The organism is Clostridium sp. C105KSO13 (genome assembly GCF_001517425.1).
In the GTDB taxonomy this organism is placed as follows: Bacteria; Bacillota; Clostridia; order Lachnospirales; family Lachnospiraceae; genus Muricomes.
Genome location: NZ_FBWL01000164.1, coordinates 1 through 57,671, shown reverse-complemented (window position 1 = coordinate 57,671; position 57,671 = coordinate 1). Strand labels below are relative to the sequence as shown.

At 42.8% G+C, this 57,671-nt stretch carries 47 protein-coding genes and 2 other annotated features (1 of these 49 running past the window's edge); of the genes, 38 read left to right on the top strand and 9 right to left on the bottom strand.

Annotated features, from left to right (window positions below):
- From gnpA to BN3456_RS08420, 9 genes are all read left to right on the top strand, one after another.
- Positions 1-2,073, top strand: partial view of a 1,3-beta-galactosyl-N-acetylhexosamine phosphorylase gene (gnpA, locus tag BN3456_RS08460; protein WP_089983703.1) — the 3' portion only. Its footprint begins 78 nt before the window's first position; only the last 2,073 of its 2,151 coding nucleotides appear in the window; its start codon lies beyond the left edge, outside the window; it ends in the stop codon at positions 2,071-2,073.
- Positions 2,074-2,087: 14 nt separating this feature from the next.
- Complete coding sequence (locus BN3456_RS08455; protein WP_089983702.1) at positions 2,088-3,443, top strand: GH1 family beta-glucosidase; 1,356 nt, start codon at positions 2,088-2,090, stop codon at positions 3,441-3,443.
- A complete protein-coding gene (locus BN3456_RS08450; protein WP_089983701.1) occupies positions 3,403-4,617 on the top strand; it encodes a serine hydrolase domain-containing protein in 1,215 nt (404 codons plus the stop codon). The genes BN3456_RS08455 and BN3456_RS08450 overlap by 41 nt, the downstream gene beginning before the upstream one ends.
- Positions 4,618-4,804: 187 nt before the next feature.
- Positions 4,805-6,331 (top strand): response regulator transcription factor, encoded by a 1,527-nt coding sequence (locus BN3456_RS08445; RefSeq protein ID WP_089983700.1) that lies wholly within the window; start codon positions 4,805-4,807, stop codon positions 6,329-6,331.
- The gene (locus BN3456_RS08440) at positions 6,313-8,139 is read left to right on the top strand and encodes a cache domain-containing sensor histidine kinase (protein ID WP_089983699.1); all 1,827 of its coding nucleotides are present in this window, start codon (positions 6,313-6,315) and stop codon (positions 8,137-8,139) included. The genes BN3456_RS08445 and BN3456_RS08440 overlap by 19 nt, the downstream gene beginning before the upstream one ends.
- 38 nt (positions 8,140-8,177) lie before the next feature.
- A complete protein-coding gene (locus BN3456_RS08435; protein ID WP_176699147.1) occupies positions 8,178-9,533 on the top strand; it encodes an ABC transporter substrate-binding protein in 1,356 nt (451 codons plus the stop codon).
- Positions 9,534-9,563: 30 nt separating this feature from the next.
- Complete coding sequence (locus BN3456_RS08430) at positions 9,564-10,529, top strand: carbohydrate ABC transporter permease (RefSeq protein ID WP_242862842.1); 966 nt, start codon at positions 9,564-9,566, stop codon at positions 10,527-10,529.
- Positions 10,530-10,531: 2 nt separating this feature from the next.
- Positions 10,532-11,347, top strand: coding sequence for a carbohydrate ABC transporter permease (locus BN3456_RS08425; protein WP_089983697.1), 816 nt, complete (start codon positions 10,532-10,534; stop codon positions 11,345-11,347).
- A gap of 57 nt (positions 11,348-11,404) precedes the next feature.
- Complete coding sequence (locus BN3456_RS08420) at positions 11,405-13,678, top strand: beta-galactosidase (protein ID WP_089983696.1); 2,274 nt, start codon at positions 11,405-11,407, stop codon at positions 13,676-13,678.
- Between the two features lie 127 nt (positions 13,679-13,805).
- Here BN3456_RS08420 and BN3456_RS08415 read toward each other — a convergent pair whose 3' ends face one another.
- From BN3456_RS08415 to BN3456_RS15900, 3 genes are read right to left on the bottom strand one after another with little or no spacing between them, the layout of a single operon-like run.
- Complete coding sequence (locus tag BN3456_RS08415; RefSeq protein ID WP_176699146.1) at positions 13,806-14,522, bottom strand: OmpA/MotB family protein; 717 nt, start codon at positions 14,520-14,522, stop codon at positions 13,806-13,808.
- Positions 14,523-14,535: 13 nt separating this feature from the next.
- A complete protein-coding gene (locus BN3456_RS08410; RefSeq protein ID WP_176699145.1) occupies positions 14,536-15,228 on the bottom strand; it encodes a motility protein A in 693 nt (230 codons plus the stop codon).
- Positions 15,182-15,343: a hypothetical protein gene (locus BN3456_RS15900; RefSeq protein WP_176699144.1), complete on the bottom strand. Its 162-nt coding sequence runs from the start codon at positions 15,341-15,343 to the stop codon at positions 15,182-15,184. Before BN3456_RS15900 ends, BN3456_RS08410 begins: the two co-directional genes overlap by 47 nt.
- A gap of 240 nt (positions 15,344-15,583) precedes the next feature.
- Between BN3456_RS15900 and rpmG the strand changes: the two genes are divergently transcribed.
- The 14 genes from rpmG (at position 15,584) to BN3456_RS08340 (ending at position 33,360) form a co-directional block, all read left to right on the top strand.
- Positions 15,584-15,733, top strand: a complete 150-nt coding sequence (gene rpmG / locus BN3456_RS08405) for a 50S ribosomal protein L33 (protein ID WP_089983693.1) — start codon at positions 15,584-15,586, stop codon at positions 15,731-15,733.
- A 22-nt stretch (positions 15,734-15,755) separates the two neighbouring features.
- Complete coding sequence (secE, locus tag BN3456_RS08400; RefSeq protein WP_089983692.1) at positions 15,756-15,956, top strand: preprotein translocase subunit SecE; 201 nt, start codon at positions 15,756-15,758, stop codon at positions 15,954-15,956.
- 25 nt (positions 15,957-15,981) lie between these two features.
- Entirely contained in the window at positions 15,982-16,500 is a 519-nt protein-coding gene (nusG, locus tag BN3456_RS08395; protein WP_089983691.1) for a transcription termination/antitermination protein NusG, read from the top strand.
- A gap of 54 nt (positions 16,501-16,554) precedes the next feature.
- Positions 16,555-16,980 carry a 50S ribosomal protein L11 gene (gene rplK, locus BN3456_RS08390; RefSeq protein WP_089983690.1) on the top strand — a complete coding sequence of 142 codons (426 nt, stop codon included), beginning with the start codon at positions 16,555-16,557 and terminating at the stop codon, positions 16,978-16,980.
- 111 nt (positions 16,981-17,091) lie between these two features.
- Positions 17,092-17,784 (top strand): 50S ribosomal protein L1, encoded by a 693-nt coding sequence (gene rplA, locus BN3456_RS08385; RefSeq protein WP_089983689.1) that lies wholly within the window; start codon positions 17,092-17,094, stop codon positions 17,782-17,784.
- Between the two features lie 138 nt (positions 17,785-17,922).
- Positions 17,923-18,057, top strand: a sequence feature (ribosomal protein L10 leader region).
- 36 nt (positions 18,058-18,093) lie between these two features.
- Positions 18,094-18,663 (top strand): 50S ribosomal protein L10, encoded by a 570-nt coding sequence (gene rplJ / locus BN3456_RS08380; protein WP_089983736.1) that lies wholly within the window; start codon positions 18,094-18,096, stop codon positions 18,661-18,663.
- Positions 18,664-18,773: 110 nt separating this feature from the next.
- A complete protein-coding gene (gene rplL, locus BN3456_RS08375; RefSeq protein ID WP_176699153.1) occupies positions 18,774-19,139 on the top strand; it encodes a 50S ribosomal protein L7/L12 in 366 nt (121 codons plus the stop codon).
- Positions 19,140-19,329: 190 nt separating this feature from the next.
- Positions 19,330-20,754 carry a pyruvate kinase gene (gene pyk, locus BN3456_RS08370; RefSeq protein WP_089983687.1) on the top strand — a complete coding sequence of 475 codons (1,425 nt, stop codon included), beginning with the start codon at positions 19,330-19,332 and terminating at the stop codon, positions 20,752-20,754.
- 45 nt (positions 20,755-20,799) lie between these two features.
- Positions 20,800-22,404, top strand: coding sequence for a xylulokinase (locus BN3456_RS08365; protein ID WP_089983686.1), 1,605 nt, complete (start codon positions 20,800-20,802; stop codon positions 22,402-22,404).
- A 66-nt stretch (positions 22,405-22,470) separates the two neighbouring features.
- Positions 22,471-23,157 (top strand): L-ribulose-5-phosphate 4-epimerase, encoded by a 687-nt coding sequence (gene araD / locus BN3456_RS08360; protein WP_089983685.1) that lies wholly within the window; start codon positions 22,471-22,473, stop codon positions 23,155-23,157.
- Between the two features lie 68 nt (positions 23,158-23,225).
- Positions 23,226-24,392: a M20 family metallopeptidase gene (locus tag BN3456_RS08355; RefSeq protein WP_089983684.1), complete on the top strand. Its 1,167-nt coding sequence runs from the start codon at positions 23,226-23,228 to the stop codon at positions 24,390-24,392.
- Positions 24,393-24,541: 149 nt separating this feature from the next.
- Positions 24,542-28,402, top strand: a complete 3,861-nt coding sequence (locus BN3456_RS08350; protein WP_089983683.1) for a DNA-directed RNA polymerase subunit beta — start codon at positions 24,542-24,544, stop codon at positions 28,400-28,402.
- 12 nt (positions 28,403-28,414) lie between these two features.
- Complete coding sequence (gene rpoC / locus BN3456_RS08345; protein ID WP_089983682.1) at positions 28,415-32,092, top strand: DNA-directed RNA polymerase subunit beta'; 3,678 nt, start codon at positions 28,415-28,417, stop codon at positions 32,090-32,092.
- A 179-nt stretch (positions 32,093-32,271) separates the two neighbouring features.
- Positions 32,272-33,360, top strand: a complete 1,089-nt coding sequence (locus BN3456_RS08340; RefSeq protein ID WP_089983681.1) for a M24 family metallopeptidase — start codon at positions 32,272-32,274, stop codon at positions 33,358-33,360.
- An 81-nt stretch (positions 33,361-33,441) separates the two neighbouring features.
- On the opposite strand, the gene BN3456_RS08335 is transcribed toward BN3456_RS08340, so the two are convergent.
- The 4 genes from BN3456_RS08335 to murC all read right to left on the bottom strand — a co-directional run bounded on the left by BN3456_RS08335 (position 33,442) and on the right by murC (position 38,223).
- Positions 33,442-34,626, bottom strand: coding sequence for a ribose-phosphate pyrophosphokinase (locus BN3456_RS08335; protein ID WP_089983680.1), 1,185 nt, complete (start codon positions 34,624-34,626; stop codon positions 33,442-33,444).
- Entirely contained in the window at positions 34,599-35,624 is a 1,026-nt protein-coding gene (locus BN3456_RS08330; protein ID WP_089983679.1) for an ATP-binding protein, read from the bottom strand. Before BN3456_RS08330 ends, BN3456_RS08335 begins: the two co-directional genes overlap by 28 nt.
- The gene (locus BN3456_RS08325) at positions 35,614-36,717 is read right to left on the bottom strand and encodes a DnaD domain protein (protein ID WP_089983678.1); all 1,104 of its coding nucleotides are present in this window, start codon (positions 36,715-36,717) and stop codon (positions 35,614-35,616) included. The genes BN3456_RS08330 and BN3456_RS08325 overlap by 11 nt, the downstream gene beginning before the upstream one ends.
- Positions 36,718-36,846: 129 nt before the next feature.
- Complete coding sequence (murC, locus tag BN3456_RS08320) at positions 36,847-38,223, bottom strand: UDP-N-acetylmuramate--L-alanine ligase (RefSeq protein ID WP_089983677.1); 1,377 nt, start codon at positions 38,221-38,223, stop codon at positions 36,847-36,849.
- Between the two features lie 207 nt (positions 38,224-38,430).
- Between murC and BN3456_RS08315 the strand changes: the two genes are divergently transcribed.
- From BN3456_RS08315 to spoVG, 3 genes are read left to right on the top strand one after another with little or no spacing between them, the layout of a single operon-like run.
- A complete protein-coding gene (locus tag BN3456_RS08315) occupies positions 38,431-39,705 on the top strand; it encodes a glucose-1-phosphate adenylyltransferase (protein ID WP_089983676.1) in 1,275 nt (424 codons plus the stop codon).
- Positions 39,702-40,820: a glucose-1-phosphate adenylyltransferase subunit GlgD gene (glgD, locus tag BN3456_RS08310; protein ID WP_089983675.1), complete on the top strand. Its 1,119-nt coding sequence runs from the start codon at positions 39,702-39,704 to the stop codon at positions 40,818-40,820. The genes BN3456_RS08315 and glgD overlap by 4 nt, the downstream gene beginning before the upstream one ends.
- A 29-nt stretch (positions 40,821-40,849) precedes the next feature.
- Positions 40,850-41,146, top strand: coding sequence for a septation regulator SpoVG (gene spoVG / locus BN3456_RS08305; protein WP_089983674.1), 297 nt, complete (start codon positions 40,850-40,852; stop codon positions 41,144-41,146).
- Between the two features lie 82 nt (positions 41,147-41,228).
- Here the strand turns inward: spoVG and BN3456_RS08300 are convergent, their stop codons facing one another.
- On the bottom strand, positions 41,229-41,930 hold the full coding sequence (locus BN3456_RS08300; protein WP_089983673.1) for an RluA family pseudouridine synthase: 702 nt from the start codon (positions 41,928-41,930) through the stop codon (positions 41,229-41,231).
- A gap of 114 nt (positions 41,931-42,044) precedes the next feature.
- Here BN3456_RS08300 and BN3456_RS08295 point away from each other — a divergent pair, with 114 nt between their 5' ends.
- The 8 genes from BN3456_RS08295 (at position 42,045) to BN3456_RS08260 (ending at position 52,253) form a co-directional block, all read left to right on the top strand.
- Positions 42,045-43,268: a 5-bromo-4-chloroindolyl phosphate hydrolysis family protein gene (locus BN3456_RS08295; protein WP_089983672.1), complete on the top strand. Its 1,224-nt coding sequence runs from the start codon at positions 42,045-42,047 to the stop codon at positions 43,266-43,268.
- A gap of 94 nt (positions 43,269-43,362) precedes the next feature.
- Positions 43,363-44,496 carry a toxic anion resistance protein gene (locus tag BN3456_RS08290; RefSeq protein ID WP_089983671.1) on the top strand — a complete coding sequence of 378 codons (1,134 nt, stop codon included), beginning with the start codon at positions 43,363-43,365 and terminating at the stop codon, positions 44,494-44,496.
- A 61-nt stretch (positions 44,497-44,557) separates the two neighbouring features.
- Positions 44,558-44,761, top strand: a binding site (T-box leader).
- Between the two features lie 94 nt (positions 44,762-44,855).
- Positions 44,856-46,298: a proline--tRNA ligase gene (proS, locus tag BN3456_RS08285; RefSeq protein WP_089983670.1), complete on the top strand. Its 1,443-nt coding sequence runs from the start codon at positions 44,856-44,858 to the stop codon at positions 46,296-46,298.
- Positions 46,299-46,481: 183 nt separating this feature from the next.
- Positions 46,482-46,901, top strand: coding sequence for a 30S ribosomal protein S12 (gene rpsL / locus BN3456_RS08280; protein WP_089983669.1), 420 nt, complete (start codon positions 46,482-46,484; stop codon positions 46,899-46,901).
- A gap of 350 nt (positions 46,902-47,251) precedes the next feature.
- Positions 47,252-47,722 carry a 30S ribosomal protein S7 gene (gene rpsG, locus BN3456_RS08275; RefSeq protein WP_207644094.1) on the top strand — a complete coding sequence of 157 codons (471 nt, stop codon included), beginning with the start codon at positions 47,252-47,254 and terminating at the stop codon, positions 47,720-47,722.
- A gap of 16 nt (positions 47,723-47,738) precedes the next feature.
- Positions 47,739-49,856, top strand: coding sequence for an elongation factor G (gene fusA / locus BN3456_RS08270; RefSeq protein WP_089983667.1), 2,118 nt, complete (start codon positions 47,739-47,741; stop codon positions 49,854-49,856).
- A gap of 120 nt (positions 49,857-49,976) precedes the next feature.
- On the top strand, positions 49,977-51,170 hold the full coding sequence (gene tuf, locus BN3456_RS08265) for an elongation factor Tu (protein ID WP_089983666.1): 1,194 nt from the start codon (positions 49,977-49,979) through the stop codon (positions 51,168-51,170).
- Positions 51,171-51,332: 162 nt separating this feature from the next.
- Positions 51,333-52,253 carry a dipeptidase gene (locus BN3456_RS08260; RefSeq protein WP_089983665.1) on the top strand — a complete coding sequence of 307 codons (921 nt, stop codon included), beginning with the start codon at positions 51,333-51,335 and terminating at the stop codon, positions 52,251-52,253.
- 12 nt (positions 52,254-52,265) lie between these two features.
- Here the strand turns inward: BN3456_RS08260 and BN3456_RS08255 are convergent, their stop codons facing one another.
- The gene (locus BN3456_RS08255) at positions 52,266-52,922 is read right to left on the bottom strand and encodes a TetR/AcrR family transcriptional regulator (protein WP_089983664.1); all 657 of its coding nucleotides are present in this window, start codon (positions 52,920-52,922) and stop codon (positions 52,266-52,268) included.
- A gap of 302 nt (positions 52,923-53,224) precedes the next feature.
- Between BN3456_RS08255 and BN3456_RS08250 the strand changes: the two genes are divergently transcribed.
- The 4 genes from BN3456_RS08250 to BN3456_RS08235 form a co-directional block, all read left to right on the top strand.
- On the top strand, positions 53,225-54,550 hold the full coding sequence (locus tag BN3456_RS08250; protein ID WP_089983663.1) for a glycine/sarcosine/betaine reductase component B subunit: 1,326 nt from the start codon (positions 53,225-53,227) through the stop codon (positions 54,548-54,550).
- A gap of 16 nt (positions 54,551-54,566) precedes the next feature.
- Positions 54,567-55,871, top strand: a complete 1,305-nt coding sequence (gene grdH / locus BN3456_RS08245) for a betaine reductase selenoprotein B (RefSeq protein ID WP_089983662.1) — start codon at positions 54,567-54,569, stop codon at positions 55,869-55,871.
- A gap of 29 nt (positions 55,872-55,900) precedes the next feature.
- Positions 55,901-57,454: a glycine betaine uptake BCCT transporter gene (locus BN3456_RS08240; protein ID WP_089983661.1), complete on the top strand. Its 1,554-nt coding sequence runs from the start codon at positions 55,901-55,903 to the stop codon at positions 57,452-57,454.
- 9 nt (positions 57,455-57,463) lie between these two features.
- On the top strand, positions 57,464-57,671 hold a 208-nt coding region (locus BN3456_RS08235), incomplete at its 3' end, for an NAD(P)/FAD-dependent oxidoreductase (RefSeq protein ID WP_141654508.1).

The following is a 57,671-nucleotide window of genomic DNA, read 5'->3' as shown; positions in this document are numbered from 1 at the left end:
TGGGGGGCAGATGTCATTCGTGACAGTGATGGAACAGAGCTATCGCCTGAAATTCTAGATGCCGGGTATGGTATTTATAGTACCATATGTATTATTAGAGATCATAATGAATGGGCAAAAAAAAATATGGATAAGCTGCAGCAGACGTTTCTTATGACCAGACCGGTCATGGCAGAAGCTGACAAGCTAAATATCGCAGTGATGAAAGATTATTTTGAGGAACAGTTCGAAGTGAATAGTTCTAATGAAGCAATGGCCTACTGGCAGGTATTTGATCGTACTACAGATACTTTATTATCTACAGACGCGTGGGAATATGATGAAGAAACCAAAACAGTAACAATCATCAGCACAGTACCATTCCATACATATACTGTTAGTTTTCTGGGGTATCGCATATGGGAAGAAATTTCCATGTACAATCATGTGACCAATAACTGGGATAAAGAGCATTTGCTGCAGATTGAGCCAAGATATCCTGAGGTACAGCAGTTCATGCTGAACTGGATGGAAAAGTGGTGCAAAGAGCATCCCCATACAACAGTAGTTCGTTTTACTTCTCTTTTCTATAATTTTGTGTGGTTATGGGGAAGTAATGACCGTAACCGTAACCTTTACTCGGATTGGGGGGCTTATGATTTCACAGTCAGCCCTCTGGCATTGAAAGAATTTGAGGAGGAATATGGGTATGCGCTTACCGCTGAAGATTTTATTAATCAAGGTAAACTTCATGTATCTCATATGCCTCCCACATCTCAAAAAAGAGATTGGATGAATTTTATCAATAAGTTCGTTATCGGATTTGCAAAGAAGCTGATTGATATTACACATCACTACAATAAAAAGGCTTATGTATTTTATGACGACAGCTGGGTAGGTCTTGAACCATATAAAGAAACATTCAGCCAGTTTGGATTTGATGGGTTAATTAAATGTGTATTTTCTGGGTATGAAGCACGTTTGTGTGCCGGTGCAGATGTGCCTATCCATGAATTAAGGCTTCATCCGTACCTGTTCCCTGTCGGACTGGGTGGAATGCCTACGTTTATGGAAGGCGGAGACCCTACCACAGATGCAAAAAAATATTGGAACAGTGTAAGACGAGCTCTGCTTCGTGCTCCAATTCAGAGAATCGGTTTGGGAGGGTACCTTCATTTAACAGAAGATTATCCGGATTTTCAGGACTATATTGAGCAAATTTCAGATGAATTCCGCAGAATGCAGGAGTATCACAAATGTGGAAAGCCATATATCTTAAAGCCCAGGGTTGCTGTACTTCATGAATGGGGAAAATTACGATCATGGACTCTGTCAGGACATTTTCATGAAACATATATGCATGATCTGATTCATGTTATCGAAGCATTAGCAGGTCTTCCTCTGGATGTAGACTTTATTAATTTTGAAGATATTAAGGAAGGCTGCCTGAATCAATATGATGTTATAATTAATGCTGGTAAGGCGGGAACGGCATGGAGCGGCGGAGACTCGTGGAAAAATGCGGAAGTTATTACCAGATTAAATCAGTGGGTTTTTGAAGGCGGTGCTTTTATTGGTATTGAGGAACCTTCAGCAGTGGAAGGGTTTGATAAATATTTCCGGATGGCAGAGGTTCTTGGAGTGGATGAAAACATTCCTTCAAGAGTATGCCATGGTAAATGGGAGTTTACAAAAACAGAAATACAGAATTTACTGCCCAAAGGCTGTACAATCCCTAAACATGCAGATGTTTCGCTGACAGACGGGAGGGCAAAAGTAATTTTGGAAGAAGAGGGTTCTCCAAAACTGGCAGTGAATGATTTCGGGACAGGACGCGGAATTTATTTAAGTGGATTTTCATACTCATTGGAAAATACCAGACTGCTGTTAAATTTGATTTTGTTTGGTACAAAAAATGAAGACAGGAAATACATCACCGATAATGCGAATACTGAATGCGCTTATTATCCTGCAGCCAAGAAACTTGTCGTTATAAATAACAGTGACAGTGAACAGCATACGGTTGTAGAAACGGATAATGGTCCGGCATCATTTAGCATAGAAGCATATGGACAGGTATCAGTAGATTTGTAAAGGAGAGTTGTATCATGAAGAAATTTTCAGAAGGATTTGTATGGGGAACTTCCACTGCTGCCTATCAGATTGAAGGCGGATGCAGGGAAGACAAAAAAGGCGAAAGCATTTGGGACCGGTTCACTCATATTCCAGGAAATATTAAAAATGGGGATACTGGCGATGAGGCATGTGACAGTTATCACCGTCCTAAAGAGGATGCACAGTTATCTTCAGATCTTGGGGCTGGTGGGTATCGGTTTTCCATATCATGGTCCCGCGTAATGCCTGATGGTTATGGTGAGATAAATGAGGCCGGAATGCGGTATTATGAAATACTGATTGATGAACTTCTGAAACAAGGGGTGGAACCTTATGTTACCCTGTATCACTGGGATCTGCCCCAGAAACTTCAGGATGAAGGCGGATGGGCGAACAGAAAGACAGCAGAATATTTCCGGGATTTTGCAGAAGTTATGTTTCAGCGATTTAAAGGAAAGGTAATACATTGGACTACCTTAAATGAACCCTGGGTGGTGTCTTTTGTAGGAAATTATACCGGGGACATGGCTCCTGGAATACGTGATTTTTCAACAGCACTTAGTGTAGCTCACACTCTCCTTTTGGGACACGGCATGGTGGTTCGTTTGTTCCGCGAAATGAAACTGGAGGGAGAAATCGGAATTACCCTGAATTTAAGCCCTAAAGCACCTCTAACGGAAAAAGCTGAAGATGCAGAAGCAGCAATCCGCTGTGATGGGTATATGAACCGCTGGTTTTTAGAGCCGGTGTTTAATGGGAAATATCCCAAGGACATGTTAGCGTGGTATACAAAGAAAGGCGTTATAATGCCGGATATTCAAAAGGGAGATATGGTGAAAATTGGTGAACCTGTAGATTTCCTTGGTATTAATTATTATAATATTGACTATACAGTAAACGATTCATCCATCTGGCCTATTGAATTAAAGACTGGATTATCTGGTGGATATCCGGTAACGTACTACAATATGCCTATTACTCCTGTGGGGATTTATGCGTTATTAATGAGAATCAATCAGGATTATTCACCGGCTAAAATCTATATCTCGGAAAACGGTGCCAGTTTTCAGGATATTCCAGATGTAAATGGGGAAATTTTCGATGAGTATAGGATTGATTACATATACCGCCACCTGAATCAATGCTGGAGAGCGGTGCAGGATAGTGTGCCTTTAAGGGGGTATTTTGTATGGTCCCTGATGGACAATTTTGAATGGAATACAGGATATGCTAACCAATTTGGACTGGTATATGTTAATCGGAAAACATTAAAGCGGACAAAGAAAAAGAGTTTTGAGTGGTATCGTAATGTCATTCAAAACAATGGAATCGATGGAAGAGGAAACTAAGGTGGAAGAAAGGGTAAAACAGGACTTAGATAAACGAATTACAGAGGAAATCAGAAAAGGCCATATACCGGGGGTACTTGGAGGTGCATGCGTGGATGGAAAGGAGACAGATTATTTTTCCTATGGAAAAGCAAATATCAGTACGGGAATGGAACTGAGAAGAAACACAATTTTTCGTCTGTTTTCCATGAGCAAACCGGTATGTGCGGTGGCGGCATGGATACTGATCGAACGTGGTGATCTTGATTTGGAGGATCCCGTCGGTAAATATCTTCCTGAGTATAAAAAAATGAATTGTCTGAAGGCTGGACATATTGTTCCTGCGAAGGAGTCTGTTCAGATTCATCATTTACTGAATATGACTGCCGGACTTGCGTATAACGATGAAGATACTATAGGGCAGGAAACCGAGAAAATATTTGCGCAGATACATAGGGCAATAGAAGCCGGGGAAATGATGAGAACACGCGAAGTGGTAAAAAATCTAGCAGAAGTCCCTCTTTCTTTTGATCCGGGTGAGCAGTGGAGATACGGGCTTTGTGCGGATGTTCTTGGAGCTGTTATTGAAGTGGTATCCGGCAGTAGTCTGGGAGATTTCTATCAGAAGGAAATTTTTATGCCCCTTGGGATGAGTGATACCGGATTTTATGTACCCAAAGAAAAACAGAATCGTTTTGCCCCTTTATACAAAAGAATACCGAGTGATTCAGGTGATAACAGTGCACTGATATGTGATAGTGAATATCATCTTGGCCTGGGCGGCTTTTTATCAAAACCTGCATTTGAATCAGCAGGTGCAGGTCTGGTATCCACTTATCAGGATTATATGGGGTTTGCACAAATGCTCGCCAATGGAGGCGTGTTTGATCATACAAGGATTTTATCTCCGGACACTGTTAAACAATTTACCCGGAATCAGCTGACGGCGAAGCAGACAGAGAGCATTTACTTTCAGCATATGAAGGGCTATGGATATGGCAATTTGATGCGTGTTTATCTGGATAAAGAGGAAGCATTGGTTCCCGGAAGTGAAAATTCCTTTGGCTGGGATGGATGGTGTGGTCCGTATATGGCTGTGAATATGGAGCAGAAGAAATCTATTGTGTTTTTTATTCAGGTGTCAGCATATGCAGACTGGGATTTAAATGTACAGATAATAGAAGCTCTGCTTTGACGGACGTAGTAATACAATTATATATATGGTAAAAGCTTGTTCAAAGGCCTGAGTATAGGTATGCTGAACAGGCTTTTTCCTTTATAGGGATATCTATGGAATGTGAACAAAAACTATAGAATTTTCAGGGAAAGCTTAATGCTTAATGTGTTATTTTATAGATATAGAATGTTAAGGAGGGAATGTCATGATAAAAATATTGTTAGTGGATGACGAGGTACTGGCGATGGAGTATATCCAGCATATGTATAACTGGGAAGAGCATGGTTTTTGTATTGTGGGTTGTGCATCCAGCGGCAAAAAAGCGCTGGAATTATATGAAGTGCACCGCCCTCAGGTTGTTATATCTGACATAAAAATGATTGGAATGGATGGTCTGGAATTGGCGATGCGGTTAAAGAAAACCAACCCTAATATTATTGTCATACTCTTATCTGCTTATAAGGATTTCGATTACGCGAAACAGGGCATACAATATGGCGTGGACAGCTATCTAGTAAAGCATGAACTGGATGAAACTGTGCTTGTGCAGGAATTAAAAAAAGTGAAGGGACTCCTGATTAAAAATGACAAAAAGGAGAAAATTTATCAGAAATACTTCATGAATCAACTAATTTATAATGCGGATATAGATACGCTGGATCGATCCAATCTCAGTAATCGAGTCTTTCTGATTATGCTTCACCGTAATTATTCCTTTGAGAAAGGTGCATTTAGGGAGTTGCCGTTAAATGTGGATGAAATGGAGCCGGTGCATAGGGTTATTGAGGATACTTTAGATCAAACTATTTTTTATGTTGCAGATGTTAAGATAACTTCAAATAACTGGATAGTTTTGTACAGAATTGAAAATGAGGTAAGCAAGTATAAAGTAAATACATTGATCGAAGAAAAAAGTAAGCGGATTTGCGATACATTGAAAAAAAATGCAGGCAGTGGGATAAATATTCTTTACAGCCACGAGATCAAGCTGGATGAAATCAGTACTGTATTTCGAAAAATGTCCAGGCAAATTAGAAAAAGCATGTTTTGGAAACGGGATAAGGTTTATTCATTGTACAGACTAAACGAGATTACAACAGAAGAAATGGTAGTGTTTACAGAAGAGATTTCTGAACTAGAAAGGACTGTATATAAAGAAAACCAAGAGTGTGAACATATGATACGCTATCTGTTTGAAATGGTCAGCGGTCCTGAGGACAAGTTAGAATCTTGTAAGGAATTGATTCAATTACTGGAAAGGACTATAACTGGCATTGAAAAAAGGGAAGGTATTCATCGGAAAATTTATAGGGACAACATTTTTAAAGTACAGGAGATACAAAGTTATTATATTGATTGCTATATAGACGTGCACACAAAGATTCATGAGAATACATCTAAAAAGTATTCTAATATTGTATTGGAGATGATGCGCTTTATCCGAAAAAATTACAAAAAGGAAATGAATCTGGAAATGATGGGTGGCGTATTTCAGATGAATGGTGTTTATCTTGGGCAGGTGTTCAAAAAAGAAGTGGGTGTTACTTTTCTCAAATATCTGACCAATTGCAGAATTGATGAGGCAAAAAGACTGCTGGAAAGCGGAAAGTATAATATCTCAGAAGTAACAGAGGCTGTGGGATATAAAACAAGCCAGTATTTTAGCCAGGTCTTCATGAGAAATGTTGGAATGAAACCTCAGGAGTATAAAAGATGGAACGAAAAAAGGTGAAAAGAAAAAGGCTGAAAAAAAGGCTGCTAATCAGCATAGCATTTGTATTGCTTGTATCTATGATTATCAGTACCGCTGTTAGTTATCTGTATTTTTCAAAGGTAGTCCAGACACAAGTTATTTCTGATGAACGGGCAAATCTGCGACAGATTTCTAATCAAATTGAATTTTTGACAGAGGATATTCAAAATTTTTCCAAAAGTATCATTGTTGATGATGATATTCAGAGTTCACTGCATTCAATGGATTATGAATCTACGTATGATGGAGTAGTTTTTGAAGATGACATGGCAAAGCGTCTGGTTTTTTATAACAGTCTGCGGACATATATATGGAGTTCCTATATTCGGATTGAAGACGGCACTTTTTATGGAGGGGTAGCACCTCAGTCCTCCCGTCATTTAGAAAAAAAGTATTCAGCTGCAGAAATGCAGGCGTATCACAGTCACCCCAGATGGGTATATTCTGATCCATATTTGGGGCAAGATTCAATAAAGCCTGGGTATGTGATATGTTTTCGTGCGGATATGATGGATGTAAATTCTTTTGGAAGAAAACAGGGAACTCTTTATCTTGAAATTTATTTAAAGTATTTTGTAGATCAGATTGAAAGCTATGCTCAGGATTCGGAAAATATCTGTTTGTCGGGAAATAATAATAAAATCATATATAAAAAACAGGAAACTGATCAAGAAAAGGATATATTTAAAGAAGTTATAAAAGGACTGGATGCAGGTACATACAAAACGAAACATGGTTATCTAATCTGTGAAGATATTCCCGAAACGGGATGGGAGATAAGTACGATAGTGACAAAGCAGAATCTATGGGAGAGAAGCAGATTTGTGCTGGCCTTTTTTATACTCTCCTATGCAATTTCAACAACACTTATTTTAGTAATTACATCCCGGCTTATGACAAACATTATCCGGCCCATCACAAGGCTGTCAAAACAAATGGAAAACATGGACTATCAGACGTTATGTATGACCGATATGGGAGATATGATTCGCACTAATGACGAGATACAGACATTATATGAATGTTGCAGTGGTATGCTGGAGGAAATACGCAGAGGTATTTCCTGCAAAAAAGAATATGAAAAGCAAAAAAAGAGTATGGAATTTGATATTATGCTTTCACAGATCAATCCCCATTATTTATATAATGTGCTGAATACTGTCATGTATCTAGGTGCGGCAAAGAAGGAGAATGACATTGTAGAAATTATTAGATCCTTGATCTATACACTGCAGGAAACCATAAATTTAGGGGAAGAAAATTTTGAAACTACAATTGAAAAAGAGTTGGAACTGACAACATGTTATCTGAATATACAAAAGTATCGTTACCCAGACAAGTTTTCTGTAAATATTCATTGTCAGGAAGAACTTAAAGACTGTCTGGTGCCAAAAACGGTCATACAGCCACTCGTAGAAAATGCACTTTTGCATGGGATCATACCTTCTGAGTGTAAAGGGATAATTGAAGTCTGTATAGAGAAAAACGGAGATTTTATCTGTATATCTGTTCTGGATGACGGGATTGGAGTTACAGAAATGCAGGTAAAATGTTTTGAGCGTGGAAACGATATGATACAGGAAAACAGCCAGAGAAGGCACCTTGGCATTCGCAATATAAGAGAGCGTATTCAGTATTTATATGGTGAGCCTTATGGTATGCGGATCAGAAGAAGAGAACCCTCAGGTACATTGATAGAAATCCATTTACCGGTAAAATTTTATCGAAAATATAAAATGAAAACAAAATCTACGGATTGTCCCATCGACCCTGCAGGATACCAATGATAACCTATACTTATATCAAAGGAAGGGAGAAACAAGATATGAAAAAGCGGTTAAACACAATAGTTGCATTAACACTTTCGCTTGCTATGATTTCCGTCAGCCTAGTGGGGTGCCAGAGCTCCAGTAAGAATGAAGAATCTGAAGAAAAAGAAAACGAAGAGACTACGGAAGATTACAGCCAGCCTCTGCCAGAAGACTATGAGGGAACTATTTCAATGTGGGGGTGGGACGATCCGTATTTTAATGCTGTGACGAAAGCATTTAATGAAAAGTATCCTAATGTAAAGTTCGAATATACACCTATGGCAAATGGTGATTCTCTACAGAAGTATCAGACTGCATTAGCAACCGGTACAGATCTGCCGGATGTTGCCTGGGCTATCATTGACTCAAGAGCAAAAGTCTTTGAACTTGATATGTGGGAAGATTTATCTGCGGCTCCGTATAATTTTAACATTGATGAAGTATATGATGTAGTACATGAAAGAATGGTCAATTCCAAAGGTGCAGTATGCGGTATTGAACAGTGTTTGACACCTGCAGGTATGGCATATAGAAAAGATTTGGCACTGGAGTATTTAGGTACAGACGATCCACAGGAACTGGAAAAATTGCTGCCTGACTGGGAGACATTTGTCCAGGTGGGTAAAGATGTATATGAAAAAAGTGGCGGAACCGTTTATATGTGGCCGGGTATAGCAGATGCGCAGCAGTTTATCCGTGAGCAGGGCGCAAAGTCGTGGATTGAAGGTGACACTATTAACGTAACAGATTCACTGCAAAAATCTATAGAATTGGCTTGTAAGTTCCGTGACAATCATATTACAGATAAACTGGAAGCGTGGAGTACGGCTTGGTATGCGTCTTTTGGAGAAGGAAAACATATATTTAACGGATGCGCAACATGGTCAGTACCATTTAACATCGAGCCTAATGATCCAAGCGGAGAAAATGCTGATCACTGGGGGCTGATGAGCGCGCCGGAAGGTAATATTAGCTGGGGCGGTACTTCCATGGGAATTACCAAAACTTGTAAAGATAAAAGGCTGGCATGGGAATTTATTAAATTTGCGACTTTATCTACTGAAGGGGCCGAAGCACTTAACAAAATAAATCTTTTAACATCTGCAAAGAAGCCTTATGAAGAAAATCCGGATCTGCAAAGTTCAAAAAGTGCATGGTTCGGGGATCAGGATCTTGGAAAGTATTACTTTGAAAAAATTATGCCTGATATTAAAACAAGACAAATGAATCCGGATGATAATGTGATTCATGAGACACTGAATCTGATAACCACAGCAATAAACAATGACAGTAGTATGACAGCAGAAGATGCAATGAAGCAATTGAAGGAAGAACTGAAAATGAAGCTTCCAGATTATAAAATAAAATAAACGTTACAAATTGGAGAAGGGCGTTGTTTTATGCGACGCCCTTTTGATATAGATCAACTTATAGAAAGGGCTGACAACATGAAAAAAGCAGATGTAAAAATATTAAGCAAATGGCCAGTTATTTTTCTGGCACCGTATTTTATATTTTATCTAATGTTTTTTATATTCCCCACTATTTATTCCTTTGTAATCAGTTTAACAGACTGGGACAGTATTGCAGGGGAAGCCAATAGATCTTTTGTAGGGTTCGTTAACTATGTACGATTATTTACATCGGACAATTTATTCATAAAGTCACTGGGAAATACGTTTTTATTTATGATTATCTATATTCCTATTCTGATTCTGGGCGGACTTATACTGGCCAATATGTTATACAAATTAAAAAAAACAAGCAGACTGTTTCAAACCATTAATGTACTACCTTATATTACAACACCTGTAGCAATCGGAGTAATATTCTCCTTTCTATTTGACTGGTCTACAGGTATTGTGAACCATGTTCTCATTCAAATGGGGCTGTTAGAAACAGGAATCAACTGGCTGGGGGGAGAGAATACTGCACGGCTGGTAGTTATATTGTTGATAGTATGGAAAAATATGGGATATTATCTGCTGATTTATCTAGCTGGAATGTCCTCTATTCCTGAAGACATATCTGAGGCGGCAGTGGTAGATGGGGCAACAAAGATTCAAGTATTCTGGAATATTACCGTACCATATTTAAAACCAATTACTATATTTTTGGTTTTGACCAGCATCATCAGCGGATTTCAGTTGTTTGATGAGCCGTATCTGTTGTTCAGCAGCATCAACAGCAGCGTAGGGGGACCAGGAAGGGCATGTCTGACAAGTATGATGTATTTCTTTGACCAGACATTTCGAAGTTCTACAAAACTTGGATATGGGGCAGCAGTATCCTATGGAATTTTTACAGTTGTTCTTATTGTAAGTATGATTGTTTCAAAGCTCGTCAATAAAAAGGAGGAGGCTTGATTATGAAAAAGTTTAAGAGTGTTTGGCAGTACATCCCGTTGCTGCTTATCAGCTTTATATCCATTGTGCCGTTTTACTTTATTATATCTATGGCAACTCATTCAACTACAGAAATATACAATGTAGACATTTTCCTTTTTGGAAACCAACTGCTGGAAAATCTGAAGACAATTATATCAGGAGGGTTTCTGAACTATTACTGGAATACGTTTTATACATCTGTGCTTTCAGGAGTATTGTGTATATTGATTAGCGCAATGGCTGCATATGGTTTGACCGTGTATAAATTTAAGAGCAGAAAATTCCTGAAAACATTTATCGTTGCCAGTATGATGATTCCGGGTCAAATAAGTCTGATAGGTTATACCATTGAAATGCGGCAGTTAAATCTGATCAATACGCATCTACCGCTGATTTTGACGTGGGGAGCAAGTGCATATGGAGTTTTCTTTATTTTGCAGTATATGAAGAGTTCTCTTCCTATGGAATTAGTAGAAAGTGCAAGAATTGATGGCTCAGGTGAATTTCGTACTTTCCTTTTTATCTCTGTGCCGATGATTAAACCTGTTGTAGGAACTTTATTCATGCTTATCTTTTTATGGTCCTGGAATAATTTCCTTATGCCCAGTACGGTACTGACACAAAGTGATAAATTTACCATTCCCCTGGGTATACAGTCTTTAACTACAGCCTACACACAGGATTGGGGAGCCAGGGGAGCTGCATTGACTATTTCAGTGCTTCCAATCTTAGTTATTTTTGCTATAGGCTCTAAATACTTTATTAGGGGATTGGCGGCAGGAGCTATAAAAGGATAGTGTAAGCTAAAAATGTAAATATGACCCTCAAATATGAACAGCAGGAGGTATATTGGGATGAACAATAAAATTTCAATAAATGATTATAAAAAGAAGGATATTTATCCTCTGAGAGATGAATTTCAAGGTAATAATCCTAAGGGAGATCAGATTGGTTTTACAAATTATTACATGACAATAAATCAGAAACCGTTTTACGGAATCAGCGGAGAATTTCACTTTTCCAGATGCCATGAGAGTAGATGGGAAGATGAAATCATTAAAATGAAGATGTGTAAAATCAATATAATAGCTACTTATATATTCTGGATTCATCATGAAGAAGAAGAAGGGGTCTTTGATTTTGGCGGATGCAGAAATCTAAGAAAGTTCATTGAGTTATGTGGAAAACATGGCATATATGTAATTATCAGAATAGGTCCCTTTGACCATGGAGAGGTACGTAATGGGGGATTACCTGATTGGATGTATGGAAAACCCTTTGAGGTGAGAAAATTAAGTGAACCATTCTTGTTCTATACAAAAAGGTTCTATGCAAAAATATACGAGCAGATTGAAGGTATGCTGTATAAAGATGGCGGCTGTATTATTGCTGCACAGATAGACAATGAGTATATGCATTCTTCTGCACCATGGGAAATAACTACGGGTATATCCAATGAGTGGGTATTCCGGGGAGATGAAGGAGAACAGTATATGCTGACTCTTCAGCATGAAGCAAAAAAGTGCGGAATTATTACACCCTTTTATACATGTACGGCCTGGGGAGGTGCAATTACACCTTCTTCTATGATGCCTCTGTGGGGAGGATATGCATACCGACCCTGGCTTTTTTATTCGGAAAGGGGAGAGCATCCTACTACAGAAGAATATATATATCAGGATTTTCATCATAATCATGTGATGGCTACCAGTAATTTTGTGCCTTCTTATGAACCGGAGAGCCGGCCTTATGCATGCTGCGAAATGGGAGGAGGAATGACCTGTACATATAATTACAGATTTTCTCTTCCGTTTAAAAGTGTAGATGCAATGTCAAATATAAAAATTGCTTCAGGCTGTAACTTTCTTGGGTACTATGTGTTTCAGGGGGGAACAAATCCAAAAGGAAAACACGGTACTTTTTTGAATGAGTCTCAGGTCCCTAAAATGTCTTATGATTATCAGGCACCGCTGGGCGAGTTCGGGCAGGTGAGAGAGTCCTACAACAGATTAAAAGCAATACATCTTTTCTGTGAAACCTTTAGTGAGGAGCTATGCAGTATGGGAACTGTCCTGCCTGATGGTGCTTCACAAATAGACCCAGAGGACCTGGAAACCCTCAGGTATGCACTGAGAACAAATGGAAAAAGTGGATTTTTATTTATCAACAACTTTCAGGATCATGAGAAGACAATGCCCAAAAAAGATATAAATGTGACGATTCAGACTGCTACAGGAAATATTGACTTCCGCCAGCTCAGTCTTGACGCAGATGAGAATTGTGTACTTCCTTTTCATATGGATATTAACGGTATTGATTTGATTCAGGCAACGGCACAGCCGGTGACTAAAGTTGAGCAAAATGGGAAAGTAACTTATGTATTTTTAAAACCAGAGGGAATGAAAACTGTATTTAAGTTTGAATCAGGGGTAATAACCAATCATAGGGACTGTACCTGGATTTGTGATGAACATAAGGCGGCAGAATTATTTCAGGTTAAAAAAGAAAAGAGAAGTACGGATATTCTTTGTTTGAACAGAGAAATGGCTGATCAGCTGTATGCGCTAAAGGACGGGACACTTGTGTTTGCAAAAGGAGCTGTACTGGAAGATGAACAGGGAGTACGTCTTGAAACAGATACAGATAAAAATGTGTTCTATACATATCCCAGAGGAAATTATCATCCGGTTGAAGGGGTAAAGAAAGGTGATTATAAAGAGGACATTTTTGACATCTGGACAGTAGATATCACCCCAAAAGAACTGGAGGTTCAAGTAACACAAACAGCAGCAGGCAGATATATAGTGACTGTACCACAAAATTTTATGTATGGTCTGAAAGATGTACTTATGCAGATTCAGTATCAGGGAGATATTGGTCATGCCTTTATAGATAGTGATATGATCCATGACAATTTCTGTAATGGGGATATATGGGAAATTGGGTTAAGAACATTTGCTGACAGGTTGAAGGATAACCCTCTGACAATCGTAATTACCCCTCTGAAAGAAGGCGTAAATGTCAATGTAGAGTCAGCCATGGCAGCAAGAATGGAGGAAGTAACGGCATATATAGGAAACTTGGAGAAGGTAAAATTAAGTCCGGTATATGAATTTAAGTTAAAGTAAAATCATATTTACAAGATAGTAAAATTATTAAATAATACAATAGTATAATGGTCTCATAAATTAAGACGCTTTCCCAGACAGATTTCAATACCCTTGTAACTGAAAATAATATCTAGCTAAACTATTTCTAATTTGCCCCATCTGTTATGGTAATCTCCACTCTTCGGTTAGCTGCCCGCCCGTCTTCGGTATCATTGCCGGCTATAGGGTTGTAGTGCGAATTTCCTTCGACAGACATTTTTTCGGGGGCGAGGCCGTTGGATGTCAGAAAATCAAGAATTGTTACTGCCCTGTTCACCGAAAGCTGCCAGGAATCCGCCTCATTTTCCGGGTCGTGGTTTCCCAGGTCCGCCGTGTTTCCTGTAATTGTAAGATGATTTACATTCCCGTACACCTGGGATACAACCTGGCAAACTTTCTTTAACGTCTCTTCGCTGCCCGGCTTTAATACGGTAGAGTCACCCAGAAACAATAATTTATCTTTTAAACGAATGGAAATGGCATGATCCGATTTTACCAGATCAACGTTGTCTTTCAGGTCATTTTGCTTGATATAGCCGTTCAGCTGTTCGTAAATTGTTCCCAGTGGATCCGCATTTTCAAGCGATTTCCCGGTTCCGCTTCCACTTCCTGTACCGGCACCACCCCCTGCAGCTTCCGCAGTATTGTTAAAGGCATCTGAAAGTGCGGTAGATACAGCTTGAACTTTAGATGCATTTTCTGTGCTCATGCCATACATAATGATAAATAAGGCCAGAAGAAGAGTAATCAGATCTGAATATGTAAGAAGCCACCGCTCATTATTTTCTGATTTATCTTCGTCGTCTGTTCTTCTTTTTTTCAAAGTCCTTTTCCTCCTAGTTTTCGATACCTGCTTTATAATGTCTGATACCATCAGGAAACGCCTGATAATACATAGCAAGTTCATTTTCCATGCTTCTAACATTTGTGCCTTTGGACATCATGCACACACCGTCAATAATGATTTCTCTTTGTATCTGGCTCTTCTTAGCATACAGCTTTATCTTATTTGCAATTGGGAGATAGATAATGTTTGCAAAAGAAACTCCATATAATGTAGCGATAAAGGCAGTACTTATTTTGCGCGCCAGCTCGGCAGAATCGCCAAACCCTGCAGCAAGTACCACAACAAGGCTCATAACTGTTCCGATGACTCCCATGGTAGGAGAATACCCTGCGGCTGATTCAAATACGCCTGCTTCTACTGCCTTCTGCCGGGTAAAAGCGTGAAGCTCGGATTCCATGACATACTGAATATCTTCTGTATCCTTTCCGTCCTGGAGCAGAACCAGTCCCTCCTTTAAAAGAAGAAGATCTTCTTTCTGCAAATCAGCCTCCTTTACAATAGAATCCAGAGAAACAATTCCGTTTGTCCTGAAAGTTTTAGATATTCCCAGTATTCTGTCAATAAGCTGTTTGGTACTGCTTGAATTAGGCTGTTTAAAGGTCTGTCCTGCGGTTTTGAATGCCCGCAGGATGTCTTTAAACGGGTAAGATGCTATAGTTGCACCTACTGTACCGCCCACCACTATTAATAAAAGGACTCAGCAGCATCAGGCTGACCAATTTTCCGCCTTCCATAAGAAATCCTGTAATCAAAGCACCAAGGCCTAAAATCATTCCGATAAATAATGAAACTTCCACGTTATCTTACCTCCTCTTAATCATAATTACTATATCGACTTTTTGAAGAAAATTGATAACTGACGAGTAATAAATAATTGATAAATGTTTTTTTACCTGCCATTTCCTTGACTAATGCCATTAAGTTATGGTACAATTCTCTGGCGAATGGAAGTAGGTCTTTTTTTTATGCCTAAATTTTGATGGCTTCGCAACCATCATGTAACATGTAATGAATAAGAAAAAAGCGAGGTGGAAGTTGTGCGCACAAGAATCACATTGGAATGTACAGAATGCAAACATCGTAATTACAACATGACTAAGGATAAGAAAGCTCATCCGGACCGCATGGAGACTAAGAAGTATTGCAGATTCTGTAAATCACACACACTGCACAAGGAAACGAAGTAGCCATTGGAAGGAAGTGGATGTCATGGGTGAGAAAACAGCGAAGACTCAAAAGAAGAGCTGGTTCAAAGGGCTTAAGGCAGAGTTTAGGAAAGTCGTATGGCCGGACAAGAAGACACTGGCAAAGCAGACCACGGCAGTCGTTTCGGTTTCCGTATTATTGGGGGCATTGATTTCTATAATTGATGCAGTACTGAGGTATGGAATTGACCTATTGGTGAGATAATCAACTGTAGCAGAAAGGTGATTTTATGTCAGAGGCAAGATGGTATGTAGTTCATACCTATTCCGGGTATGAGAACAAAGTAAAAGCTAATATTGATAAGGCGATTGAAAACCGTCATCTGGAAGATCAGATTCTGGAAGTCAGGGTTCCTATGCAGGAAGTCATTGAACTGAAAAATGGTGTTCAGAAAGCAAGTCAGAAAAAGATGTTCCCGGGATATGTCATGATTCATATGATTATGAATGATGATACATGGTATGTAGTTCGTAATACCAGAGGGGTGACAGGATTCGTCGGTCCTGGTTCCAAGCCGGTTCCGCTCGAGGACGAAGAGATGGAAGGACTGGGAATCAAGAAGGAGAACGTCGTAATTGATTTTGCAGTGGGCGATACCGTGACTGTATTAAATGGTGCATGGGAAGGTACTGTAGGTGTCATCCAGTCAATGAACGAGCAGAAACAGAGTTTGTCTATCAATGTAGAGCTGTTTGGCCGTGAGACACCGGTTGAACTTAGTTTCGCAGAAGTAAGAAAGATGGATTAAAAACCGTGGGAGGGATTCTTTAGTCCCGCAAGTACCACAAGGAGGTAATTAAAAATGGCAAAAAAAGTACAAGGTTATATCAAATTACAGATTCCGGCTGGCAAGGCAACACCGGCACCACCGGTAGGTCCTGCACTTGGACAGCACGGTGTAAATATCGTTGAATTCACAAAGCAATTCAACGCAAGAACAGCAGATCAGGGAGATCTGATTATTCCTGTGGTTATCACAGTATACAGTGACAGAAGTTTCAGTTTTGTGACAAAGACACCGCCGGCAGCAGTTCTGATTAAAAAGGCCTGCAACCTTAAATCTGGTTCAGGCGTTCCGAATAAGAACAAAGTTGCCACAATTACAAAAGCTCAGCTGGAGGATATCGCAAAAACAAAGATGCCTGACTTAAATGCAGCAACCCTAGAGGCAGCTATGAGCATGGTGGCTGGAACATGCCGTTCCATGGGCGTTACTGTTGAGGAGTAGAGCACTTGGCGAGGTCCTGTCGAGCCTGGTGGATCGCGATGATACACTGAGTGAATTTGAAATAAGTGGGAGGGGCGTTGACCCCGTCAATACCACAAGGAGGTTATTAGAATGAAACGAGGAAAAAAATATATCGAGGCTGCAAAATTAATTGAAAAAGGCAATCTTTATGAGAAAGAAGAAGCAATTGCCCTTGTAAAGAAGACAGCAGCAGCTAAATTTGACGAGACGATTGAAGCTCATATCAGAACCGGATGTGACGGACGTCATGCAGACCAGCAGATTCGTGGTGCGGTTGTACTGCCTCACGGAACAGGAAAGAAAGTTCGTATTCTTGTGTTTGCCAAGGATGCCAAAGCAGAAGAAGCTCAGGCAGCAGGGGCAGACTATATTGGCGGAGAGGAACTGATTCCTAAGATTCAGAACGAAGGATGGTTTGACTTTGATGTTGTAGTTGCCACACCGGATATGATGGGCGTTGTCGGACGTCTCGGACGTGTACTTGGACCAAAAGGCCTGATGCCGAACCCGAAAGCAGGAACAGTTACTATGGATGTAACAAAAGCAATTAATGACATCAAGGCCGGTAAGATCGAGTACAGATTAGATAAATCAAACATTATCCATGTGCCGGTAGGTAAAGCATCTTTTACCGAGGAACAGTTAGCGGACAACTTCCAGACGCTTATCGATGCAATCATCAAAGCAAGACCGTCGGCTGTAAAAGGCCAGTATTTAAGAAGCGTTACACTGACATCTACAATGGGACCAGGTGTAAAACTTAACCCATTAAAGCTTGCGTAAATACTTCCGGGTTGATGAAAAACTAAGATAAATAAAAAAATTGCGGCAGCATTTCTGAAAACAGATATGCTGCCCTTTTTAGGATTTTTAGGATATATTTAAAAAGACGGTTGACAGATAGCCTGACAAGTGTTATTCTAACAAAGCAATTAACTGCCGAAGACAGCAGGTGCCGCAAGGCATAAGTTGAAGACGCCTGCCGAGGAAGATTAAATTCTTAATGTGAATTTTATGTCTCTGTGTCTTTGGATACAGAGACTTTTTATTTTTGGCAGTACACGCAAAATTTATAAGGAGGTGTACCAGAACGTGGCAAAAGTTGAATTAAAACAACCAGTTGTAAATGCAATTTCAGAAGAGATCAAAGATGCCCAGTCAGTCGTTCTCGTTGATCATCGTGGATTGACGGTGTCTCAGGACACAGAACTTCGTAAACAGCTCAGAGAAGCAGGTGTAACTTATAAAGTATATAAGAACACCATGATGAAGAGAGCTTTTGAAGGAACTGAGTTCGAAGGACTTCAGGAGTACCTGGAGGGGCCAAGTGCTATGGCTGTTTCCAAAGATGACGCAACAGCACCCGCAAGAATTCTCTGTAAATTTGCAAAAGATGCAGCAGCACTTGAGTTAAAGGGCGGCGTGGTTGAAGGAAATGTTTATGACATCGCAGGTTTAACAGAGCTTTCCAAGATTCCTTCCAGAGAAGAATTACTTTCCAAATTCCTTGGAAGTATTCAGTCACCAATAACCAATTTTGCTCGTGTCATCAAGCAGATTGCTGAACAGGACGGTGAAGCAGACGCCCAGACTGCTTCTGCAGAAGATACTCCGGCAGCCGAAGGGGCTCCTGCCGAAACAGCAGAGACACCGGCTGAATAATCCGGAAAAAAGGATCCCGGCAAAGTCTGGTTGATTCAAAAAAGAAACTAAACAAAAGGATTTATTTAATCCTGAAATAATTTAAAATGGAGGATAAAAAAATGGCTAAGTTGACAACAGCTGAGATGATTGAAGCAATCAAAGAGTTATCAGTATTAGAGTTAAATGATTTAGTAAAAGCTTGTGAAGAAGAATTTGGTGTATCCGCAGCAGCAGGCGTTGTAGTTGCAGCAGCAGGAGAAGGTGCTGCCGCAGCAGAAGAGAAGGATGAGTTTGATGTAGAGTTAGTAGCTGCAGGCTCTTCTAAGGTTAAAGTAATCAAAGCTGTCCGTGAGATTACAGGACTCGGATTAAAAGAAGCTAAAGATTTAGTTGACGGAGCTCCTAAGCTGGTTAAAGAAGGCGCATCTAAGGCAGAAGCTGAAGAAATCAAAGCTAAACTTGAGGAACAGGGAGCAGAAGTAAATCTGAAATAATTAAGGGCTCTTTCATAAGAAATTATATTAGGACTGTTGCGTGATAACTGGAGTAGTTATGAAGCAGCGGTCCTTTTTTCAATCGAGATGAAGGGAGAACTGTTGATTCACTTGCCGTATGCCGGGAAGGATTGACAATCTGAGCTTTGGGCCCTATAATTTACATATCTGAATGGAAGGATGACATGGTATGCGAAAAACAAAAATTATTTGTACTCTTGGCCCGTCTACGGATAAGGACGGTGTGTTAGAAAAACTGGTTACGGAAGGTATGGATATAGCCAGATTCAACTTTTCACATGGCTTATATGAGGAACAAAAAAAGCGTTTGGATAGCCTGAAAGAAATACGGCAGCGTCTGGACAAGCCGATAGGGGCCTTGCTTGATACGAAAGGACCCGAGATACGGATTGCTACTTTTAAAGTTGGTCCTGTGCAGCTTGCGGAAGGACAGGCATTTCTTTTGACACCCGAAGATGTGGAGGGGACGAAAGACATGGTATCTGTTACTTATAAAGAGCTGTACAAAGATGTAAAGCCCGGGGATACGATTTTAATTGATGACGGACTTGTGGGCCTGCAGGTGGAAGAAATAGAGAATGGCAATGTACACTGCCGTGTTACGAACGGAGGAGAGATATCTGACCATAAAGGGATAAATCTCCCGGGGGTGGAAGTAAATATACCGTTTATCAGTCAGAAAGATAAAGAGGATATCCTGTTTGGAATCCAGGAGGATTTTGATTTTATTGGGGCTTCATTTACACGATGTGCGGAGGATGTAAACGCAATCAGAAAGATTCTGAATGAGAATGGCGGCTCGGGTATTAATATTATTGCAAAGATTGAGAATCAGCAGGGTGTGGACAATATTGACAGTATTATTGAAGCAGCCGATGGAATTATGATAGCCCGAGGGGATATGGGGGTAGAGATACCACTGGAAGAAGTGCCCATTATTCAAAAAGATATTATTCACAAGGTTTATGATGCTGGCAAACAGGTTATTACTGCCACGCAGATGCTGGATTCCATGATTAAGAACCCGCGGCCTACGAGAGCCGAGACTACCGATGTGTCCAATGCTATTTATCAGGGGACCAGCGGAATTATGCTGTCGGGAGAGACTGCAGCGGGTAAATACCCGGTGGAAGCTTTAAAGACTATGGTGAGAATCGCAGTGAGGACAGAGAGTGATATTGACTATGATGAAATTTTCAACCAGCGATGTGGAGAGAGCCGCACAGATATGACAACGGCTATATCCCATGCCACCTGCATGACTGCCCGGGATTTGGGAGCACGGGCAATCATTACAGTGAGTAAGTCCGGGCGCACGGCCCGCATGATTTCCAGATACCGTCCGGCCTGTATGATTGTAGGATGCACACCGGATGAGCATACTTACCGCCAGATGAATATGTCATGGGGAGTACAGCCTGTGATGATCAGGGAAGAGTACAGTATGGAAATTTTATTTTTGCATGCCACAGAAGCAGCAGAGAAAATGGGATATGTACAAAATGGCGAGGTGGTAGTTCTGACCGCCGGGGTGCCTCTTGGCAAGTCCGGCAATACAAATTTGTTAAAATCTACAGTAGTGGGAACCTATTAGTAAAAGCAGTTCGAATACTAAACATTTAAAGTGGAGGGAAAAGAGATGAGCAGTCTAAGCAGCATAAAGAATGATATTGTAGAAGGACGTACAACACTTGGTATTGAATTGGGATCGACACGGATTAAGTCTGTATTGATAGGCGCGGACTTTGCTCCCATAGCATCAGGCAGCCATGAATGGGAGAACAGCTATGACAACGGCATTTGGACATATAATCTGGAGGATGTCCGCGAAGGGCTTCAGAACAGCTACCACAATATGGCGGATGATGTAAAAGAAAAATATGGCGTTTCTCTCAAGAGACCGAAGGCTATCGGATTCAGCGCAATGATGCATGGATATCTGGTATTTGACAAGACGGAGAGACTGCTTGTACCTTTCCGCACATGGAGAAATACAATTACAGGGGAAGCGGCAGGAGTACTGACAGAATTATTTCAATATAATGTGCCTCAGAGATGGAGTATCGCTCATCTGTACCAGGCGATTTTGAATGGGGAAGAACATGTTGGAGACGTGGATTTTCTGACTACATTATCGGGATATGTCCACTGGCAGCTGACAGGCCGGAAGGTCCTGGGCATTGGCGATGCATCGGGAATGTTTCCTATTGACACTGAAAAGAAAGACTTCAATGGGAGAATGCTGAAGCTGTTCGACGAGCTTGTCTCGGAGAAAGGATATTCATGGAAGATTAAAGACCTGCTTCCTACAGTACTGACCGCAGGAGAAGATGCCGGCTGTCTTACGGAGGAAGGCGCAAGACTGCTGGACCCTTCAGGGGACCTGGAAGCAGGAATCCCTGTCTGCCCTCCTGAAGGAGATGCGGGAACCGGAATGGCAGCTACCAACAGTGTGGCAGTCAGGACAGGAAATGTATCCGCAGGCACTTCAATATTTGCCATGATTGTGCTAGAGAAAGAACTCTCAAAAGTTTATACAGAGATTGATTTGGTGACAACCCCTTCTGGTGAATTGGTTGCCATGGCCCATGCCAACAACTGCACATCAGACCTAAATGCCTGGGTGGGACTGTTCAAAGAATTTGTCGAGACATTTGGTATGAAGGTGGATATGAATCAGCTGTTCTCTGTATTATATAACAAGGCATTGGAGGGAGATGCCGAGTGCGGAGGGCTTTTGTCTTACGGCTATTATTCCGGTGAAAATATGCTGCATTTGGACGAGGGTCGCCCGCTGTTTGTCCGTACTCCCGACAGTAAACTCAATCTTGCCAATTTTATGAGAGCGCATCTGTTTGGCGCGTTGGGCGCACTGAAGGTTGGTATGGATATACTGACAAAGGATGAACATATTCAGATCGATAAAATACTTGGACACGGCGGCCTGTTTAAGACCAAAGGTGTGGGCCAGAGGCTTATGGCCGCTGCGATGAATGCTCCCGTATCTGTTATGGAGACTGCCGGAGAAGGAGGCGCATGGGGAATCGCCCTGCTTGCAGCCTACATGGCACAAAAGGAAGAAGGAGAGACGCTGGCACACTATCTGTCTGAAAAGGTATTTGGCGGAAATGAGGGAAGCTCCATAGAGCCGGATACAAAAGATGTGGAAGGCTTCGAGACATTTATTACCCGGTTTAAAGAAGGTATGGCAATTGAGCGCTGCGCGGTGGAAAATCTGCATTAAAAAGTGAGATAATGGTTCAGAAAACGGACTGCAAAGGGGTCTGCCCCCTTTAAAAAGGAGAAAAATATGCTGGAACAGTTAAAGAAGGAAGTATTTGAAGCGAATATGCTGCTGCCCAAACATGGACTGGTCACATTTACATGGGGGAATGTCAGCGGTATTGACAGAGAAGCGGAACTTTTTGTAATCAAGCCCAGCGGCGTAGAGTATGATAAGCTCACGCCGGGGGATATGGTAGTTATGGATCTGGAGGGGAATAAGGTGGAAGGAAATTATAATCCATCCTCTGATACTCCCACGCACCTGGAGCTGTATAAAGCATTCCCTGATATAGGAGGAATCGTACATACTCATTCTGAGTGGGCAACGAGCTGGGCTCAGGCAGGAAGAGGAATTCCGTGCTATGGAACTACACACGCTGATTATATGTACGGAGAGATTCCGTGTGTCAGGAATCTGACAAAAGAAGAAATCAATGAAGCATACGAGAAAAATACAGGTGTATTGATTGTAGACTGCTTCAAAGATAAAGACTACGTTTCCATGCCGGCAGTGCTCTGTAAGAACCACGGGCCTTTTACCTGGGGAACGGATGCACACAATGCAGTGCACAATGCAGTGGTTCTGGAAGAAGTGGCGAAAATGGCGGCCAGATGCGAGTGGATAAACCAGCAGGTTCAGCCGGCTCCACAGGAACTGCAGGATAAGCACTACTACAGGAAACATGGGGCGGACGCCTATTATGGGCAATAAATATTGAGAATATTCAGAAAACGGACTGCAAAAGGGACTGACCCCTTTGCAGTAAGAGGAGGTGCAACATGCGGGATGCAGTCGATCTGGCTGCTCAGCTGGTCAGGATAGAAAGTACAAACCCGGGAACCTTTGAGGGGCAGATGGGAGATTTTATCTGTCAGTATCTTGAAAGGGCCGGCGTGAAAACTGAGAAATCTGCTGTGTATCCGGGGCGGTTTAATGTACGGGCAGTTCTGGAGGGTGAGGCGAAGCATCCGGCGCTTGTATTCATCTGCCATATGGATACTGTTGTAAAAGGAAACGGCTGGGATATAAAAGCCTTTGAAGGAATCCTGGAAGATGGCAGACTTATGGGCCGAGGGGCCTGTGACATGAAATCAGGACTTGCAGGTGCCCTCAGTGTATTTGCTGAAACTGCGGATCAGATAAAGAGGGGTGACCTTAATTTGAAACATTCCCTTGTGTTTATTGGAACCGTGGATGAGGAGGGTGACATGCAGGGTGCGGAGAAGGTCATTGAAGACGGATGGGTGACGGACAATGACTGGATCATGGACACGGAACCCACAGATGGGCAGCTACAGATGTCGCATAAAGGACGCACTTGGTTCGAGCTGAATGTACAGGGGATTACCGCCCATGCCAGTATGCCGGAAAAAGGTGCGGATGCCATAGCGGGAATGGCGGCAATGATTACTTATATAAGAAGGAAAATCGCCCAATGCCCTGTGCATCCTGAACTGGGGCGCTCAACGGTTACCTTCGGACAGATGGAAGGAGGGTACAGCCCCTACGTAGTGCCGGATAGCTGTCAAGCGACAATTGACATGAGGCTGGTACCGCCCATGGACACGAAACAGGCTGAAGAGATTCTGAATGCGGCGATAGAAGAAGGTCAAAAACAGGTGCCGGGAGTAAAGGGCAGCTACAGGATCACCGGTAATCGGCCGTGGGTGGAAGCTCATCCCGAGTCGGTATTACTGGCAGGACTTAAAAAGGCTTTTGAGGAAGTTACAGGGAAAATGCCTGAGGTCAGTGCTTTTCCGGGCTATACTGACACGGCAGTGATTGCCGGAAAGCTGAAGAACAAAGAGTGTGTGTCCTGCGGACCGGGAAGCTTAAAGCAGGCTCACAAGCCAAATGAGTTTGTTCTTACCACAGAAATTGAAAGATGTCAAGAGGTTTTTCGCACATTAGTGAAAAATATGTTGACAGAGGAAAGAGCTATGTGATATAGTAGAAAATGCGCTATTGTGGAAAGGTATGCCATTGTAGTAACAGTTTACTGTCACATGGCTCTTTCCTTATTTTGCTATATTAATGGAACTATTGAAGGGCGACTCGTAAGCCCGCAAAAAAATATATGAGGAGTGAAACGTCAATGGAGAAAAACAGAATTCGTCCCATCACAAACGGAAAAAGCTTACGCATGAGCTATTCCAGACAAAAAGAAGTATTAGAGATGCCGAATCTTATTGAAGTCCAGAAAGACTCGTACCAGTGGTTTCTGGATGAAGGACTAAAAGAGGTATTTGACGATATTTCCCCAATCTCCGACTTCAGCGGTCATTTAAGTCTGGAATTCGTCGATTTTACACTCTGCGAGAGTGATATGAAGTACACAATCGAAGAGTGCAAGGAGCGTGATGCAACATACGCAGCGCCTTTGAAGGTAAGGGTCAGACTTTACAACAAAGACAATGATGAGATAAACGAACATGAAATATTTATGGGTGACCTTCCGCTTATGACGAAGACCGGTACCTTCGTGATCAACGGTGCCGAGCGTGTTATTGTAAGTCAGCTGGTCCGCTCGCCGGGGATTTATTATGGAATTACTCATGACAAACTCGGAAAAGAACTTTATTCAGCAACAGTCATCCCGAACCGTGGTGCATGGCTGGAGTATGAGACAGACTCCAATGACGTTTTTTATGTACGTGTAGATAGAACGAGGAAGGTGCCGATTACCGTGTTAATCCGTGCACTGGGAATCGGAACCAATGCAGAAATCATTGATTTATTTGGTGAAGAACCGAAAATCCTTGCAAGCTTTGGCAAAGATACAGCCGAAAGCTATCATGAAGGTTTGCTGGAGCTTTATAAGAAGATAAGACCTGGTGAGCCTCTTGCTGTAGACAGCGCGGAAAGCTTGATTACAAGCATGTTTTTTGACCCAAGACGATACGATCTGGCAAAGGTTGGACGCTATAAATTCAACAAAAAGCTGGCACTCAAGAACCGCATCAGAGGACAGAGAGTGGCGGAGGATGTTGTCAGCCCTCTGACAGGTGAAGTCATTGCAGAAAAAGGCACAGTAATCACAAGAGAATTGGCAGATGATATTCAGAACTCTGCGTCACCCTATGTATGGGTGGAAGGCGAAGAAGAATCCCGTAATATTAAGATTCTTTCTAATATGATGGTGGATTTACAGGCGATTGTTGATATTGATCCAAAGGAAGTCGGGGTTACAGAACAGGTATACTATCCGGTACTGGAGGGTCTTCTGGAAGAGAGCGCCGGGGATATCGAAGAACTGAAGCATTTGATGCACAGAGATATCCACGACTTGATTCCTAAGCATATTACAAAGGAAGATATTCTGGCGTCCATTAATTATAATATCCATCTTGAGTATGGAATAGGTAATGACGATGATATTGACCATTTGGGAAACAGACGTATCCGTGCGGTAGGAGAACTTCTCCAGAACCAGTACAGAATCGGTTTGTCCAGGTTGGAGAGGGTTGTCCGTGAAAGAATGACAACACAGGATCAGGAGGGGATTTCTCCCCAGTCTTTGATTAACATTAAGCCTGTGACGGCAGCAGTGAAAGAATTCTTTGGTTCTTCCCAGCTGTCTCAGTTCATGGACCAGAATAACCCATTGGGTGAGCTGACTCACAAGAGACGTCTGTCTGCATTGGGGCCGGGTGGGCTTTCCAGAGATCGTGCCGGATTTGAGGTTCGTGACGTTCATTATTCCCATTATGGAAGAATGTGTCCTATTGAGACCCCTGAAGGTCCTAATATCGGTCTGATCAACTCTCTTGCCTGCTATGCGAGAATTAATGAGTATGGTTTTATAGAAGCACCATACCGTAAGATAGATAAGACTGACCCTGAGAACCCTATTGTTACAGAAGAAGTTGTCTACATGACAGCAGATGAAGAAGATAATTATCATGTGGCACAGGCGAATGAGCCACTGGATGATGAAGGACATTTCCGCAGAAAGAATGTTTCCGGCCGTTACCGCGAAGAGACACAGGAATATGAAAGAAACAAGTTTGATTTTATGGACGTTTCTCCTAAGATGGTCTTCTCTGTAGCAACCGCCCTGATTCCTTTCCTGGAAAATGACGATGCCAACCGTGCCCTGATGGGTTCAAACATGCAGCGCCAGGCAGTGCCGCTGCTTACTACGGAGGCTCCGGCCGTAGGTACAGGTATGGAAGTGAAATCGGCTGTTGACTCCGGCGTATGCATGGTATCGGAGAAAGCGGGCGTGGTTGAACGTTCTACATCTGCAGACATTACAATTCGTCATGATGACGGAACAAAGAAAACCTATAAGTTAACAAAGTTCCTGAGAAGTAACCAGAGCAACTGCTATAATCAAAGACCAATTGTCGATAAGGGCGAACGTGTGGAGGAAGGACAAGTAATTGCAGACGGTCCGTCTACTTCCAACGGCGAGATGGCGCTTGGCAAAAACCCATTGATTGGTTTTATGACATGGGAAGGCTATAATTACGAGGATGCAGTTCTGTTAAGTGAAAGACTGGTACAGGATGATGTATATACATCTGTTCACATTGAAGAATATGAGGCAGAAGCCCGTGATACAAAGCTGGGACCGGAAGAAATCACAAGAGATATACCGGGTGTCGGTGATGATGCACTCAAGGATCTGGATGAAAGAGGAATTATCCGCATTGGTGCAGAGGTTCGTGCAGGAGATATCCTGGTCGGAAAAGTAACTCCTAAGGGAGAGACAGAGCTGACAGCGGAAGAAAGACTGCTGCGGGCAATTTTTGGTGAAAAAGCACGTGAAGTAAGGGATACTTCCCTGAAAGTGCCCCATGGAGAATATGGTATAATTGTTGATGCAAAGGTATTTACAAGGGAAAACGGAGATGAACTTTCTCCCGGTGTAAATCAGGCAGTCCGCATCTATATTGCCCAGAAGAGAAAGATTTCAGTGGGGGATAAGATGGCAGGACGTCACGGCAACAAGGGTGTTGTTTCCCGTGTGCTCCCGGTCGAGGATATGCCTTATCTTCCGAACGGGCGCCCTCTGGATATTGTGCTGAACCCATTGGGTGTGCCTTCCCGTATGAATATCGGACAGGTACTGGAAATTCACTTAAGTCTTGCTGCAAAGGCACTTGGATTTAATATTTCTACCCCGGTTTTCGATGGGGCAAATGAGATTGATATTATGGATACTCTAGATCTGGCAGATGATTATGTCAATCTGGAGTGGGAAGAATTTGAGAAGAGACATGGCGATGACCTGCTTCCGGAAGTCCTTAAGTATCTCTCTGACAACAGAGAGAACAGGAAGCTGTGGAAAGGCGTTCCGCTTTCACGTGACGGGAAAGTACGTCTGCGTGACGGTCGTACCGGAGAGCTTTTTGACAGTCCGGTTACAATCGGGCATATGCACTATCTGAAGCTCCATCATCTGGTAGACGATAAGATTCATGCACGTTCTACCGGCCCATACTCACTTGTCACACAGCAGCCCCTGGGCGGTAAAGCTCAGTTCGGCGGACAACGTTTCGGGGAGATGGAGGTTTGGGCTCTGGAGGCCTATGGCGCATCCTATACTTTACAGGAGATACTGACTGTAAAATCTGACGACGTTGTGGGACGTGTGAAAACTTACGAAGCAATTATAAAAGGCGAGAATATTCCTGAACCGGGTATTCCAGAATCCTTTAAGGTTCTTTTGAAAGAACTTCAGTCACTGGCACTGGATGTACGGGTGCTGCGTGATGACAATACAGAAGTTGAGATTATGGAAGCCTCAGATTATGGCGAGACAGATCTGCATTCTATTATCGAAGGAGACCGAAGATATCGTGATGAGAATGAATCCTACGGACATCACGGTTTCACGGAACAGGAATTTGTTGGAGAAGAACTTGAAAATGTGGAGCCTGAAGAGGATGATTCCGTGGAAGAGAATGACGAAGCCGACGTTGATGATTTTATGGATGACGAAGAATAGGAGGAGTCATATATGCCAGCAAGTAATAATGAACAACAATTTCAGCCATTAACTTTTGATGCAATCAAAATCGGTCTGGCTTCACCGGATAAAATTCTGGAATGGTCCCGAGGAGAGGTTACAAAACCTGAGACCATTAATTATAGAACACTCAAACCTGAGAAAGATGGACTTTTTTGTGAAAAGATTTTCGGGCCAAGCAAAGACTGGGAATGCCACTGTGGAAAGTATAAGAAGATTCGATATAAAGGGGTAGTCTGCGACAGATGTGGTGTTGAAGTCACAAAAGCATCTGTTCGCCGTGAGCGCATGGGGCATATTGCCCTGGCAGCTCCGGTTTCTCATATCTGGTATTTTAAAGGCATTCCAAGCCGTATGGGGTTAATTCTGGATATTTCGCCGAGAACACTGGAGAGAGTATTGTATTTTGCTTCCTATATTGTACTGGACAAAGGCGAGACCAATCTGCAGTATAAACAGGTTTTGTCTGAAGCTGAATATCAGGAAGAGAAGGAAAAATGGGGCTATGGTACTTTCCGAGTAGGAATGGGTGCAGAGGCCATCCAGGAGCTTTTGCAGGCGATTGATCTGGAGAAGGAATACGCAGAGCTGCAGGCAGGACTTGCCAATGCCACAGGACAGAAACGTGCAAGAATTGTAAAGCGTCTGGAGGTTGTGGAAGCATTCCGTGAATCCGGAAACAAACCGGAATGGATGATTCTGACGGCAATTCCAGTCATTCCGCCTGACCTTAGGCCTATGGTACAGCTAGATGGCGGGCGGTTTGCGACATCCGACCTAAATGATTTATACAGAAGAATTATCAATAGAAACAACCGCCTCAAGAGATTGCTGGAACTGGGTGCGCCGGATATTATTGTCCGCAATGAAAAGCGTATGCTGCAGGAGGCTGTAGACGCCCTGATTGACAATGGGCGCCGCGGCCGTCCGGTAACAGGACCGGGAAACAGAGCATTGAAGTCTCTTTCCGACATGCTGAAAGGAAAGTCCGGACGTTTCCGTCAGAATCTGCTTGGAAAACGTGTCGATTATTCAGGGCGTTCTGTTATCGTGGTCGGGCCGGAGCTGAAAATTTATCAGTGCGGTCTGCCAAAAGAGATGGCAATTGAGCTGTTTAAACCCTTTGTTATGAAAGAACTGGTAGCAAACGGCACAGCTCACAATATTAAAAATGCAAAGAAAATGGTAGAGAGGCTTCAACCTGAGGTATGGGATGTACTTGAAGAAGTAATCAAGGAACACCCGGTTATGCTAAACCGGGCTCCTACACTGCACAGACTGGGTATTCAGGCCTTTGAACCTATCCTTGTAGAGGGGAAAGCTATCAAGCTGCATCCCCTGGTATGTACCGCATATAATGCCGATTTTGACGGGGACCAGATGGCTGTCCACGTGCCGCTGTCTGTAGAGGCTCAGGCAGAGTGCAGATTTTTGCTGCTTTCACCGAACAATCTGCTGAAACCATCTGATGGTGGTCCGGTTGCCGTCCCTTCACAGGATATGGTACTCGGTATCTATTATCTGACACAGTTAAGACCGGGATCAAAGGGTGAGGGAATGTTCTTTAAGAATATTAATGAGGCAATTCTCGCCTATGAGAACGGATATATTACCCTTCACTCCATGATTAAGGTTCGTGTGTCAAAAACTATGCCGGATGGCAGTGAAAAAACAGGGGTTATTGATGCCACACTGGGAAGACTTTTGTTCAATGAGATTATCCCTCAGGATCTTGGATTTGTAGACCGGGAGAAGGAAGAGAATGCTCTTTTGCTGGAAATAGATTTCCTTGTGGCTAAGAAGCAGTTAAAACAGATTCTGGAGAGGGTGATTAACACCCACGGAGCAACACAGACGGCGGAAGTGCTGGATAATGTAAAAGCTATCGGTTACAAATATTCAACAAAGGCAGCCATGACAGTATCAATCTCCGACATGACTGTGCCGCCCGAGAAACCGCAGATGATTGAAGATGCTCAGAATACAGTAGATAAGATTACAAAGAACTACAAGCGCGGTTTGATCACGGAAGAAGAGCGGTATAAAGAGGTTGTTGAGACCTGGAAAGTAACTGACGATAAGCTTACAGAGGCACTGCTTTCAGGCCTGGATGAATACAATAATATCTTTATGATGGCAGATTCCGGAGCCCGTGGTTCTGATAAGCAGATTAAACAGCTTGCCGGCATGCGTGGTCTGATGGCTGACACTACCGGACGTACGATTGAGCTGCCTATTAAGTCCAACTTCCGTGAAGGTCTGGACGTACTGGAGTATTTCATGTCGGCCCACGGAGCACGTAAGGGACTTTCCGATACAGCTCTTCGTACAGCCGATTCAGGATACCTGACCAGGCGTCTGGTTGATGTTTCACAGGAGCTGATTATCCATGACAGTGACTGCCAGGAAGAGGGAAAAGAAATTCCGGGAATGTATGTTAAGGCATTCATGGACGGCAATGAAGAAATTGAAAGCCTTCAGGAACGAATTACAGGACGTTTCCTGGGGGAAGATATCAAAGATAAAGATGGCCAGGTGCTTGTGAAAGCAAACCATATGATCACGCCAAGACGTGCAGAGCTGATTATGAAAAAAGGTGTGGATGAAAAGGGCAAAACGCCTGAAAAGGTAAGAATTCGTACTATGCTGACGTGTAAGTGCAAGAACGGTGTATGCTCCAAGTGCTATGGGGCCAATATGGCAACCGGTGAGGCTGTTCAGGTTGGTGAGGCTGTCGGTATTATTGCGGCACAGTCTATCGGTGAACCCGGTACACAGCTAACCATGCGTACTTTCCATACAGGCGGTGTTGCCGGCGATGATATCACACAGGGACTTCCTCGTGTCGAAGAACTTTTTGAGGCGAGAAAACCAAAAGGTCTTGCTATTATTACCGAATTTGCAGGTACTGCAACAATCAGTGATACAAAGAAGAAACGCGAAATTATTGTATCAAATGATGAGACAGGAGAGTCTAAAGCTTACTTGATTCCTTATGGTTCCCGCATTAAGGTACAGGACGGAGCGCATCTGGAGGCCGGTGATGAACTGACAGAAGGAAGCGTGAATCCTCACGATATCCTGAAGATTAAAGGACTTCGTGCTGCTCAGGATTACATGATTCAGGAAGTGCAGCGAGTATATCGTCTGCAGGGTGTTGAAATCAACGATAAGCATATTGAGGTTATTGTCCGTCAAATGCTTAAGAAAGTCCGGGTTGAGGAAAGGGGAGATTCTGAATTCCTGCCGGGAACTATGGTGGATGTACTGGAATTTTCCGAGGTCAACGAACAGCTTGAGGCAGAGGGAAAAGAGCCTGCAACAGGCGAGCAGATTATGCTGGGTATCACGAAAGCATCTCTTGCAACAGATTCATTCTTGTCAGCAGCTTCCTTCCAGGAGACCACTAAAGTGCTCACGGAAGCTGCAATCAAAGGAAAGGTGGATCATCTGGTAGGTCTTAAGGAAAATGTTATTATTGGTAAACATATTCCTGCAGGTACAGGTATGAAACGGTACCGGGATGTAAAACTAAACACCGAACTTGCGGAAGACGATGAAATCGACTTTGACGAAGAAGTGGATTTGGATGAAACAAAACCGAATGAAGAACAGACAGAAGAACAGAGTGTAGCATCAACAGAAGAACTTGTTTCTACAGAAGAATAAAACAAAACAGACTTTGTAAGAAACTGCCGGCGAGGCAGATTCTTGCAGGGTCTGTTTGTATAATAGAATGCTTATTCTTTATTCCCAAAATGGATTGACACTTCACATAAATAGTCTTACAATTACTATGGTATGTTTATAAAATTTGCACATGGGATGTCAAAGAAGGAGGAGTATTGATGGACACAGGAAAATTGAACAGAATACTGGATGCGATGAAGGAGCAGGATATGCCGCAGATGATTATTGCGGATCCCCTGACTATTTTCTGGCTCACAGGAAAGATGATTATTCCAGGAGAGAGGCTGCTGGCACTCTACTTAAATGTGAATGGAAATCATAAGCTGATGATTAATGAGCTATTCCCACAGGAGAAGGATCTTGGAGTGGATCTGGTATATTATAACGACGTACAGGATGGTGTTGAGATTCTTTCTAAATTTGTAGAAAAAGATAAACCCATCGGTATCGATAAAATCTGGCCGGCTAGATTTTTACTCAGACTACAGGAGCTGGGTGCCGGAAGCAAGTTCTTAAATGGCTCTATGATTATAGACTACATCAGAATGATTAAGGATGAGAAAGAACAGGCACTGATGCGGGAATCTTCCAGACTGAATGATATTGCGGTAGAGAGATTGATTCCATGGGTAGCAAAAGGACTTACTGAAAAAGAGCTGAATGCAAAAATCCGTGAGATATATAAAGATCTGGGATGCGAGGATGTATCTTTTGATCCGATCACTGCATATGCCAAAGGCGCTGCAGATCCTCACCATGTTACGGATGATTCCAAGGGAAAACGTGGAGACTGTGTAATTCTTGATATCGGAGGCTTTAAAGACCACTATGCATCAGATTTGACCAGAACCGTATTTATCGGAGAAGTGTCTGACAGAGCAAGGGAGATCTATGATATCGTTGTAGAAGCGAATAGAAGGGGAATAGCAGCTGCAAAACCTGGAAACAGGATGTGCGATGTTGACGCCGCTGCACGTGACTATATCACAGAAAAGGGATTTGGAGAATACTTCACTCACAGAACAGGACACTCAATAGGGTTGGAGGATCATGAGTTTGGCGATGTATCTTCTGTAAACACAGATATTATTAAACCCGGACAGTGTTTCTCTGTAGAACCGGGAATTTACCTTTCTGACGAGGGAATCGGTGTTCGTATTGAAGACCTTGTGCTCATAACAGAAGATGGATGCGAAGTTTTAAATCACTTCACTAAAGATCTGATTGTTGTGCCGGAAGAGGCTTAATTATCTTGTATGTCAAAAAAACGGGACAGGAACCTGCCGATTGGTAAGTTCCTGTCTCGTTTTTTAAAGACCAATTTCTTTTTATATTTCCATTCCGTTCTTATATTTCTGCAATACGTTCTGGATTCGCTCACTTGGGCTTAGCAGTGTGCTGATCGAACCATCATGGTTCAGCGTATCAATCAGCAGAGCAATGTACTTGCTCATATCGCAGCTGATGTAGTATGGCTTGGAAAGAAGAGCCGGCGACTGGTAGATCAGGTTTGTCGCCAGTACCCCTGTAAGGACTCCTTCTTCATAAGCCTTATCAAACTTGTCCATCCCATTTGTAAACAATCCAAAAGTTGAAGCAGCAAATATCCTCTTTGCTTTACGGCGCTTTAATTCGGCTGCTACTTCAATAATGCTGTCACCGGATGAAATCATATCGTCAATAATAATGACATCCTTGCCCTCCACTGGACTGCCAAGAAATTCGTGGGCAACAATCGGATTGCGCCCGTTTACAATCTTTGTATAATCCCGGCGTTTGTAGAACATGCCCATGTCAAGACCCAAAACATTGGCAAGATAAATTGCCCGGTTTGTGCCACCCTCATCGGGGCTGATTACCATCATATGCTCACAGTCCAGCTGTAAATCTTTTACATGGCGGAGCAGTCCTTTGATAAACTGATAGGTGGATGGAACCGTCTCAAAGCCGTTTAAGGGGATTGCATTCTGCACCCTGGGGTCGTGTGCGTCAAAGGTAATAATGTTATCCGCACCCATGCGTACCAGCTCCTGAAGGGCAAGAGCACAGTCCAGGGATTCCCTGCCGTTTCTCTTGTGCTGGCGGCTCTCATACAGGAAGGGCATAATGACATTGATCCGACGGCACTTTCCCCCTATAGCCGCAATCACTCGCTTCAGATTCTGGAAATGATCATCCGGGGACATATGGTTTGCATTGCCGGTAAGGGAATAGGAGACATTATAGTTGCATACATCAACCATAAGGTAAATATCTTTTCCGCGCACGGATTCATTGATAATACCTTTTGCTTCCCCTGAGCCGAATCTTGGAACCTTGGCATCTATAATATAGGTTTCTCTCTCATAACCAGAGAACGCCACATCGTCTTTGTGTTCATGTGCACTTTCTTTTCTCCACTTTACCAGGTAGTCGTTGACCTTGCTGCCAAGCTCCTCACATCCTACAACTGGAATCAGGCCCAAGGCGCCTACCGGAATATTTTCTAGAGTTCTTTCTGTGCGGTGTAACATGATTGTTCCTCCCTGTTTTTTAATTTCTTTTTAATTCTAATGTCATCACCAATCAGCCTCAGCATAGTGTAATTACTTGTGATTCTGGAAAATGTACGCTCTGTATACAGGTCCGCAAGACTGTCCAGTGAAAGATTGGTTGATATAATGGTAGATCTGCGGCTGAGAAGCCGCTCATTGACACAGGTAAAAAACTGCGATGCAATGAATGTGTTGGTAAATTCTGTTCCAAGATCATCGATAATCAATAAATCACAGTCAAAAATGTACTCATACATATTCTGTGCATCAACATCGCTTTTGTCAAAGGTATTTTTTGCCAAGATAGAGAAAAACTTTGAAGCTGAGAAATAAAGAACCGAAAATTCCTTATCCATCAGCTCCTTGGCGATGCAATTTGAGAGGAAGGTCTTTCCAACCCCTACATCCCCATACAAAAACAAATTCTGAAAATCCCTTTTAAAGGTATCAACAAAAGTATGGCAGATCTGGAGGGCGTCCTTTATTACCTGCATAGAAGACCGCCCCGTTCTGCTGTCTACATAATTAGCAGAATAGTAGTCAAGAGAAAATGTTTCAAAATTTTCCCGTCTGAGAATATCTTTTAGATTAGACTGCTCGTAAAGAAGACCAATGACGGATTTCTTGAAACAATGGCATTTCTGGTTACCGATATAGCCTGTATCATGACAGTCACTGCATTCATAGACAGGTTCAAGATAATCCGCAGAAAATCCACCGGAATGAAGCAAATCCTGCTTTTGGTTTCTTAAAGTTGTCAGTTCCTCTTTCAGAGAATCTACAGCCTTCTCATCTCCGTTCAACAGTTTTTTGCCGAAAGAAACGGAGAGAACAGAGATAGAATCATCTAAAGATTTGAATTCCGGCAGCTTCCTGTAGACTTCTTTATAGCGGCTTCGCAAGATATCGCGGCTATGAAGCTGCTTTTGCTCGTAACCGCGCATAATAGTCTGATATTGTGATGTTTTAAGTCCCACAGCTGTGCTCCTTTAAATTACTGTTTAATAGTTGCTCCTCCAGGGATTCCATGTCGTAGGCTCGTCTCTCAAAATTATTAAGATTCTTCGCAACAGGCTTTTGCTTGCTGCCGACAGATTTATGAGAAGACTTTTCTTTCTGGAAAGCCTCGTCCAAGGCAGCAATATCCTGCAGGTGATGTACCTGACCCGCATTCCATTTTGTGAGAATAGTGTCTGCATATTCGAAACTAGGCTGATGCGTGGACGCAATGGTCCGCCTGCATGCTTCCTGTATGATATCCAGGGAAAACCCAAACTCTTCTGTCCACTTTTTGATGAATTCAAGCTCCGCAGGTGCCGGGCCTCTGTTCTTGATACCGAAAGCATTCAGAACGGTGTAGCAGTTCTTATTATATGCAGACGAAGACTGACGGGCCTGTTCTACAGAGGTAATGTTGCTGTCAGTCCAGGACAGGGCAACCTTCTGGATGTAATGGATGCTCTTGTGCCCGTTCTCCACACAGGATTCTATCAGATATTCTATTAAATCTGCGGACATCTTGAGATCCTGGTAAAAATATGTAATGGAATCCACATCTGTTCGAGACAGTGTCTTTCCTAAATACTGCTCCGCGATAAAGAGAAGAGACTTGAGCTCTTTCTGCGCTTTAAAGGAAGTCAGCGGTATAGCAGTAGCAGTGTGAGTATCCACAGCCGGCATTAAGGGGACTGTCTGTATCTTTTGAGAAACATTTGCGGAAGATACTGGCGGCGGCGTGGCCTCTGGGGCGTCCTCCCTTGCCGTGGCAATGGAAGCTGCCTTTTCCAGTTCGACTCCGGTAATTCTGCCTTCTTCGTCCTTTTCCAGAGTTAAAAGCCCTTCAGATTTCCAGTATCTGAAGGCTCTTAAGATGTCCTTTTCTGTATTGTTCAGGCAATCTGCAATCATAGGAATTGTCAGGGATGAACAAGGATCATCCAGATGCCTCAGAAGGAACAGGTATACTTTTACGAACTCACCGTTTGCCTGTATCATATAGTTATCAATGAAATCATTGGCAACTAAGGTGACATTTGTCTGAAATTTATTCTTTAATGTTAATGTTTTCATGATTATGCTTTTCCACCCTTCTCATATGTAAGGGTATTATAGCATCTTATCGCTCGGGTAAAAAGCCTTTTTTAGCAGGTAAAACAAGGTTTTTTGTAGATAACCTTGTGTGGAAAGTGTGGATAAGTTCTATTTTAAAAGATCTTCTCCGATATTTACAACATCTCCTGCTCCCATAGTTATCAACAAGTCACCTGGCTTGCAGTTCTCTTTGAGGAAACCTTCAATCTCCTCAAAACTAGGGAAATAATGCGAGTCTGTTCCTTTATTTTGAATTTCTCCGGCCAGATCTTTGGAAGAAATTCCTAAAGTATCCGTCTCTCTTGCCGCGTAAATATCTGCAAGTACTACATGGTCTGCATGAGAAAGTGATTCAGCAAATTCACGGAAAAATGCTTTTGTCCGAGTATAGGTATGGGGTTGGAACACACACCAGAGTTTGTTGTGCGGATAATGCTGTGCAGCTTTCAATGTGGCTGCGATTTCCGTTGGATGATGCGCATAATCATCAACGATAGCGATGCCGTTTAGTGTACCTTTATATTCAAAGCGTCGGTCTGTTCCCGAAAAAGAAATCAGCCCTTTTGAAACTGTCTCCATAGGAACATGTAAGAGTTCTGCTACAGCAATCGAAGCAAGAGCATTTGATACATTGTGGTCACCGGTTACAGACAGAACCACGTGTTCTGCTTTTTCACCTCTTCGAATCATATCGAAAGAAACCCTGCCCTTTTTATCATAACTGATGTTTTCCGCTCCGTAATCGGCCAAAGAAGAGCTGCCGTAGGTGATGACATGGCACCTGAGTCCCCGGCAGATTTCCTGATAGTCCTGAATGTCTGCGTTTATAACGAGGGTACCGTCGGCAGGGAGCAGTGATGCAAATTGGCGGAAAGACTGGCGGATATCTTCTAGATCTTTAAAGAAATCCAGATGGTCCTCCTCGATATTAAGAATGATACTGATCTTCGGGTTGAAGCTCAGAAAGCTGTTTGTATATTCGCAGGCTTCTGTAATAAAGATTTCGGAGTTTCCCACACGTATGTTTCCTCCGATAGCCTGCAAAATGCCGCCCACAGATATGGTGGGATCAAGGTTTCCCGCCAGAAGAATATGAGAAATCATGGAGGTTGTAGTTGTCTTACCATGAGTGCCTGATACGGCAATAGACGTATCGTAGTTCTTCATAAGCTGACCTAAAAGTTCAGCACGTGTCAGCATAGGAATCTTCTGGGCAACGGCCTCAATCAGCTCCGGATTGTCCCTGTTGACCGCTGCTGTATATACTACACACTGAATGCCATCTATGATATTGGAGGCTTTCTGTCCGTAGAAAATCTGTGCACCCTTTTTTTCGAGCTGGCAGGTAAGCGGTGATTTTCTGGAGTCAGAACCGGAGACTGTAAAGCTCTCTTCAAGCAAAATTTCTGCAAGTCCGCTCATACTGATGCCTCCAATACCTATGAAATGAATATGGATTGGTTTTTCAAAATTGATTTTATACATAGAATTGTTCCTTCCTAAATTTAAGGCTTTTGTCATAAACTTTAACCGTTATTTATATTATACTATATATATCAAATTTTTAAAGGCGTTCTTTTTGTGCAAAACAAATAAAAAGAAAAAATATTACGTTAATAAATTGTAAAAAGTGTGCACAAAACAGAAAAGTATGCTATAATAAATCTAACCAACTAGAAGTGAGGAGACGACATGTTTAAGAAAGAGATGATTGCTATGCTGCTAGCAGGTGGGCAAGGCAGCAGATTGGGGGTCCTTACCGCAAAAGTGGCCAAGCCTGCGGTGGCCTTTGGCGGTAAGTACCGCATCATTGATTTTCCGCTTAGCAACTGTATTAACTCAGGAGTGGACACTGTTGGCGTACTGACGCAATACCAGCCGCTGCGGCTGAATACTCATATCGGAATCGGAATTCCATGGGACTTGGACAGGAATGTAGGAGGCGTAACAATTCTTCCGCCATATGAGAAAAGTACATGCAGCGAATGGTATACAGGTACAGCAAATGCCGTTTACCAGAATCTTAATTACATGGAGACCTATAATCCTGATTATGTACTGATTCTTTCGGGGGATCATATTTACAAGATGGACTACGAGGTAATGTTGGATTTCCATAAGGCAAATAAAGCGGACGTGACGATTGCGGCCATGCCGGTACCGATGGATGAGGCGAATCGTTTTGGTATTGTCGTCACAGACGAGGAGAGCAGAGTTAAAGAGTTTGAGGAGAAGCCAGAGAATCCGAGCAGTAACCTGGCCTCTATGGGAGTGTACATATTTAACTGGACTGTGCTTAAGGAGGCTCTGATGAAGCTTTCCGAGCAGCCAAACTGTGACTTCGGAAAGCACATTATCCCATATTGCTATGAAAAAGGCGAAAAATTATTCGCTTACGAATATAATGGATATTGGAAAGATGTGGGAACGCTGAATTCCTATTGGGAAGCAAACATGGAGCTGATTGATATTATTCCTGAATTCAACCTGTATGAAGAGTTTTGGAAGATCTACACCAACAGTGCCAATATTCCCCCCCAGTACATTTCAGAGAAGGCGATCGTTGACAGATGTATTATAAGTAATGGATCTGAGATCTATGGTGAAGTACATAATTCGGTGTTGGGCGGCGGTGTGATTATCGGGGAGGGAAGCATTATCAGAGACTCTATACTTATGAGAGATGTCGCAATAGGAAAGAACTGTGTCATTGATAAGGCAATCATTGCAGAAGACACAAAGATAGGGGATAATGTGACAATTGGTGCAGGAGGTGAAGTTCCGAATATAGAGAAGCCGGATGTATATAGCGGAGGCCTTGCAACAATTGGAGAGAATTCTGTTATTCCGGCCGGGGTGCAGATTGGTAAGAATACTGCTGTCAGTGGAGCTACATCGGCAGATGATTATAATGATGGAGTGCTTGCAGGCGGGGAGACATTAATAAAGGCAGGTGAGCGGATATGAGAGCAGTAGGCATTATTCTGGCCGGCGGAAACAGCAGGAAGATGCTGGAGTTAACTTCCAGACGTGCAACAGCTGCAATGCCCATAGCATCGAGTTACAGAGCCATTGATTTTACACTGAGCAACATGTCAAACTCACATATACAGAAGGTTGCCGTACTGACACAGTACAATGCAAGATCAGTCAACGAACACCTGAATTCTTCCAAATGGTGGGACTTCGGGAGAAAACAGGGCGGGCTTTATATATTTACCCCCACAATAACCGCAGAGAATGGATATTGGTACAGGGGAACAGCAGATGCTATTTACCAGAACCTAGACTTCCTGAAAAGATGTCATGAACCTTATGTGGTTATTACATCCGGAGATGCGGTGTACAAGCTTGATTATAATAAGGTTCTGGAGTATCATATTGCCAAAAAGGCAGATATAACTGTAGTGTGCAAGGATTTATCATCGGGAGAAGACGCAACAAGGTTTGGAACTGTGCGGATGAACGAGTCTGCCAGGATTGAGGCATTTGAAGAAAAACCAATGGTTGCCCACTCCCAGACAATTTCCGCAGGTATTTATATTATCCGAAGAAGACACCTAATAGATCTTATTGAACACTGTGCAGAAGAAGAAAGACATGATTTTGTAACCGATATTCTGATTCGTTATAAGAATCTGAAGAAGATATACGGTTATAAGATAAATAGCTACTGGAACAATATTACAACTGTAGATTCATATTATCGGACAAATATGGATTTTTTGAAACCGGAAGTGCGCAATTATTTCTTTAAAGAGCTTCCAATGGTGAAATCCAAGGTAAGCGATCTCCCGCCGGCTAAATATAACCCGGGGGCAGTCGTGAAGAACAGCCTTATCGGAAGCGGAAGTATTATTAACGGAACGGTTGAGAACTCCATATTGTTTAAAAAGGTGTTTGTGGGCAATAACTGTGTCATCAAGGATTCTATTGTATTAAACGATGTCTATCTCGGGGATAACACTTATATTGAAAATTGCATTATCGAGAGCCGTGACACAATAAGAGCGAACACAAGATATGTGGGTGAAGAAGGTGTGAAGGTAGTAGTTGAGAAAAATGAGCGGTATGCATTATAACCTTACAAGGGAAGGGAGACTTGAAGATTATGCAGATTACAGACGTGCGCGTGCGCAGAGTAGCAAAGGAAGGCAAATTAAAGGCAGTTGTTTCCATCACGATTGACGACGAGTTCGTAGTCCATGACATCAAAGTAATTGAGGGAGAGAAAGGTCTGTTTATCGCGATGCCAAGCAAAAAAGCACTTGACGGTGAATACAGGGATATTGCACACCCTATTAATTCGAGAACCAGGGAACGTATTCAGTCAACAATATTAGAGAAGTATTCCGAATCGTTTGAGGAAGTCTCGGAACCAATATCGGAACAAATGTCAGCGAGATAGTACACCAGGTGTAAGGCTGCTGCAGCTCACAGGAAGATGCAGCAGCCTTTTTTGCACCATGAAAGCATGCTTTTGCAACTGTTTAGTTATGCAGGTTTTCAAGAGAGTCTACAGGTGTATTGAGGTGAAACTCCATAAGCTCATTCGTTCCAGGATGACGAAATGTCAGATGGCAGGCAAATAATTGCAGAGAACGGAAAACTAAAGGTGCTCCTCCGGTGCATGAATGTGGGAGAGACTGTGTACTGCCGTATTTCTTATCACCGGCGATGGGAGTGCCTAAGTGTGCCATCTGCACCCTGATCTGATGGTGCCGCCCTGTTTCTAAGACGATATCTGCCAGTGCATAAGGTGGCCGGGTTTCGATAATTTTGTAATGAAGGCGGGCTTTTTTTGCACCGGGGATATCATCGGAACATACGTGGGAGACATTGGTCCGCCCATCCTTTATCAGGTAATCCTCTAAATCGCCTTCCAAAGAGACGGGAACCCCTTGAAGCAGGGCACGGTAATGTTTACCGAACCCATATTCTGTCAGCTGTTTATTCAGTTCCCGGGCTGCGGCAGGGGTCCTGGCAAATACAAGAAGACCTTCTACCGGCTGGTCCAGGCGATGGATAACGGCCAGATAAGGCCGGCCTTTTTCGAGACTGCTTTTATGAATATAATTTATTAGGATACTTATCATGTCAGGGGTTCCCACGTGTTTGCTTTGCGTGGGGACACCTGCCGGTTTATGGCATACAATAATGTCCCGGTCTTCAAATAAAATATCAGGGTTCATTTTCTTTACTCCTCTATAGGTATTATCTTGACTTTTCAGGAAAATCTAACTACACTGATTATCATATAAAAGAAATGAGGGGTCAAGCTTTTTAGCAAGGCAGGTGGAAGGAAAATGAATCAGGATTGGGAAAGATTTGGAGAAGATATCCGCAGAACGGTGCAGGAGGCAATAGATTCACAGGACTTTAACAGACTCAACCAGACAATTACAAATACCGTTAACAGCGCTATGAACAGCGCTGTGGATGGTCTGGAAAAGGGACTGTCAGGCATAGGAAAATGGACCGGAAAAGGCAGATATAGACACTGGGAGCCGGAAAATATAAGAGAAGCAGGGGGAAGGCAATACAGTGCTGTGCAGCAGACTCCAGTTGTGCAGAAGAACTCCGGTCTGTTTGTCAAAACGTCGCGGGCAAAGGCCGGCTCAATCGCAATGTCTGTAGTTGGATATACTGTGGGAATCGGAACTTTTTTAATGCTATTGATTACCCTGTTTGGCACAGCACTTGCTGATGTGTATTTCGGAACGGGATTTAAAGTGCTGACGGGTATACTGGCCGTCTTATTTGCGGGAAGTATGGTTTTGGGAGGCACAGGGACAGCTCTTTTGGGTAGAATAAAAAGATTCAGGAGTTATATTCAGGAGCTAGAAGGAAAAGAATATTGTGAAATAAAAGAACTGGCCGAGAGGCTGCAAAAACCTCAAAAATATGTTGTGCGCGATATTGAGAAAATGATGCGAAAAGGCTGGTTTCTTCAAGGCCATCTGGACCGGCAGAAAACCTGTCTTATTGTGAGCAATAACGCCTATAAACAGTACACCGAACTGATGCAAAATATAGAAAAGCAGAAGATGGAGGAAAAGCTGGCAAAAGAGCAGCAGATTCGTGAGCAAAGGCATATGGATCCACAGGTGCGGGAGATTGTACGCGCCGGGGATGAGTATATACAAAAGATTCGCGAATGTAATGATGCTATCCCAGGGAAAGAAATCTCTGCAAAAATTTATCGCATAGAGATACTGGTGAACAAGATTTTTGACCGGGTAGAACAGAATCCTGAAAGCATTTCCGATATCAGGAGGCTGATGGAGTATTACCTGCCGACGACAGTAAAACTTTTGGAAGCTTACGAGGAACTGGATGCCCAGCCGGTACAGGGAGAGAATATCATTTCATCGAAAAAGGAAATTGAGAAAACACTGGATACATTGAATGTAGCATTTGAAAAGCTTCTGGATGGTCTGTTTAAGGACACGGCATGGAATGTGTCGGCTGATATATCGGTACTCAACACAATACTGGCACAGGAAGGACTAACGAAAGATGACTTTTAGACACTATTTAGAGGACAGAAGTATTTAATAACAGACCGCGCAGGCATGCTTGCCCTTCGGGTGATAATACAGCGACTATATGGAGGAAAGAAATATGAGCAGCGAATTTGATGAGTTTGAAACAGCACCGACACTGACATTGGAACCCTTTCAGGAGAAAAAGCATTTTATAACGCCTGCCGCAAAGGAAGAAGCTTCTTTTGACGATAGTATTTTGTCCGAATCAGAGAAACAGGCGGTGGATACCTTTGCCGGTCAGATTGATTTGACTAACTCTGCGGTGATTCTGCAGTATGGAGCAGGGACACAGAAGAAGATGGCAGACTTTTCTGAGAAGGCTCTTGAAAATGTGAGGACAAAAGATTTGGGAGAAGTTGGGGCTCTTTTGTCAGGCGTTGTTCAGGAACTTAGAAGCTTTGACGAAGAAGAGGAAAAGGGGTTTTTAGGCATATTCAGGAAGACATCAAATAAGATTTCTGCAATGAAGGTCAAGTATGCAAAGGCGGAGACAAATATAAATCAGATATGCAAAGTGCTTGAAAATCACCAGGTACAATTATTAAAGGATATTGCCATACTAGACAAGATGTATGAAGTAAATCTCACCTATTTTAAGGAACTGTCTATGTATATACTGGCCGGAAAGAAAAAGCTGCAGGAAGTCAGAAGCACAAGGCTGCCGGAACTTCTTACAAAGGCACAGCAGAGTAGTCTGCCGGAGGATGCACAAGCAGCAAGAGATCTTGACTCAATGTGCGGCAGATTCGAGAAGAAAATACATGATCTGGAACTGACCAGAACTATTTCTATACAGACAGCACCACAGATCCGTCTGGTCCAGGGAAATGATACACTGATGGTGGAGAAGATACAATCTACAGTCGTGAATACAATACCACTGTGGAAGAGTCAGATGGTTCTTGCCCTCGGCGTGGAACATTCTGCACAGGCAGCGGCTGCACAGCGCGAAGTGACAGATATGACTAATGAGTTGCTGAAGAAGAATGCGGAAAAGCTGAAGTTGGCAACAATTGAAACTGCAAAAGAATCTGAGAGAGGCGTTGTGGACATTGAAACTCTGAAGGCAACGAATGAATCTCTGATATCTACTCTGGATGACGTACTGCATATTCAGCAGGAAGGACGTCAGAAGAGACAGGAGGCAGAAAAGGAAATGGCGCGTCTGGAAAGTGAGCTGAAGCACAAACTACTACAGGTTCAGAGGTAGATAGAAAAAAGCCCAGGGAGTACCTTGACAAATGGCTGTTTTTCGGGTAGAATCACAGTTATCGCAGGCGATGATCGGGATTAGTATATATGGGAAGCGGCACAGAGAAGAAACTGTCAGGTGGGAGGTTTCTGCGCAGAGTATATAGAACCGGCCCGGGAGCTGTTGTGTGAAGGCACAACGTAGAACCGGCGTTAACGGTGAAAGAGTGAACTGTAGGCTGCAGTTAATTAGGGTGGTACCGCCGAAACTTTCGGTCCCTTTTAGAGGGAAAGAAGGTTTCGGTGTTTTTTATAGCACAAAAAGATTTTTCCCATAGTAGAAAATGGGGCAGGGCCCTGTAGAAAAGGAGATATATTATGGCAAAGGAAAAGAAATTAGTTGAGTCAATCACATCAAGAGACGAAGATTTTGCGCAGTGGTATACCGATGTGGTGCGGGAAGCAGAGCTGTGTGATTATTCAAGTGTAAAAGGATGCATGAATTATCTGCCGAACGGCTACGCAATCTGGGAAAATATTCAGGCAAAGCTTGACAAGCGTTTTAAAGACACAGGGGTGCAGAATGTATACCTCCCCCTTTTAATACCTGAGTCACTGCTTCAGAAGGAGGCAGATCATATTGAAGGTTTTGCACCGGAAGTTGCTTGGGTAACCCGCGGCGGTATGGAAAGATTGCAGGAAAGACTCTGTATCCGGCCAACTTCCGAGACTTTGTTCTGCGATTTGTGGAGCAGGACCGTGCAGTCATACAGGGATCTCCCAAAAGTATGGAACCAGTGGAACTCTGTACTGCGCTGGGAAAAGACGACAAGACCTTTCCTGCGTTCCCGTGAGTTTTTATGGCAGGAGGGGCACACAATTCATGCCACCTATGAAGAGGCAGAAGAAAGAACCTTAATGATGCTTAATGTATATAAAGAATGTATCGAGGAAGATCTGGCGGTTCCTCTTATTGTCGGACGCAAGACGGAAAGTGAAAAGTTTGCGGGAGCGCGGGACACTTATACAGCGGAGGCTATGATGCATGACGGAAAAGCTTTGCAGTCCGCAACCAGCCATTTCTTTGGAAACGCATTTCCGGATGCATTTAATATTAAATATGCAGATAAAAATAATGAATTGCACAGTGTATATGAGACATCCTGGGGATTTTCCACAAGAATGATTGGCGCAATCATAATGGTACACGGGGATGACAGCGGGTTGGTTCTGCCCCCGAAAATTGCTCCTGTACAGGTGAGAATTATTCCTATTGCACAGCACAAAGAAGGTGTGCTGGACAAGGCAGATGAGCTTCTGAGCGTATTAAAGGCAGCGGGGTACAGAGCAAATATTGATGACTCCGATAAGAGTCCTGGCTGGAAGTTCAGCGAGCAGGAGAAAGTAGGGATTCCCGCGAGAATTGAAATAGGGCCAAAGGATATTGAGAAGAATCAGGTTGTAGTTGTACGCCGGGACACGAGAGAAAAAATCATAGTCTCTATGGATGAGGTTACAACGAAGCTGGCTGACATATTGGGAACAATACAAAAAGATATGTTTGATAAGGCAAAAACATTTCTGGATTCACACATTGATACCGCTGTTACCATGGAAGAAATGGTTGAGAAGTTTAAGAAAAAAAGAGGATTTATCAAAGCAATGTGGTGTGGGGATGAAGAATGCGAAGCCGAAATTAAGTATAATACAGGGGGAGCATCTTCCAGATGTATTCCTGCGGAGGAAGAACACCTTTCCGATGTATGCATATACTGTGGAAAGCCTGCAAAGCACATGGTTTACTGGGGAAAATCATACTAAATGCAATGTGGGGTCTTGCTTTTCGGCAAAAACCCTTGACTTTCCTACAAAAACGTAATAAACTAATTTAGCGTGCACAAAAGATACGCTATTTTTAGTGCATAAATCAAGATAATCATAATTATCTGCAACCATTTCCCGCACAGTCGGGAGAAGACGAAAGAATCATAGGAGGTGAAAAAAATGCCGACATTTAACCAATTAGTTAGAAAGGGACGTGAGACTTCTGAAAGAAAATCAAACTCACCGGCACTTCAGAAAGGATACAACTCTCTTCAGAGACGTGCTACAGATTCATCAGCACCACAGAAAAGAGGCGTGTGTACAGCAGTTAAGACCGCTACACCTAAGAAGCCTAACTCAGCTTTGAGAAAGATTGCCAGAGTTCGTCTTTCCAACGGAATCGAAGTGACAAGCTATATTCCGGGCGAGGGACATAATCTCCAGGAACATAGCGTTGTTCTGATTCGTGGAGGAAGAGTTAAGGACCTGCCAGGTACAAGATACCATATTGTCAGAGGTACACTTGACACTGCAGGCGTTGCTAAGAGAAGACAGGCTCGTTCCAAATACGGCGCTAAGAGACCAAAGGACGCAAAATAAATCCACTTTGGCTGACAGTAACTAAATAGTTAAATCGTATCACAAACAGAACTATGATATCGTATCTTATTGAACATTAGCAGCTCAATAAGTACACCTTATTGAACATTAGTAGTTCAATAAGTACACCTTATTGAACATTAGTAGTTCAATAAGTACACCTTATTGAACATTAGTAGTTCAATAAGTACAGGTTGCGGATTTTAAATGAAACCCGTTTATCCGGGTTTCTATAGAAGAGTCTCGCGGCCACGAGCACATGAAGCGCGATTTCCATAGAGAGACACATGTGAGTACCGATGAATTAATCCCGGCAGAGACCGGAAGTAATGATTAAGGAGGGAAGGACCGTGCCACGTAAAGGACATACTCAAAAAAGAGATGTATTAGCGGACCCAATATACAACAATAAAGTTGTTACCAAACTTATCAATAATATTATGTTAGACGGTAAGAAAGGTGTAGCACAGAGGATTGTATACAAAGCGTTTGAAAGAGTTGAAGCAAAGACAGAGAAGCCGGCAGTAGAGGTGTTTGAGGAAGCCATGAACAACATCATGCCGGTACTGGAAGTTAAGGCTAGACGTATCGGCGGAGCTACTTATCAGGTGCCGATTGAAGTAAGAGCAGAGAGAAGACAGGCCCTGGCACTTCGCTGGCTTACATTGTATTCCCGCAACAGAGGGGAAAAGACAATGGAAGAAAGGCTTGCCAATGAAATTCTTGATGCAGCTAACAATACAGGTGCATCAGTGAAGAAGAAAGAAGACATGCACAAGATGGCAGAGGCAAATAAGGCATTTGCCCACTACCGCTTTTAATTAGGAGGGAAAAATCTTGGCTGGAAGAGAATATCCACTAGACAGGACCAGAAATATTGGTATCATGGCTCATATCGATGCCGGAAAAACGACATTGACAGAGCGTATCCTGTATTATACTGGTATTAATTATAAGATTGGTGATACCCATGAAGGTACTGCTACCATGGACTGGATGGAGCAGGAACAGGAAAGGGGTATTACAATTACCTCAGCGGCTACAACATGTCACTGGACTTTGGAAGAAAATACAAAGCCAAAGCCAGGCGCTCTGGAGCACCGTATCAATATTATTGATACACCAGGGCACGTTGACTTTACCGTAGAAGTTGAACGTTCACTACGTGTACTGGACGGCGCCGTTGGCGTGTTCTGTGCAAAGAACGGTGTTGAGCCTCAGTCAGAGAATGTTTGGCGTCAGGCTGACACATATAATGTACCAAGAATGGCGTTTATCAACAAGATGGACATTTTGGGTGCTGATTTTTACAATGCAGTAGATCAAATAAAAACTAGACTTGGGAAGAATACAATTTGTCTTCAGCTGCCAATCGGCAAAGAAGATAATTTTCAGGGACTTATTGATTTGATGGAAATGCAGGCCTACATCTATAATGATGAAAAAGGTGATAACATTACTGTTGAAGAAGTTCCCGATGATATGAAAGATGATGCAGAACTTTACCGCACAGAAATGATTGAAAAGATATGCGAGCTGGATGATGACCTGATGATGGAATATCTTGAAGGAAACGAGCCGTCAGTTGAGGATCTTAAAAAGGTTCTGAGAAAAGCTACCTGTGAGTGCAAAGCAATTCCGGTATGCTGTGGTACTGCATATAAGAACAAAGGTGTTCAGAAATTATTGGATGCAGTTATTGAATATATGCCGGCCCCGACCGACATACCACCGATTGACGGTGTAGATATGGATGGAAATGAAGCGGTCAGACACTCTTCTGATGAAGAGCCATTTTCAGCTCTGGCATTTAAAATTATGACAGACCCATTCGTAGGTAAGCTTGCATTCTTCAGAGTATATTCAGGAACCATGAATGCCGGTTCATATGTACTCAATGCAACAAAGGGCAAGAAAGAACGTGTCGGACGTATCCTGCAGATGCATGCAAACAAGAGACAGGAACTGGATAAGGTATACTCAGGAGATATCGCAGCTGCTATCGGATTTAAATTTACAACAACAGGTGATACAATCTGTGACGAGAAGCATCCGGTTATTCTGGAGTCCATGGAATTCCCGGAACCTGTTATCGAACTTGCAATTGAACCTAAGACAAAAGCATCTCAGGGTAAATTGGGAGAGTCCCTTGCAAAACTTGCAGAGGAAGATCCGACATTCCGTGCACACACAGACCAGGAGACAGGACAGACAATTATTGCCGGTATGGGTGAGCTTCACCTGGAAATTATTGTTGACAGACTTCTTCGTGAGTTTAAGGTAGAAGCAAACGTAGGTGCACCTCAGGTTGCCTATAAGGAATCCTTTACAAAGGCTGTTGACGTTGACAGTAAGTATGCAAAACAGTCGGGTGGACGTGGACAGTACGGACACTGTAAAGTTAAGTTTGAGCCAATGGATGTCAATGGAGAAGAAACATACAAGTTTGAGTCTTCTGTAGTCGGAGGTTCTATTCCGAAGGAATACATTCCCGCTGTTGGACAGGGTATAGAGGAAGCTATGAAAGCTGGTATTCTCGGAGGATTCCCGGTTGTCGGCATCCATGCTACAGTATATGACGGTTCCTACCATGAAGTCGATTCAAGTGAAATGGCATTCCACATTGCAGGATCTCTGGCATTCAAGGATGCGATGAAGAAAGCTGCTCCAGTGCTGCTTGAACCAATCATGAAAGTAGAAGTAACGATGCCTGAGGAATATATGGGAGATGTTATCGGTGACGTTAACTCCCGTCGAGGACGCATCGAAGGAATGGACGATTTAGGCGGCGGCAAGATTGTTCGTGCATATGTACCACTATCTGAGATGTTTGGGTATGCGACAGACCTTCGTTCCAGGACTCAGGGGCGTGGAAACTACTCTATGTTCTTTGATAAGTATGAGCCGGTACCAAAGTCTGTACAAGAAAAAGTGTTGTCCAATAAAAATGCTTAAATATATGAAAAAGGCTTGAAAAACCTAGGATTATGAAATATAATCAGAGATAGCCGAGTTAAAGAAAAAACCAATAAAAATGCCTGCAAACAGGCGATATATTAAGGAGGATTATTCGAAATGGCAAAAGCTAAATTTGAAAGAACAAAACCACATGCTAATATTGGTACCATTGGCCATGTTGACCACGGTAAAACAACATTGACAGCTGCTATCACTAAGACGCTTGCTCAGAGAGTAGCAGGAAATGCAGCCGTTGATTTTGATCACATTGACAAAGCTCCGGAGGAGAGGGAACGTGGTATCACAATTTCTACTTCTCATGTAGAGTATGAGACAGAGAAGCGTCACTATGCACACGTTGACTGCCCGGGCCATGCTGACTATGTAAAGAACATGATCACAGGTGCCGCACAGATGGACGGAGCTATCCTTGTTGTAGCTGCTACTGACGGTGTTATGGCTCAGACAAAGGAGCATATCCTTCTGTCCCGCCAGGTAGGTGTACCTTACATCGTTGTTTTCATGAACAAGTGCGATATGGTAGATGATGAAGAACTTCTTGAATTAGTAGAGATGGAAATCCGTGAACTCCTGAACGAATATGAATTCCCGGGAGATGACACTCCGATTATCCAGGGTTCAGCTCTGAAAGCTCTTGAAGATCCTTCAGGAGAATGGGGAGACAAGATCATGGAGCTTATGGATGCTGTTGACAGCTGGATTCCAGACCCACAGCGTGACACGGACAAACCCTTCCTGATGCCAATCGAGGATATCTTCTCAATCACAGGACGTGGTACAGTTGCTACAGGTAGAGTAGAGCGTGGTACACTGCATGTTTCTGATGAGGTCGAAATCATCGGTATCCACGAAGATGTTAAGAAAACTGTTGTAACAGGTATTGAAATGTTCCGTAAACTGCTTGACGAAGCTCAGGCTGGTGATAACATTGGTGCACTGCTTCGTGGTGTTCAAAGAACGGATATCGAAAGAGGTCAGGTTCTGATCAAACCAGGTACAGTAACATGCCACAAGAAATTTACAGCTCAGGTTTACGTACTGACAAAAGATGAAGGTGGACGTCATACTCCGTTCTTCAACAATTACAGACCACAGTTCTACTTCAGAACAACAGACGTAACAGGTGTTTGTGATTTGCCTGAAGGTGTTGAAATGTGCATGCCTGGAGACAACGTAGAGATGACAGTTGAACTGATTCACCCGGTAGCTATGGAAGAGGGTCTTGGATTCGCTATCCGTGAGGGTGGACGTACAGTTGGATCAGGAAAGGTTGCTACGATTATCGAGTAATCATTGACTGAAAAGTTAATAAATCAAAAAACATACCGCAGCTCTCGAGAAATCAGGGACTGCGGTTTTTGAGTTTTTGAATTAAAAATAGAATATTATGTCACGGTAATAAATATGCATACTATAATTAACATATATATTGAATAAAAGGAAGGAAATGTCATGCAGTTATTTGATTTACATTGTGATTCTATCGTCAAATACAGAAAGTTCGGAGAAGGGTTTTTGTGCAGGAAAACACAATTTTCCCTGAACGATGAAGACGGGTTCGAGCGCCATTGCCAGACCATGGCCATTTTTATTCCTGACGATATCCGTGGGGGTAAAGCAACCGATTATTTTAACGTGCACAGGGACTACCTTCTTACGCTGACTGATAAACAATCTGAGCTGGTCGAGATGGCCTATACAGGGGATGATGTACTTCGTATTACAAACAACGGGAAATGTGCTGTTATGCTATCAGCTGAGGGTGGAGCTGTCCTGGCTGGAAAGCTTGAAAATATAGACTATATGGCCCGCTGTGGTGTGCAGATGATAACTTTGGTGTGGAATGGAGAAAATGAAATTGGATCGGGACACCAGACACACTATGGCCTTACTGCTTTCGGACGCGAGGCAGTGAAAAGAATGGAAGAACACAATATCATTGTAGATGTCTCCCATTTGAATGATGAAGGATTTGAGGAGATTTGTGAAATTGCGGGGAAACCATTTATTGCAAGCCATTCCAACCTTCGCTCGGTATGCCCCCACAATCGTAATTTGACAGAAGAACAGTTTCATGAAATCGTACGGCGGAAAGGCCTGGTCGGGCTAAATCTCTTTGAACCATTTTTGAGTGAAGAGGGAAGTGGTACAAAAGATGCTTTGCTCAGGCATGTGTATCGTATGTTGGAACTGGGCGGCGAGAATGTGATTGCCTGTGGCAGTGATTTTGATGGTGCCGACATTCATCCTTCACTGGATACTCCGGTTAAATTTGCTGGGGCAGCGCAGTATCTAATCGACCATGGTATTGGAAAGGAGCAGGTTAGAAAAATGTTTTTTGATAATGCTTTAAAATTTTTTATGAAAAAATAACATAACTATTTTCTATATTCCAAAAAGATAAGAAAAGGCAGCGAGGGTTTCTTCTTTTATCTGCTCCGAGTCCAGGCTGGGATCCTGACACTTAAGTTCCAATTTATATTTGCAGTAACCTACACTTATTTCATTTAGCATATATACGTTTTCTTCTGTTACCCCAGTGCCCTCTGGAATGAGTGCGCGTAATATAGTAAGAGAACGCTCTGTGAAATTTTTACCAAAGTACATTGCTTCAATATCTTTTGAAAACTGCTCACGTTCCTCAGGAAAAAGGTCATAATACATCTTTATAATATCATACAGGTTATCGCTGTTCTTCCCAAAGAAAAAATTATAAAATACGAAGGGATTCTTCAATGCTGTATCAAGAAAGTAGGCCCAAATGAGCATAAAGTTATCAACAGGAGGAAGCCTTCGCTGACTTAGGATGTTCAGTGCATGGCTGTAATCGCAAAAGTATTTCATAGAGGCCAGCATGATTAGCTGGTCTGAATTTTTAAAATAAAGGTAAGTGGTAGAATTGTGGAAGCCAGCTTTTTGTGCAATTTTTCTAATAGACACGTTGCGAAAATTTTCCTGTTCCATTAATTCTTTGGCCGCATTGACAAAACGCCTGCGGTTTTCTTTTTTCAGTGCTTCATTTTCAGCTTCTTTTAATCTCATAATCGCTTATTTTCCTCTTTATATCGGCTTTTATTTTTTTGATATTGAATAATTTGGAATGCCGCTATTTCATTTTATCATCGAATGTACAAAAATCAAGACAATATTAAAAATTAAAATTTTGTTAATTATTTACTAATTTAATAGTATTATAGAAAACCCATATGGAAGCCCTTGACAACGGGAACGTATGTGATAAAATTATCGTATAATATTTAACATAAGCGCGCTTACTAATATTAGAAAACTGAATAAGGAAGAAAAAAACACATTATTGCAAGCCAATTAAGAAGGAGGTTAACATGAAACTAGAAATTGGTAATTTCTATGTAAAAGATATTGTGTTTGGCAAGTCGTTGTCGTTTCATGACGGTGTACTTACCATTGACAAAGAAGAGGCTCTAAAATTCATATGTGAAGACGAGCGGATTACTGAAGCAGAGCTTTACATTGCAAAACCGGGGGACAAGATTCGTATGTGCCCGGTAAAGGAAGCAATTGAGCCCAGAACCCGCCTGGATGGAAGAAGTCTGTTCCCAGGGTATATTGGCGACTTGGCTAAAGCAGGTGAGGGGGTTACTTATGCCCTAAAGAACTGCAGCGTATTGGTGGTTGGAAAGCACTGGGGAGGATTCCAGGACGGCTTGATAGACATGAGTGGCGAAGGCCAGAAGTATACATATTTTGGACAGCTAAATAACATTGTATTGGTAGCGGATACTAATGAAGAATTTGAGAAGAGAGAACAACAGAAAAAGAATGATGCGCTTAGAAGGGCCGGACATAAGCTTGCAGAGTTTATCGGGGCATGTGTAAAAGACTTGACACCGGAAGACACTGAAGTTTACGAGTCTGAGCCTATGATCAGACGGGGAGCTGAGATTGAAAAGCTGCCCTCAGTTGTATATGTAATGCAGCCTCAGTCCCAGATGGAAGCAATGGGATACAACGATTTGGTTTACGGCTGGGATACCAATCATATGGTGCCCACCGTTATGGATCCCAACGAGATTCTGGATGGAGCAATTGTATCCGGAAGTTTTATGCCCGTTTCTTCAAAGTGGTCAACCTATGATTTCCAGAACTGCCCGAATATTAAAGCACTTTATAGAGAACACGGGAAGACTATTAACTTCCTGGGCGTTATTATGTCCAATCTGAATGTTGCTCTGGAGCAAAAAGAAAGGGCTGCACTTTATGTTGCGCAGATTGCAAATACACTTGGTGCCGATGCTGCTGTTGTGGCAGAGGAAGGCTATGGAAATCCGGATGCAGACTTTATAGGATGTCTTGTAGCTCTGGAGGATGCAGGGGTTAAAACTGTCGGCGTAACGAATGAGTGTACCGGCCGTGACGGACAGTCACAGCCACTTGTAACTTTAGACGAAAAGTGCGATGCAATCGTATCCTGCGGTAATGTTTCAGAAATGATTCAACTGCCTCCTATGGAAACTGTCCTTGGCGAACTGGAAGCTCTTGGGAGAGACGGACTCTCCGGCGGCTGGGCAGACGATGAGATTTTAGGACCATCTGTCAGAAAAGACGGTTCCATTGTTATGGAAAATAATGCAATGTTCTGCGGCGATCAGGTTTGCGGATGGTCCCCGAAAACAATGAAGGAATTTTAGGAGGTGAGAAAATAAAATGAAGAAAGCAATTGTATATTTGAATCAATTTTTTGGACAGATTGGCGGGGAAGACCAGGCAGGAGCTGAGCCTCAGATTCACGAGGGCCTGATTGGGCCGGCAATGCAGTTTGACAAACTTTTGGATGCAGATGTCACTCATACGATTATCTGTGGTGACAACTACATGGGGTCTAACACAGAGGAAGCTATTGCAACAATTCTTGGCATGCTGGAAGATAAAGAATTCGATATTTTCCTTGCAGGACCGGCATTCCAGGCAGGACGCTACGGAGTTGCCTGTGGTACAATCTGCAAAGCTGTAAAAGAGAAATTTGGTGTTCCGGTTGTAACATCTATCAACGAAGAGAACCCCGGAGCAGAAATGTTTAAGAAGGATATGTACATATTGAGAGGCGGAAATATTGCTTCCAAGATGAGAAAAGATGTAGCTGCAATGGTGAAAGTTGCAAATAAGATATTGAACGGTGAACCGGTTGGAAGTGCAGAGGAAGAAGGATATTTCCCAAGAGGAATCCGCCGGCAGGTATGGCGGGAGGATGCAAAACCTGCATATGAACGCATGGTTGACATGTTGGTTAAAAAAATAAACGGAGAACCATTTGAAACGGAGCTTCCGATTCCTAAGATGGACAGAGTACCGATAGCGCCTGCAGTGAAAGATTTGAAGAAAGCAAGAATTGCTCTTCTGACTACAGGAGGTATTGTACCGGTAGATAATCCGGATCGCATACAGTCAGCATCAGCGACACGCTGGGGAAGATATGATATTTCAAAGACAGATGCACTGAAGTCAGGGGAATATAAGACAATACATGCAGGGTTTGACCCGGCAGCTGCTGATGCAGATCCAAATGTTATCACTCCGATAGACGCCCTTAAAGTATTAGAAAAGGAAGGCTTCTATGGAAGCTTACATCCATATTTTTACTCTACCGTTGGAACAGGTACAACACAGGCAGAAGCAGAGAGAATGGCTAAGGAAATAGTTCCGTATCTGAGAGAGGATCATGTTGATGCGTGTATTATGGTCTCCACGTGAGGCACCTGTACTCGCTGCGGTGCAGCGATGGTGAAGGAAATCGAGAGAGCTGGTTTCCCGATTGTACAGATGTGTAACTTGATACCGGTTGCAAAAACTGTCGGTTCCAACAGAATTGTTCCAACAATCTCTATACCGTATCCTCTAGGTGATCCGTCAACGACCAAGGAAGAGCAATGGAAGCTGAGGTATCACAGAACGAAAGTAGCTTTGGAAAGCCTGGCAACAGATATTGATGAACAGACGGTATTTCGTGTATAACTCAATAAGAGAGAAAAGGGGGCAAAAACGTGGGAAAAAAGAAACAAGATAATTTTGTCTTTTATGTATCGCTGATACTTACAGGGGCTATTGCCATATGGGCAGTAGCTGGAAATGCGAGCTTCTCCAAGGTGTCAGATGCTGTCTTTGGATTCTTGACCAAGGATTTTGGCTGGCTGTACCTTATGGTAATGACATTTTTTGTTATTTTTGCTATTGCCATTGCATGCAGTAAATATGGAAAGATCCGGCTGGGCGCAGATGATTCAAAGCCGGAATACAAGACGGTTTCCTGGTTTGCCATGTTGTTTGGAGCGGGCATGGGGGTAGGACTTGTGTTCTGGGGAGTTGCAGAACCTATATCCCATTATGTCAGCCCCGCAGCGGGCGTTGAGGCAGGCACCCCGGAAGCAGCAGATTTTGCCATGCGCTCTTCCTTTATGCACTGGGGAGTTCATCCATGGGCTGGATATGCAATTATCGGTTTAGCACTGGCTTACTTCCAGTTCCGCAAGAATAAACCCGGCCTCATCAGTGTCATCTTTGAGCCATTGATTGGAGAAAAGGGAGTAAAAGGCCCCATAGGAAAGATTATAGATGTACTTGCAGTATTTGCTACAGTGGCCGGGATTGTAACCTCCCTTGGACTGGGCGTACTTCAGATTAACAGCGGGCTTAACGTTATGTTCGGTATTCCAACCACATTGTTGATTCAGATTATTATTATTGCAGTAATTTCAGTCATCTATATTTGGTCGGCGGTGTCCGGTATTGAGAAGGGTATTAAAATGATATCCGATGCAAATCTTTATATTGCATTTATTCTGATGATTGCTGTAGTTCTTGTGGGACCAAGACTGGAAATGGTGAATAACCTTATGAATGGTCTGGGACAGTATCTGGGGAACTTTTTCCAGGATAGTTTTGGAACCAGTACCTATGGAGATAACTCCTGGGTAGAAAAATGGAGAATATTCTATTGGGCATGGTGGATTGCATGGGCTCCGTTTGTCGGAACATTCATTGCCAGAATCTCAAAGGGAAGAACAGTCAGAGAGTTTGTTATGGGTGTTGTAATAGCACCAAGCCTTGGCTCTATTGTCTGGTTCGCAATCATGGGTACTTTAGGACTTCATCTCGGGGAGACCGGAGGATTATCCATGGATGTGTTAAAAGAAGTTGCTGCAGTTCCGGAGACCGGTTTGTTCGTTGTAATGCAGAAATATCCGCTGGGTGTAGTATTATCGCTGGTGGCTTTGGTACTCCTGTGTACCTTCTTCATTACATCGGCTAATTCGGGAACATTCGTTTTAGCTTCATTGACTTCAGAAGGCGATTTGAATCCGGCTAATAGCAAAAAGGTCCTTTGGGGCGTTGTTCAGTCTGTAATGGCAGCTGGTCTTTTGATTGCCGGGGGGCTGACACCGCTTCAGACAATATCCATTGTTGCAGCCTTTCCGTTTATATTTATTATGATATTTGCCTGCGTCGCACTGGTGAAAGCATTAAAGGCAGAAAAAATAGTGAAAACGGGCAAGACAGTTAAGGCAGACAGCACTGGAAAAGTAACAAAGAAAGCGTAAGGTATAGAAATGAGCAATGTTTATGATGTAATTATTTTAGGAGGAGGTCCGGCAGGATTATCTGCCGGGCTGTACGCAGGCAGGAGCCGCCTCTCCACGCTGATCATCGAAAAAGGTCAGGACGGCGGTCAGATTGCCATCACAGATGAGATTGAGAACTATCCGGGACAGATGGTGGATGGAGAATCCGGCCCGGAGCTGATTGCGAGGATGACAG

What these genes read in the sequence shown, in the direction of transcription:
- pyk (WP_089983687.1), top strand. Translation starts at nt 19,330, where the DNA reads ATGCGAAAAACAAAAATTATTTGTACTCTTGGCCCGTCTACGGATAAG.
- rpsL (WP_089983669.1), top strand. Translation starts at nt 46,482, where the DNA reads ATGCCGACATTTAACCAATTAGTTAGAAAGGGACGTGAGACTTCTGAA.
- BN3456_RS08435 (WP_176699147.1), top strand. Translation starts at nt 8,178, where the DNA reads ATGAAAAAGCGGTTAAACACAATAGTTGCATTAACACTTTCGCTTGCT.
- BN3456_RS08440 (WP_089983699.1), top strand. Translation starts at nt 6,313, where the DNA reads ATGGAACGAAAAAAGGTGAAAAGAAAAAGGCTGAAAAAAAGGCTGCTA.
- secE (WP_089983692.1), top strand. Translation starts at nt 15,756, where the DNA reads ATGGGTGAGAAAACAGCGAAGACTCAAAAGAAGAGCTGGTTCAAAGGG.
- BN3456_RS08255 (WP_089983664.1), bottom strand. Translation starts at nt 52,922, where the DNA reads ATGAGATTAAAAGAAGCTGAAAATGAAGCACTGAAAAAAGAAAACCGC.
- BN3456_RS08425 (WP_089983697.1), top strand. Translation starts at nt 10,532, where the DNA reads ATGAAAAAGTTTAAGAGTGTTTGGCAGTACATCCCGTTGCTGCTTATC.
- BN3456_RS08445 (WP_089983700.1), top strand. Translation starts at nt 4,805, where the DNA reads ATGATAAAAATATTGTTAGTGGATGACGAGGTACTGGCGATGGAGTAT.
- BN3456_RS08450 (WP_089983701.1), top strand. Translation starts at nt 3,403, where the DNA reads ATGTCATTCAAAACAATGGAATCGATGGAAGAGGAAACTAAGGTGGAA.
- BN3456_RS08300 (WP_089983673.1), bottom strand. Translation starts at nt 41,930, where the DNA reads ATGAACCCTGATATTTTATTTGAAGACCGGGACATTATTGTATGCCAT.
- murC (WP_089983677.1), bottom strand. Translation starts at nt 38,223, where the DNA reads ATGTATAAAATCAATTTTGAAAAACCAATCCATATTCATTTCATAGGT.
- BN3456_RS08350 (WP_089983683.1), top strand. Translation starts at nt 24,542, where the DNA reads ATGGAGAAAAACAGAATTCGTCCCATCACAAACGGAAAAAGCTTACGC.
- BN3456_RS08355 (WP_089983684.1), top strand. Translation starts at nt 23,226, where the DNA reads ATGCGGGATGCAGTCGATCTGGCTGCTCAGCTGGTCAGGATAGAAAGT.
- BN3456_RS08260 (WP_089983665.1), top strand. Translation starts at nt 51,333, where the DNA reads ATGCAGTTATTTGATTTACATTGTGATTCTATCGTCAAATACAGAAAG.
- tuf (WP_089983666.1), top strand. Translation starts at nt 49,977, where the DNA reads ATGGCAAAAGCTAAATTTGAAAGAACAAAACCACATGCTAATATTGGT.
- BN3456_RS08430 (WP_242862842.1), top strand. Translation starts at nt 9,564, where the DNA reads ATGCGACGCCCTTTTGATATAGATCAACTTATAGAAAGGGCTGACAAC.
- rplA (WP_089983689.1), top strand. Translation starts at nt 17,092, where the DNA reads ATGAAACGAGGAAAAAAATATATCGAGGCTGCAAAATTAATTGAAAAA.
- BN3456_RS08290 (WP_089983671.1), top strand. Translation starts at nt 43,363, where the DNA reads ATGAGCAGCGAATTTGATGAGTTTGAAACAGCACCGACACTGACATTG.
- rplK (WP_089983690.1), top strand. Translation starts at nt 16,555, where the DNA reads ATGGCAAAAAAAGTACAAGGTTATATCAAATTACAGATTCCGGCTGGC.
- nusG (WP_089983691.1), top strand. Translation starts at nt 15,982, where the DNA reads ATGTCAGAGGCAAGATGGTATGTAGTTCATACCTATTCCGGGTATGAG.
- BN3456_RS08250 (WP_089983663.1), top strand. Translation starts at nt 53,225, where the DNA reads ATGAAACTAGAAATTGGTAATTTCTATGTAAAAGATATTGTGTTTGGC.
- glgD (WP_089983675.1), top strand. Translation starts at nt 39,702, where the DNA reads ATGAGAGCAGTAGGCATTATTCTGGCCGGCGGAAACAGCAGGAAGATG.
- spoVG (WP_089983674.1), top strand. Translation starts at nt 40,850, where the DNA reads ATGCAGATTACAGACGTGCGCGTGCGCAGAGTAGCAAAGGAAGGCAAA.
- BN3456_RS08340 (WP_089983681.1), top strand. Translation starts at nt 32,272, where the DNA reads ATGGACACAGGAAAATTGAACAGAATACTGGATGCGATGAAGGAGCAG.
- BN3456_RS08335 (WP_089983680.1), bottom strand. Translation starts at nt 34,626, where the DNA reads ATGTTACACCGCACAGAAAGAACTCTAGAAAATATTCCGGTAGGCGCC.
- BN3456_RS08365 (WP_089983686.1), top strand. Translation starts at nt 20,800, where the DNA reads ATGAGCAGTCTAAGCAGCATAAAGAATGATATTGTAGAAGGACGTACA.
- araD (WP_089983685.1), top strand. Translation starts at nt 22,471, where the DNA reads ATGCTGGAACAGTTAAAGAAGGAAGTATTTGAAGCGAATATGCTGCTG.
- BN3456_RS08455 (WP_089983702.1), top strand. Translation starts at nt 2,088, where the DNA reads ATGAAGAAATTTTCAGAAGGATTTGTATGGGGAACTTCCACTGCTGCC.
- BN3456_RS08420 (WP_089983696.1), top strand. Translation starts at nt 11,405, where the DNA reads ATGAACAATAAAATTTCAATAAATGATTATAAAAAGAAGGATATTTAT.
- BN3456_RS08295 (WP_089983672.1), top strand. Translation starts at nt 42,045, where the DNA reads ATGAATCAGGATTGGGAAAGATTTGGAGAAGATATCCGCAGAACGGTG.
- proS (WP_089983670.1), top strand. Translation starts at nt 44,856, where the DNA reads ATGGCAAAGGAAAAGAAATTAGTTGAGTCAATCACATCAAGAGACGAA.
- rpoC (WP_089983682.1), top strand. Translation starts at nt 28,415, where the DNA reads ATGCCAGCAAGTAATAATGAACAACAATTTCAGCCATTAACTTTTGAT.
- BN3456_RS08325 (WP_089983678.1), bottom strand. Translation starts at nt 36,717, where the DNA reads ATGAAAACATTAACATTAAAGAATAAATTTCAGACAAATGTCACCTTA.
- BN3456_RS08315 (WP_089983676.1), top strand. Translation starts at nt 38,431, where the DNA reads ATGTTTAAGAAAGAGATGATTGCTATGCTGCTAGCAGGTGGGCAAGGC.